The 50728-nt window shown below is 60.3% G+C and carries 64 protein-coding genes (1 of these 64 cut by a window edge); 8 read left to right on the top strand and 56 right to left on the bottom strand.

All coding sequences use genetic code 11. From position 1 onward, the window contains the following. The 7 genes in view from KHO30_RS35520 to KHO30_RS39635 are tightly spaced (at most 14 nt apart) and all read left to right on the top strand, a layout consistent with a single transcriptional unit that may run on beyond the window. Positions 1–323, top strand: partial view of an SEL1-like repeat protein gene (locus KHO30_RS35520; protein ID WP_211703675.1) — the final stretch only. The gene continues 766 nt to the left of window position 1, outside the view; the window shows 323 of its 1089 coding nt (coding positions 767–1089); the start codon falls outside the window, past its left edge; its stop codon occupies positions 321–323. Between the two features lie 13 nt (positions 324–336). Further along, positions 337–885 (top strand): hypothetical protein, encoded by a 549-nt coding sequence (locus KHO30_RS35525; protein ID WP_211703676.1) that lies wholly within the window; start codon positions 337–339, stop codon positions 883–885. 2 nt (positions 886–887) lie between these two features. Continuing rightward, on the top strand, positions 888–2174 hold the full coding sequence (locus tag KHO30_RS35530; RefSeq protein WP_211703677.1) for a hypothetical protein: 1287 nt from the start codon (positions 888–890) through the stop codon (positions 2172–2174). Next, positions 2171–3595, top strand: a complete 1425-nt coding sequence (traN, locus tag KHO30_RS35535; protein ID WP_280531461.1) for a conjugal transfer protein TraN — start codon at positions 2171–2173, stop codon at positions 3593–3595. Before KHO30_RS35530 ends, traN begins: the two co-directional genes overlap by 4 nt. Positions 3596–3609: 14 nt before the next feature. Continuing rightward, on the top strand, positions 3610–3945 hold the full coding sequence (locus KHO30_RS35540) for a hypothetical protein (RefSeq protein ID WP_211703679.1): 336 nt from the start codon (positions 3610–3612) through the stop codon (positions 3943–3945). 9 nt (positions 3946–3954) lie between these two features. Further along, positions 3955–4866 carry a hypothetical protein gene (locus KHO30_RS35545; protein WP_211703680.1) on the top strand — a complete coding sequence of 304 codons (912 nt, stop codon included), beginning with the start codon at positions 3955–3957 and terminating at the stop codon, positions 4864–4866. Beyond that, complete coding sequence (locus KHO30_RS39635) at positions 4853–4984, top strand: hypothetical protein (protein WP_280531462.1); 132 nt, start codon at positions 4853–4855, stop codon at positions 4982–4984. Before KHO30_RS35545 ends, KHO30_RS39635 begins: the two co-directional genes overlap by 14 nt. 82 nt (positions 4985–5066) lie before the next feature. On the opposite strand, the gene mobF is transcribed toward KHO30_RS39635, so the two are convergent. The 5 genes from mobF to KHO30_RS35570 are packed head-to-tail and all read right to left on the bottom strand — an operon-like array spanning position 5067 to position 11796. Then, positions 5067–8591, bottom strand: coding sequence for a MobF family relaxase (mobF, locus tag KHO30_RS35550; protein WP_244864216.1), 3525 nt, complete (start codon positions 8589–8591; stop codon positions 5067–5069). Continuing rightward, on the bottom strand, positions 8588–9067 hold the full coding sequence (locus tag KHO30_RS35555; protein ID WP_211703681.1) for a hypothetical protein: 480 nt from the start codon (positions 9065–9067) through the stop codon (positions 8588–8590). The genes mobF and KHO30_RS35555 overlap by 4 nt, the downstream gene beginning before the upstream one ends. After that, a complete protein-coding gene (locus KHO30_RS35560) occupies positions 9064–11082 on the bottom strand; it encodes a type IV secretion system DNA-binding domain-containing protein (RefSeq protein WP_211703682.1) in 2019 nt (672 codons plus the stop codon). The genes KHO30_RS35555 and KHO30_RS35560 overlap by 4 nt, the downstream gene beginning before the upstream one ends. Next, a complete protein-coding gene (locus KHO30_RS35565) occupies positions 11079–11429 on the bottom strand; it encodes a hypothetical protein (protein WP_211703683.1) in 351 nt (116 codons plus the stop codon). Before KHO30_RS35565 ends, KHO30_RS35560 begins: the two co-directional genes overlap by 4 nt. Continuing rightward, positions 11413–11796: a hypothetical protein gene (locus KHO30_RS35570; protein ID WP_211703684.1), complete on the bottom strand. Its 384-nt coding sequence runs from the start codon at positions 11794–11796 to the stop codon at positions 11413–11415. The genes KHO30_RS35565 and KHO30_RS35570 overlap by 17 nt, the downstream gene beginning before the upstream one ends. Before the next feature lie 382 nt (positions 11797–12178). On the opposite strand from KHO30_RS35570, the gene KHO30_RS35575 reads away from it, so the two are divergent. After that, positions 12179–12508: a hypothetical protein gene (locus tag KHO30_RS35575; RefSeq protein WP_211703685.1), complete on the top strand. Its 330-nt coding sequence runs from the start codon at positions 12179–12181 to the stop codon at positions 12506–12508. A gap of 791 nt (positions 12509–13299) precedes the next feature. Here the strand turns inward: KHO30_RS35575 and KHO30_RS35580 are convergent. From KHO30_RS35580 to KHO30_RS35830, 51 genes are all read right to left on the bottom strand, one after another. Then, on the bottom strand, positions 13300–13542 hold the full coding sequence (locus KHO30_RS35580; protein ID WP_211703686.1) for a hypothetical protein: 243 nt from the start codon (positions 13540–13542) through the stop codon (positions 13300–13302). A gap of 71 nt (positions 13543–13613) precedes the next feature. Continuing rightward, on the bottom strand, positions 13614–14303 hold the full coding sequence (locus KHO30_RS35585; protein WP_211703687.1) for a hypothetical protein: 690 nt from the start codon (positions 14301–14303) through the stop codon (positions 13614–13616). Between the two features lie 11 nt (positions 14304–14314). Continuing rightward, the gene (locus KHO30_RS35590; RefSeq protein ID WP_211703688.1) at positions 14315–14515 is read right to left on the bottom strand and encodes a hypothetical protein; all 201 of its coding nucleotides are present in this window, start codon (positions 14513–14515) and stop codon (positions 14315–14317) included. A 58-nt stretch (positions 14516–14573) separates the two neighbouring features. Further along, positions 14574–14762 (bottom strand): hypothetical protein, encoded by a 189-nt coding sequence (locus tag KHO30_RS35595; RefSeq protein ID WP_211703689.1) that lies wholly within the window; start codon positions 14760–14762, stop codon positions 14574–14576. 1249 nt (positions 14763–16011) lie between these two features. Then, entirely contained in the window at positions 16012–16524 is a 513-nt protein-coding gene (locus KHO30_RS35600; RefSeq protein ID WP_211703690.1) for a hypothetical protein, read from the bottom strand. Positions 16525–16531: 7 nt separating this feature from the next. After that, the gene (locus KHO30_RS35605; protein WP_211703691.1) at positions 16532–16702 is read right to left on the bottom strand and encodes a hypothetical protein; all 171 of its coding nucleotides are present in this window, start codon (positions 16700–16702) and stop codon (positions 16532–16534) included. Between the two features lie 62 nt (positions 16703–16764). Continuing rightward, entirely contained in the window at positions 16765–17271 is a 507-nt protein-coding gene (locus KHO30_RS35610) for a hypothetical protein (protein ID WP_211703692.1), read from the bottom strand. 12 nt (positions 17272–17283) lie between these two features. Continuing rightward, positions 17284–17511 (bottom strand): DUF3717 domain-containing protein, encoded by a 228-nt coding sequence (locus tag KHO30_RS35615; protein WP_211703693.1) that lies wholly within the window; start codon positions 17509–17511, stop codon positions 17284–17286. A 34-nt stretch (positions 17512–17545) separates the two neighbouring features. Continuing rightward, positions 17546–17797, bottom strand: coding sequence for a protease-associated domain-containing protein (locus tag KHO30_RS35620; protein WP_211703694.1), 252 nt, complete (start codon positions 17795–17797; stop codon positions 17546–17548). A 17-nt stretch (positions 17798–17814) separates the two neighbouring features. Next, positions 17815–18279 carry a hypothetical protein gene (locus KHO30_RS35625; RefSeq protein WP_211703695.1) on the bottom strand — a complete coding sequence of 155 codons (465 nt, stop codon included), beginning with the start codon at positions 18277–18279 and terminating at the stop codon, positions 17815–17817. 12 nt (positions 18280–18291) lie between these two features. Next, on the bottom strand, positions 18292–18492 hold the full coding sequence (locus KHO30_RS35630; protein ID WP_211703696.1) for a hypothetical protein: 201 nt from the start codon (positions 18490–18492) through the stop codon (positions 18292–18294). A gap of 703 nt (positions 18493–19195) precedes the next feature. Then, positions 19196–19633 carry a hypothetical protein gene (locus KHO30_RS35635; RefSeq protein WP_211703697.1) on the bottom strand — a complete coding sequence of 146 codons (438 nt, stop codon included), beginning with the start codon at positions 19631–19633 and terminating at the stop codon, positions 19196–19198. Positions 19634–19647: 14 nt separating this feature from the next. After that, entirely contained in the window at positions 19648–20238 is a 591-nt protein-coding gene (locus KHO30_RS35640) for a phospholipase D-like domain-containing protein (protein ID WP_211703698.1), read from the bottom strand. A gap of 275 nt (positions 20239–20513) precedes the next feature. Further along, positions 20514–20939, bottom strand: coding sequence for a hypothetical protein (locus tag KHO30_RS35645; protein ID WP_211703699.1), 426 nt, complete (start codon positions 20937–20939; stop codon positions 20514–20516). 11 nt (positions 20940–20950) lie between these two features. Further along, on the bottom strand, positions 20951–22549 hold the full coding sequence (locus KHO30_RS35650) for a DUF5710 domain-containing protein (protein WP_211703700.1): 1599 nt from the start codon (positions 22547–22549) through the stop codon (positions 20951–20953). Between the two features lie 20 nt (positions 22550–22569). Continuing rightward, complete coding sequence (locus KHO30_RS35655) at positions 22570–22830, bottom strand: hypothetical protein (protein ID WP_211703701.1); 261 nt, start codon at positions 22828–22830, stop codon at positions 22570–22572. A gap of 625 nt (positions 22831–23455) precedes the next feature. Continuing rightward, a complete protein-coding gene (locus KHO30_RS35660; RefSeq protein ID WP_211703702.1) occupies positions 23456–23887 on the bottom strand; it encodes a hypothetical protein in 432 nt (143 codons plus the stop codon). A 9-nt stretch (positions 23888–23896) separates the two neighbouring features. Next, positions 23897–24217, bottom strand: a complete 321-nt coding sequence (locus KHO30_RS35665; protein WP_211703703.1) for a hypothetical protein — start codon at positions 24215–24217, stop codon at positions 23897–23899. Positions 24218–24576: 359 nt separating this feature from the next. Further along, positions 24577–26889 carry a ParB/RepB/Spo0J family partition protein gene (locus KHO30_RS35670; protein ID WP_211703704.1) on the bottom strand — a complete coding sequence of 771 codons (2313 nt, stop codon included), beginning with the start codon at positions 26887–26889 and terminating at the stop codon, positions 24577–24579. A 572-nt stretch (positions 26890–27461) separates the two neighbouring features. Next, positions 27462–27656, bottom strand: coding sequence for a hypothetical protein (locus tag KHO30_RS35675; protein WP_211703705.1), 195 nt, complete (start codon positions 27654–27656; stop codon positions 27462–27464). Positions 27657–27697: 41 nt separating this feature from the next. Then, a complete protein-coding gene (locus KHO30_RS35680) occupies positions 27698–28171 on the bottom strand; it encodes a hypothetical protein (protein ID WP_211703706.1) in 474 nt (157 codons plus the stop codon). 51 nt (positions 28172–28222) lie between these two features. Further along, positions 28223–28534, bottom strand: a complete 312-nt coding sequence (bamE, locus tag KHO30_RS35685; protein ID WP_244864217.1) for an outer membrane protein assembly factor BamE domain-containing protein — start codon at positions 28532–28534, stop codon at positions 28223–28225. Between the two features lie 142 nt (positions 28535–28676). Further along, complete coding sequence (locus KHO30_RS35690; protein ID WP_211703708.1) at positions 28677–28955, bottom strand: hypothetical protein; 279 nt, start codon at positions 28953–28955, stop codon at positions 28677–28679. Between the two features lie 545 nt (positions 28956–29500). Continuing rightward, positions 29501–30145 carry a DNA methyltransferase gene (locus tag KHO30_RS35695; protein WP_211703709.1) on the bottom strand — a complete coding sequence of 215 codons (645 nt, stop codon included), beginning with the start codon at positions 30143–30145 and terminating at the stop codon, positions 29501–29503. A 575-nt stretch (positions 30146–30720) separates the two neighbouring features. Beyond that, entirely contained in the window at positions 30721–31095 is a 375-nt protein-coding gene (locus KHO30_RS35700; protein WP_211703710.1) for a hypothetical protein, read from the bottom strand. A 49-nt stretch (positions 31096–31144) separates the two neighbouring features. Then, complete coding sequence (locus KHO30_RS35705) at positions 31145–31336, bottom strand: hypothetical protein (RefSeq protein WP_121948085.1); 192 nt, start codon at positions 31334–31336, stop codon at positions 31145–31147. A 5-nt stretch (positions 31337–31341) separates the two neighbouring features. Continuing rightward, complete coding sequence (locus KHO30_RS35710) at positions 31342–31692, bottom strand: hypothetical protein (RefSeq protein ID WP_211703711.1); 351 nt, start codon at positions 31690–31692, stop codon at positions 31342–31344. Then, positions 31685–31870 carry a hypothetical protein gene (locus KHO30_RS35715; RefSeq protein WP_211703712.1) on the bottom strand — a complete coding sequence of 62 codons (186 nt, stop codon included), beginning with the start codon at positions 31868–31870 and terminating at the stop codon, positions 31685–31687. The genes KHO30_RS35710 and KHO30_RS35715 overlap by 8 nt, the downstream gene beginning before the upstream one ends. 624 nt (positions 31871–32494) lie before the next feature. Then, positions 32495–32848: a hypothetical protein gene (locus tag KHO30_RS35720; protein WP_211703713.1), complete on the bottom strand. Its 354-nt coding sequence runs from the start codon at positions 32846–32848 to the stop codon at positions 32495–32497. Between the two features lie 46 nt (positions 32849–32894). Next, the gene (locus KHO30_RS35725) at positions 32895–33374 is read right to left on the bottom strand and encodes a hypothetical protein (protein WP_211703714.1); all 480 of its coding nucleotides are present in this window, start codon (positions 33372–33374) and stop codon (positions 32895–32897) included. After that, positions 33371–33640, bottom strand: coding sequence for a hypothetical protein (locus KHO30_RS35730; protein WP_211703715.1), 270 nt, complete (start codon positions 33638–33640; stop codon positions 33371–33373). The genes KHO30_RS35725 and KHO30_RS35730 overlap by 4 nt, the downstream gene beginning before the upstream one ends. A gap of 559 nt (positions 33641–34199) precedes the next feature. Beyond that, positions 34200–34514, bottom strand: a complete 315-nt coding sequence (locus KHO30_RS35735; RefSeq protein WP_211703716.1) for a hypothetical protein — start codon at positions 34512–34514, stop codon at positions 34200–34202. 66 nt (positions 34515–34580) lie between these two features. Beyond that, positions 34581–35069, bottom strand: coding sequence for a class I SAM-dependent methyltransferase (locus KHO30_RS35740; RefSeq protein WP_211703717.1), 489 nt, complete (start codon positions 35067–35069; stop codon positions 34581–34583). Further along, on the bottom strand, positions 35069–35395 hold the full coding sequence (locus tag KHO30_RS35745) for a class I SAM-dependent methyltransferase (RefSeq protein ID WP_211703718.1): 327 nt from the start codon (positions 35393–35395) through the stop codon (positions 35069–35071). The genes KHO30_RS35740 and KHO30_RS35745 overlap by 1 nt, the downstream gene beginning before the upstream one ends. Before the next feature lie 58 nt (positions 35396–35453). Then, on the bottom strand, positions 35454–35735 hold the full coding sequence (locus KHO30_RS35750) for a hypothetical protein (RefSeq protein WP_211703719.1): 282 nt from the start codon (positions 35733–35735) through the stop codon (positions 35454–35456). 575 nt (positions 35736–36310) lie between these two features. Next, positions 36311–36538, bottom strand: a complete 228-nt coding sequence (locus KHO30_RS35755) for a hypothetical protein (RefSeq protein ID WP_211703720.1) — start codon at positions 36536–36538, stop codon at positions 36311–36313. Between the two features lie 49 nt (positions 36539–36587). Beyond that, positions 36588–38543, bottom strand: a complete 1956-nt coding sequence (locus tag KHO30_RS35760; RefSeq protein WP_211703721.1) for a DUF3560 domain-containing protein — start codon at positions 38541–38543, stop codon at positions 36588–36590. Between the two features lie 573 nt (positions 38544–39116). Beyond that, complete coding sequence (locus KHO30_RS35765) at positions 39117–39623, bottom strand: hypothetical protein (RefSeq protein WP_211703722.1); 507 nt, start codon at positions 39621–39623, stop codon at positions 39117–39119. Further along, positions 39620–39871: a hypothetical protein gene (locus KHO30_RS35770; protein WP_211703723.1), complete on the bottom strand. Its 252-nt coding sequence runs from the start codon at positions 39869–39871 to the stop codon at positions 39620–39622. Before KHO30_RS35770 ends, KHO30_RS35765 begins: the two co-directional genes overlap by 4 nt. 603 nt (positions 39872–40474) lie before the next feature. Further along, positions 40475–41392, bottom strand: a complete 918-nt coding sequence (locus tag KHO30_RS35775; protein ID WP_244864218.1) for an N-6 DNA methylase — start codon at positions 41390–41392, stop codon at positions 40475–40477. A 583-nt stretch (positions 41393–41975) separates the two neighbouring features. Continuing rightward, positions 41976–42491 carry a hypothetical protein gene (locus tag KHO30_RS35780; protein ID WP_211703724.1) on the bottom strand — a complete coding sequence of 172 codons (516 nt, stop codon included), beginning with the start codon at positions 42489–42491 and terminating at the stop codon, positions 41976–41978. Positions 42492–42532: 41 nt separating this feature from the next. After that, positions 42533–42961 carry a hypothetical protein gene (locus KHO30_RS35785; RefSeq protein WP_211703725.1) on the bottom strand — a complete coding sequence of 143 codons (429 nt, stop codon included), beginning with the start codon at positions 42959–42961 and terminating at the stop codon, positions 42533–42535. A gap of 84 nt (positions 42962–43045) precedes the next feature. Further along, the gene (locus KHO30_RS35790) at positions 43046–43579 is read right to left on the bottom strand and encodes a hypothetical protein (RefSeq protein WP_211703726.1); all 534 of its coding nucleotides are present in this window, start codon (positions 43577–43579) and stop codon (positions 43046–43048) included. Next, positions 43576–44280 carry a hypothetical protein gene (locus tag KHO30_RS35795; RefSeq protein ID WP_211703727.1) on the bottom strand — a complete coding sequence of 235 codons (705 nt, stop codon included), beginning with the start codon at positions 44278–44280 and terminating at the stop codon, positions 43576–43578. Before KHO30_RS35795 ends, KHO30_RS35790 begins: the two co-directional genes overlap by 4 nt. A gap of 341 nt (positions 44281–44621) precedes the next feature. Further along, positions 44622–45296: a hypothetical protein gene (locus KHO30_RS35800; protein WP_211703728.1), complete on the bottom strand. Its 675-nt coding sequence runs from the start codon at positions 45294–45296 to the stop codon at positions 44622–44624. Positions 45297–45309: 13 nt separating this feature from the next. After that, positions 45310–45837, bottom strand: coding sequence for a hypothetical protein (locus KHO30_RS35805; RefSeq protein WP_211703729.1), 528 nt, complete (start codon positions 45835–45837; stop codon positions 45310–45312). 607 nt (positions 45838–46444) lie between these two features. After that, positions 46445–46966: a hypothetical protein gene (locus KHO30_RS35810; RefSeq protein ID WP_211703730.1), complete on the bottom strand. Its 522-nt coding sequence runs from the start codon at positions 46964–46966 to the stop codon at positions 46445–46447. Between the two features lie 116 nt (positions 46967–47082). Then, complete coding sequence (locus KHO30_RS35815) at positions 47083–47979, bottom strand: ArdC family protein (protein ID WP_211703731.1); 897 nt, start codon at positions 47977–47979, stop codon at positions 47083–47085. A gap of 13 nt (positions 47980–47992) precedes the next feature. Next, complete coding sequence (locus tag KHO30_RS35820) at positions 47993–48196, bottom strand: hypothetical protein (protein WP_211703732.1); 204 nt, start codon at positions 48194–48196, stop codon at positions 47993–47995. A 458-nt stretch (positions 48197–48654) separates the two neighbouring features. Further along, positions 48655–49365 carry a DUF6884 domain-containing protein gene (locus tag KHO30_RS35825; protein WP_211703733.1) on the bottom strand — a complete coding sequence of 237 codons (711 nt, stop codon included), beginning with the start codon at positions 49363–49365 and terminating at the stop codon, positions 48655–48657. Between the two features lie 56 nt (positions 49366–49421). Continuing rightward, on the bottom strand, positions 49422–50546 hold the full coding sequence (locus KHO30_RS35830) for an adenine nucleotide alpha hydrolase family protein (protein ID WP_211703734.1): 1125 nt from the start codon (positions 50544–50546) through the stop codon (positions 49422–49424). Positions 50547–50728: the final 182 nt, after the last annotated feature.

A 50728-nucleotide genomic window follows, 5' to 3' on the forward strand; every position in this document is an offset into this window, starting at 1 on the left:
CCGGGCCGGAACCTCAGTATCTGGCGTGCAAATACATGCTGGTCGACAAATACCGCCGCACGCTGAACGGCAACACGCTTAAGGATGACGCGGTGACGTGCTACCGGCAGTCCGGCACAGCACCGGCTGACCCCAAAGACGCACTTCTAAGGCTGAACACGGTCGTTCCGGGGATTATCGGGTTCGTGCCTACGGAGATCCGCGCACTCGAAAAATTGCGTTCCTCTAACAAGTTTCACTACGCGTGGAGCGTGCCGTATCTGCCGTTCCGCCAACAGGACGTCGATCTATTCTCACCATTCGTAAGTCATACAAAACAATAAGGGCCAACAAGAAATGAGACTGACCATCTCTGCACTGGCCGTCAGTGCCATTGCGTTCGCAACTCCAGGGATTGGGCACGCGGCTGATGACTCTCCAAAAAGCGTACTCACGCAAGCCTTCGTGGAAGGAAAGGCAAATGCGGCTCTCGATGCTAACGGACAATTTGCGGCCCCTATCGCAGCTGTCAAGAAGCGGACCGGCAATGACGGAGCGGTGATGATATACGCCGCACGTATCCTGACTTTCAAGGAACAGCCGCGTTGCGGCCGTGTCGCCTACGTCATCGCGCAGCCCAGCGCTCACCTCGCATGGCCAGATATGGGTGGCCAACTGAACATCTGTGAAGACGGTCAACCGCCGCTGCGCACGTGCGCGGGCCATCCGGACAGGCTTGTCTTGGCCAACAGCCTGTGCCCGGACAGATCCGCACCAGTGGACACCGCTGAGGTTGCGGCAGCCATTCAGGCGGCCGTAGCTGGGGGCAGCATGACGCCCGAGGACGCATCAAAAATGGTTCGTGCGCAGCACGGCGGCGCCACGCCTGGCGCCAAGGGGCAATAGAGATGAAGCGACTGCTCCCACTACTCCTCGCACTCTGCGCACCGGTCGCTTTTGCGCAAAGCGCGTCCGACGTGGCCAACGGGACAAGCTTTGCCAACTCGATCGCCCCTACCTCGCCCTCTCAGATCGTTAATCCCTCCGGGGTCAGCAGCGCCTGGTCCGGCAGCACGACGACGCCAACCACCGTGCCCTCAGGCTTCGCCGGGTTTTCCAACCCGAACACGTCATCGTCGGCGTTGACCGCAGCAAAGTCTGGCAGTCTGACCGCGCTTGGCAATCAGGCACAGGTCGACTGCGCCAGTTACACCCCGGGCAGCGATCCGTACCAGAACCAATATTGCGCCGCGGTGAATTTCCTGAACAACCAGTGCATGCAGCCCACAACCGGCGAAGCGTCCGTGCTCGGAAAGACGGGCACGGCGCAGGGCACCTCCGCTAACTGCGCGGGGACGTACGGTGCTGGTCAGTCCCAGTTCGGTTATGGCAATCAGGTAACCTCCAGCGATCCCATCTTTTCGGGGACGCAAAATCTTGTAAACACTGCGACAAACACACTCACACAAACGTGCTCGACCCAAACGGTCGTGACAACGCCGGCGCAATACGCCACCAATACCTGCGTCGTGTCCACCGACGAGGAAGACGATTCGTGCTCTCAATATCTGAACACGACGATCGTCAACTCCATCAATCAGGCTCTGTCGACCACAAACTGCCCGGATGGGGGCACCCTGCAGGGCAATGTGTGTGTGCATACCATCACCTACAACCCTACGATCTCCTGTCCCGCTGGCTATATTCAAGATAACGTGAATGAGTGCGTCCAGTATTCGCAATTGGCCGGCACGCCGTATTGCCCAGCTGGGACGACGCAAAACACGACCAGCACCGGCACCATGCTGTGTCTTGCACCACTGATGGGTTGCCCGTTGCCGAATTCCTACGAAGGGATGCCGCTCGAGGCGGTGGTGTATTCGCTCGGCAACAGTTGTCTCGGTGACTACCTGCCGCTGCAGTCATGCCCGTCCGGCTATACGTGGGACGGTTCGGCATGTACCCAAACCAACACCGTGGGCGTTACCTATAGCTGCCCGAGTGGCGGCTCCCTGCAGGGACAGACGTGCGTCTCGACCACGACAACATCGTCCACAACCACGTACAGCTGCCCGACCGGGCAGACCTTGAGCGGGACGAGTTGCATCCAGAAGACCGTAACAACGAGCTGGACTGACACGTGTGGGACCTATGAGAAAAGCGCCGGTGTTTCACTTGGGGTGCCACAAAATTGAAAACGCTTAATCTCGCGTCTCGGCTAACGCAATGGCGCGCACTAGCTGTCATCCTCTGTGTGCTCGCGATGGCCCATTCCCCGCGTGCGCAATGTCAAACCTACGCTGCGGGCGCCTGCTCTGAGGTGCCTGGCTCTCAGACATGTATCGACACGACACCGTGTAAGACCGACTCCAACGGTCAGCAGGTATGCCTCTCTACCGCTTCGCTGCCCTCTGGCGCGCTCGCGGTGCCGTACAGTTGCTGGCAGTATTCGTATCAATACGCCTGTACGGGCACGACGACGGATACCTGTGCGCAGTATCGAAACAACTCCGCCTGCGGCGTCAAGGGCAGCGTGTGTAACGACACGATCGCGGAAACCGGAAAGTGCGATGAATGGACCTACACGTACTCGTGCCTCACGCAGGCGCAACAGACCGCGCAGCAGATGAGCTGCACCAGCGGTCTATTCAATGATGGGGGATTCACGACGCCGGCGAACAACAACAACTCGTTCGCGCTAGGCGCGCTCGGTCTGGAAATGACCGGCGAGGGCCAGACCTATACGGACGGAAATACCATCTTCGCCGGGGTCGCCGAGAGTTGCCGGAAAGGTTATGAGGGTATCCAGAACTGTTGCAAGAGCACACCGGGCGGCCAGACCAACTCGGCAGTGATGAGTGCGGCGATCGGCGCAGCCGCTTCAGTCGTCAAATATGCTGGAGAAAAAGCGATCGACTTGGCATCGCCCTACGTTTTCGACGCCATGTACACAAACGGCATTTTCTCGCAGGCGCTGACCGATAACTTCACGACGGCGTTCTCGATCAACGCCACTGATGGAGGCGGAACGTTAGGGACAAGTCTGGCGGCGAACGGCGTTTCAGTCGGTGCTTACGGGTTCACGATCGGGGAGGGAACGATGTCGAGCGGTGTGCTCGGCGGCAACATGGAACTGGCGACCTTCGGCGACAATGGCTACCTCGCATTCAACCCCTACGTGTTCGCCGCAATGGTCGCGATCCAGGTGATCGAACACCTCGCGCAGTGCTCGCAGGGGGAACAGTTACTCGCGTTGCACAAGGGATCAGGCCTGAGCACCTACATCAACGAAACGTGCGCGAAGAGTGTGTTGGGTTCCTGCGTTCAGTACGTCGACAACTATTGCTCCTTCAACTCGCTGCTTTCAGAAATCATCAACATTCAGGGTAAAACCCAGCTGGGTCTGCCGCTCGTTGGATGCGGTGGCTTGACACCCGCGCAGATCACTGCAATTGACTTCACGAAGATCGACTTCAGCGCATTCACGTCGCAGATGACGAACCAGGCACTTTCAAACCTGCCGAAGAACATCAGCGGCAACTACTCAACCATCGAGCAGAACAGCTCAAACGGATCCTCGCAAAAAACCGGTTCATCGGTTCTTCCTACCTACTAAACGGCCCAATAACCATGTCGAACACCAAACTGTTTATCCGCAAGGTCCTGATCGTGATTGGCTCAATCGCGCTTGTCACTTCGCTCGGGTTCTCCGGAGTGATGTACATCGGAAACAGGTCGCTCGAAAGGACAAACAAGGAACAGTCCGACAAGCTCGCCAAACGCGACAAGCAGATCGACCAGTTGAACAGAACTAAAACGGACGACGAAAGCCAGCTCGCATCGATGCGTGACCAACTGCATTCACTGCAGCCCGATTACGACACGCTCAAGCAAAGCGTCGGTGCGTTCGCAACACAGGCGGCCGCATGCGAGACCATCAAACAGTCGCTGAATATCAAGAGCTAGGAGACCAGAATGAAGCGATCAAGGGTTCTGGCGTCGTTCGCCGTTGCCGTAGCCGCGCTGGGGGGATCGGTCGGACATGCGCAGCCGGTCGAACTCGATACGGACGCGGCGCATATCATTGTTGTGCGCCCTATCGACATGTGGTCCGGTGACACGTCGATGCTCGACGCGACGCTCAATGCCGTTCGTGAACGCAAGGTCTCGTACGACGTAAAGCTCGGCGGTACACGATATCGTGGCAGTCCAGTTGTGCTGCAAGGCGTGAGCGACAATCCCGTAACGCTCGGTGTAGAGACAGCGCTGAAGGAACACGATACCAGTCTCGTCAGGAACAGCGCGTACCTGTTTCATGTGCTGGGCGAGGCGACGCTGTCGCCTGCGAACTATCCCGTCTTCGCGAAAACGCAGGGCGAGTATTACGAGCGGTTCGTCCTGCGTCAGGGTGATCCTCACACCCTACCGGACAGCGTGCGACTTCGAAATTTCGCGGGCGACGTCCTTTCGGTCGGTGCCTTGTTCATTCCAGCGCATGCTTTGGGCGCCGGCATGGGCGCGCAGGTGATGGCCAACTCGGGCCTCGCGGAGGATATAGGAAACATCCCCCGGCCGGCGCGCTCGGCGTTGACCCCATCACCGCTTCCCGCACTCGACCCGGGCGCTTACACGGAAATCGACGTTCGACGTGTCGAGTTCAAGCCGGACACGCCTGGCGAAATCATCATCGCGTACAAGACTGACAAAACACCGCAGGCCGAGCAGGACGCACTCATCAAGGCGATCGTCTCCGTGACGGGCGCCGATACCACGCCCGAGGCAGTACAGAAGTCACGCCAAGGGGATTTTGAAAAGCGCGTCGCCATTTGGGACGCATGTGTAGCTGATGGAAAATGCCAAAAGGAGGCATCTAATGAACCAAAGTGACAACGCAAAGAAAGAAACCTTCGGCCAGAAGGTTGCGAAGAAAAACGGCTGGATCACGTGGGCGGCTTTTGCCGCGATCGCGATCGCGGCCGTGATTACTCTCGCGCAGCACCACTAAGCGCTGGGAGACCAAAAAAACGGCCCGCTGCAAAAAAGCGGGCCGTTTTTCTTTAGGGGGTCGTCCAAGGTGCACAGAAGGATCAAAGCTCCAGGATCTGCCCCTTGTCCTTGACCTTTTCCGCCGGCGGTTGCTGCACGCCCGAACGACCCGTACCCTGCTGGTGACCCGGATCGCGGCCCTGGTTGAGGTCTTGCTGGTTCGTTCGAGCCTTGTTGCGTTCCGGCTGTTTTTCCATCTCTATCGCGGTTGTCTTCTCGACCTCCGCCCCGGCGTTCCTCTTGAGCGTCGCGAGGTCCGAAGTGACGATTTCGGTGTTGTCCTTGGCTCGTGACGCGGCAACGTACGCAGCCTGTTTGTTAAAAACTATTGCGCCAGTGCTGCTGACCGCGATGATTTCTCGATCGTTCGTCGCGCCCTGCTCCTTGTACGAGGTGTGTGCATATGCGTGGTCGATAAACCGCAGCTCGTGGTTCGTCAGATATGACTCGGCCCGATCTGCATCCGGCCGGATCTTGGCTCCCTTCTCATTGTGAGTCCATCTGATTTTCGCTCCGTTGGCATCGATTTCGGTAATCACGCCAGCCGTGCCGTTTGCAATCCGCTTCCGGTCCTGATCTTTCAGCCGGATGATCGCGCGGGTTTCTATGCGATCGCCAGCCGCGTATTCTCGGTCCTCAAGCTTCGCCGGTGAAAAGTAGTCCTGCCGCTGGGGATTAATCTCGATCCTCTTGCCCTGGGCGTTCACTGCGATGACTCGGTTTGCGTTCAAGTCGTACCCGACGACAGAAATGACGTCGCCTTTCTCGACACCGATTTCGCGGTACGTCTTGCGATAGATCAGCGTATCGACCAACTTTCCCCGAAGCATCACCGCCTGCGTTTGCTCTGCCTCCGTCAGTTTGGGATCGTCCAGGTGGCGTTTCGGGAACGACTTGTCTGAGATGAGCCCTTCCTTTGCAAGCAGGCCATGGATCTCGGCGTTGATCGCCTTTCGGTCGTTGTTCGTGATGGCCACGACGCCAACCTTCGGGTTCTCGCGGCCTCGTGCCTTCAACTCAGTCATATTGGTCAGATAGCGTTCCGCGACCTCCCGGGCCAGATCGGCTTCGTCGACTTCGCGAGTATCCAGCCTTCCGATCGCAGTCGCATATTGGCCTGCCTTCATGTCCAGCAAAGCCTGCTTGGTTTGTTGGGTTGCCTTGTCGAAGCGGCGTGTTTCCTCCAGCACCGAGACTTTCATCCCGGAGTTTTGCGCCTGCTCGAACGCCCTGCCGGCGGCCACACTGCCATGCTGTTTGATGTCCCCCTGGAATACGACGCGCGCGCCGATCTCGCTCGCAAGGTTCGATATTTTCTCAGTATCAAATGCACCAGTCAGGGAAGATTCGTCCATGACGATCAGGGTCTTTCGGCCTTCAGCATTGCCAAACCGCTTGAGGTTCGCCAGCTCGGCCTGTTTCGTCTCGTACTCATGTCTTAGCTCACTGCCTGGGCCGTCCTTCTCCAGATAGAGGGTATTCCGCGCCGCAACAGCTTCAACAGTGCCGACCTGTTCGAATGTCGTAAACCGCCGTCCCAGCGATTGCGCGACCTCGACCCCGGTGCCCAATGCCCCGGCGCGAACACGCTGGCCGAACGTAGCTGCGTTCTCGCGAGCTTCCACTGCCGCGTCACGGTTTCGATTCGCGACATCTGTCAGCATCGTGCCGATCGCATTGCGGAAATCATCCGGCGATCGGAATACCTCGCCTCGCTGATGATCGAAGGTGTAACGATGCTGGCCGTATTCTATGTCCGCGCCGGCGACGTCTAGGCGACGCGATTCAATCCTCGAAGCGGAGGTTTCACGGATCTTGGTATCCGCATTGATCGCCGCGCGCAGCTCCTCGAGCCGCAGCTCGGTCGCCTTGATGCGGTTCTCCTGGGTGGCGAAGTAACCTGCGACCGTGTCACTCTTGATGCCACTCGCGGCTTCCAGCTCCTTCGCCGCCGCTGCTGACGTCGCCACGCCGATCACTTCCCAGCCCTTGGCGGTCGCTACGTCGTTCACCATGGCAAGTGCCGCGGTCTTGCCCGTACCCGCCTCGCCCTGGATGCCTTGGTAGGTGTCCGGGTGCATCAGGACGTTATAGGCCGCTCGGACCTGCTCACGCGAAAGCTTGAACGTGTCACCGGTCTCCAGTTCCATTTTTGCTTCGAACGCTTTGACCGCTGCCACGAACTCTGCACGATCCGTGAGAACCCCGTTCCCCTTCGCCATGCCAGCGCGGATGTTCTCCGCAAGGCGCATTTCGCTGTCAATTGCCTTGTGGGTGGTGTACATGAGCGCACCATCTTCGTCAGTGCCGCGCTCGACAATCAGATGATTTTTGACGTGCTGTTCGACCGCCCAATCAACAGCATCGATACCGCCGCGGCTGAATTTCACGGCGGTCTCTTCCAACTCGGCCAGGCTGAATGACTGCTCGCGCTCCGTCAGATGCTGAATAGCCCACGAAACCGCACGCACAGCGGCCTTACGCGCGTTCTCTTCGGGTTCACGAGCACGTGCCGTACGCGTACTGGCCGCAGTCGACCCCGGCTGCTGCACCTGTTCCGTTGTGGCTGCTTGCCCCCGGTCGTGCGCCTGCTGGTGAGCCGAATACCCGGACCGCTCCCTCGCTGCATTCACAACATTCTCGACCTTTAAACCGGCCTGCTGGGCGGTCTCCTGCCAGATCGCCTGAAGCACGTCGCGGGGAAGCTCCTGCTTCGCCGATCGACTATCCAGCGCAGCTGCCTGGCGCGCATCGAAACTCGCTTCGCCCGGTTCAATACCACGCTTGACCAGCGCGTCCTTGATCTGAGCCTTCCGGCTCGCATAGGTCTCTATATGCTCGGCCGTAAAACCCTTGATCTCGAAGTCGACACCGTTCTTTGCATATTCCAGCTCATATCCGGCCCGCTTCAGACCTTCAGCCAATTCGGCCTTATAGATGACGTCAGCCTTCGCCCGCAGCTTGAGCATCTGATCATTTGTGAGGCTGCGCCACTTCTTGCCGCTCTCGTCGTAGACCGCTGAAACGATAACGTTGTGGCTGTGGATCTGCGGTTCGTTTTCACGGTTCGTCTCGTGCAAAACAGTCGCATACAGCAGATTGCCTGCCTGAACCGGCTTGTTGCGCCCATTCTCGTCCTTGACCCGGATGACAGCCGCGTGCTTTTCCAGCCATTCCATTGCACGGCCATTGGCCCGCAGGTGGGCCTCCACAACGCGATCATCCTTTCCTACCAATCCGGCTATCGAGACGCTTTTCGAGGGCGATATCGTGAAGTCCATACCGGCCCGGCGATCGTCGCCCTTGCTGTTTTCCGCCAGATTCTGGATCTCACCGGTCTCCGGATTGACCAGCTTGCCGCCAAGGAAATTGACGAAGTCCTCGCGCTCGACGTCCTTTCCCTGGATTCCAAGAATCTCTGCGCCACGCCCCTGCCAATGCGCAGACGCCTTCTCATTGACGTAGTAGTTGTCGGCTTTCTGGCTCGCGTCCTTCGTGAAGGATTTGTCGTGATACCGGGCCGCGTTGCCTACGCCCGACCCGGCAATATGCGTCATCGAAATCATTGCGCGTCTCCGTAATCCGCAAAGAAGGCCTGTGCAGTGAAACTGGACTCTCCGGGATGAAGGGAAATCGGGATACGAACCTGCTCGCTGGTCAGACTGCTACCGTGCGCATATTCGGTGGGACCGAGCACCAACGTGCGCACAGTCCGTGTTCCCGATTTGAGGAAAATTCGCAGACTCGGATACGCGCTCGTCGGAGCGCTACTGCGCAACTTGATGCCGACCAACACACTGCCGCCTTCGTGCGAAATAACGGTCAATTCACCCACGGTTACCCGGGCGATGCTGGCACTCTCATCGACAAATTTGATTTCCTTGATCGAACCAAGGTCGGAGTCGACAAGCATGGGCTGGCCCGCGCTGCTGGGCGACAGCCAGTCTGAGCTGACCGCCCTTACCTGCTGGAAAAATACGGTAAACACCGCAACGGCGAGCCCGCCGATGATGAACAGCCATTTGTAGAAAAGCGATTTCATTGGAATAGCCCCTCGTCGTCCGCTGTCGATGTCTCGCTCTGCTTGCCTGCACTCTTGCCCGGCTTAGCGGTAGCACCGCCAACCTTCTCCAATTCCCCCGTCTCGGGGTCTTTGACGATCCATATTCCCTCGCTTTCTATCGCCTGCTTGGCCGCCTCAACTCGAGCTGCCTCCGCCTTCTCCCGCTCAGTCTCTGCGCGCACGCTCGCGAGGGCATCCTGCCCTTCCGCGCGAATAACCTTGAACCGCGGATCACGCGGTGGCGTGTCCTGAATCGGTTTGAACCGGGCCAGCCGCGGCCACGGGCGATACCACTTTGGCAACCAATGCCGGTAGTTGACGAACGTGGCTGGATAGTCGCCCGGGAGCCGGATATATGCCGTGCAGTTCTTCATCTGGCCGATCTTCGACGGCATGACGAGCCACTTTTCCTGCTCGCCCTGATTCAAATTGCCACCATCGCGCCAGTCACTCACAGCAAGAGCCTGACCATTAGACACGACCGCCATATCCCTGCGGCCGAGGCGTTCAGCCATGCGCTTGGCCATGTTCGGTTCGTTCGCCCGAAGCATCACGACCGTGTTAAAGCAGTTCAGCACCGTCTCGCCCCGATCCTGCCCCATCGACGTCACCAGCTGCTTGTCGCTCTGGATACCCGCTGACACGCAAACACCGTATTTCCGGAGTTCTGCCTGCACCTCATCAAGCTTGATGTCACCCAGCTTTGCCACCTCGTCGAGGAAGTACCAATACTTGTCCTCATGTACGATTTCCTGCTTCGCCGCGATCAGGCCGAATGACACCGTAAGCAACAGGCGATAGAGCGGCGTGAACATCGCTTGCGTGTCATCTGTGCTGAGAATGAAAAAACGTGCGTCGTCTTCGCGGTTGATGAAATCGCGAATTGACCAGGTGCCTTCCTGTACGGCGGAAATGCCGTCGAGGTAAATGGCGATTGAGCTGATGACCCCCTGACGTTGGCCCTTAGAATCGCCCCCGACAGCAGAACTCGCAACGGACTTGCGAATCAGCAACTCCATTTCGTCGTCAGGCATGTCTAAAAATGCATCGGCAATCAGGCGAGTGTGCTTCGCACCACGTTGAGCGAGCCGCAGCAGAATGACGGAAAACAGTGCGCGTGCCGCATCTTCAAAAAATGCGTTCGCCCCGTGAACGACGCCGGCCTTCGGCGGCAAGAATGCCTGCGCCAGCGTGTTCGCATCGTATGCGTAAACCAACTCCGAAAAGATCGACCACGGCACAGACCCAAGCAGCGCCGGATTGAAAAAGTAGTCTTTTCCGGGCCGATAGTAGGCGCGGAAGTATTCTCCGCTTGGGTCATAAATGATGGCCTTCCGCTTCCGGGCGAATGCCTGCTGCATCAGGTCATGCTGACCAAGCGACTTCCCGGTGCCCTGCGCGCCCTGGAAGAGAATACCTTGCATCGGCGCCGAGCTTGGCAACAGGACGTCCAGGACGCTGTAGTCGCCAGGCTCCTCCCGCTTGACCTCTGCTGAAAGCTCTTTTGGCGTGACCAGATCCTTGGCACCGTCGAGCCGCTTGTTCTCCCGAGCCTTCCTGCCCAATGTACTGAGCGAGCGCCAGACGAGGATATACCCAAGAATGGCGAGCGCGATGGCGGACCAGACAACATACTCAAATATCGTCACGGGCCTCGACAATGCCACGGTCACAGTACGGAATTGCGACGGCGTGAGCATCTGAACCTCGTCGCCGTCTGCCTTAACGACAGTGAGCACCTTCATCTCTCCAGCCTCGTCGCGCATTTTCCATTTTCGCGGGGTCATCGGATCGACCATGTGCGAAACGAGATTCTCTTTTACGAGGTCAACGTCCTTGGGCGAAAGGTAGCTGAGCCACAGGACAAATGGAATAATCAACCCGGGTAATGCGCCGGCCCATAGAGCCATTGAAATCGCATGAGTCGTCAACTTGATGCGCGTCAGAAACAACGCACGACCCGCTCCAGCGTCCGAAATGATCTTTTCGCTCATGCGCCCTCCCCGACGATCTGCGACCCCATCTGCCTTTCCTCAAGTAACCGGTATTCCGCAAGTTCGGCTGGAAGCAGATCCAAAAGTGAATCGGACCTCGCGCCAAAACTGTCACGCCAGCTGCGATCGGGCATCCGGACGAAATCGCACATTCGCGTCGCACCCGACTCCTCGACGAACAGGAGGTCGCACGCTTCTGCAACCGCCGCTCCAACCCGTGTGTATTCGTAGTGCATGACTACCGTTTTGCCATCCAGCGACGAGTAGACGGCGCAGTTCGTCGCGTACTCTCCGGCCAGAAGTTGCTCACGGTGGTTGATCGACTGGATCTCAATTGGTAGAAACATTCGCACCCCCTTGATCGAAAGTGCCTTTGTCATAGGTCGAGCTGATGTTGTGCCCGAGCTTGACCGCCTCCTTGATGTGATTGCGCATTTGCGCCTTGATCGCATCGTCGAGTGTCGGGCCTAAGCCGACCGGTAGGGCCGCAGAAACGACTGCGCTCGCGGCAAGGACATTCGACTTGGTGACGAGATCTATCAGGGCTTCGATCCGATCCATCAGCGCGTCATTTCGGCGGTCAAATTGCGCCAGCCCGTCGAGGACGAACATGTGCGCAAGCGCGGATTTGGTCATTCCTTTGGAGCGAGCAAGCGCCGTCAATTGCTCGTTATTGTCCTCGTCTAGGCGAACGCCGACGACTCTTTCACGCATAGAACCCCCGATGCAAATTTGAATGTTTTCGTTCGAAGCGTTAACAAACGTTAACGCCGTACTACTAACTGATTCTATTAGCTTTTTTCCTTGAATCTGCTTGGTCTGTTGTCTTTCGTTTTTTGTTAATCGCTAACGCAAATTATAGCGTTAAATCATGCTCTTGCGATGGTTTTGACGCATGCACGTTACGTGCGTAATGTGTGTGCTCTTAGGAGGGGCGGTTTTGACTTTTTCTAGTACCTCGGAATCCTGGGAAAAGGCTCGCCCCACCCGCGTCGTGAAATTCCGGGAATTGATTTTCCCGCGTGAAAAAGCCATGATGCTTGGGCGCACGCTAACCGGAATTTCACGACTCCAACCTCACTATAGAGAAACCTAAATGACCAAGCAAAGTGAAGAAATGAAGAAGCCCCGAGGCCGCCGACCGGCAGTGTCTATTGGTGAGAAAATCGCCGAGGCGGAAAGGCTCCTGGCACAGTTGAAGGAACAGGCAAGACACGAAGAGAAGGCGAACCTCGAAAAGAACCGGAAGGCGATTTCCGATCTGTTCAAGTCCGAGCGTCTCGACACGATTGACGTAGAGGAATGGCGCAAGGTAGTGCCGCAGGTGAAAGCGCTTGTCGGCCTGGCCGTGCCGAGCGAGAGCGAGCAGCCGGCCGCCGACAAAGGCGCGCAGGTTCGGGAGAAACCGGTCGCGCAGGCCGCGTAGCAGTTTCCACAAATCCACGGCACCGAACGGACGGCCGCGATTCCCATGAATCGCAAGAGCCGGACGCCGCGAGAGTTGTCCACAACGTAGTTTGTTGTGGGCAACTCGGTGGAGCGGGGGGCGGTGGAGCTTGTGGTAAGTGTGCCGATTCAGGACCGTTAGCCCCGGGTAGACCGACGACCGCGCCCGGTCGCATGGCGAGTGGCTTCAGCCACGACCCTCGCGACCGGGCGCGGTTTCCATTCGTAGATGCCCAAAGCGCAGGCGACCACGGAGCCGGCGCGAACGCGCGATAGAGCTTCATTCCGGGCTGGCACAGCCGGAATCTGGATTGTGCTTTTGAGACGGTTGCTACCTATCGTTTAACTCCGGAAGATAACGGAAGATCACCGCCGGGGTTCGGTCGGGTCTGGTAGGCGAAGGAGCGCGAAGCGCTCCAGAGCGTGGCCACGCGAGCGTCGAGCATTGCAAGGCAATGCGATGCGATGCGCAGCGGATACTCGTGCGGTAGATCTGGCGAGCGGCGCGCAAGCGCCGGAAGGCAGATCGGACGAACCTATTGTGAGCAAGTCATTGCTCACAATCACGAGTGCTGAGCCCGGCGCGGGTGGGGTGGCTTTGAAGCGCAGCGGAGAAGGCACCCCACCCGCGCCGATTCGCGCAAAGACCTCATTTGGTCAACGTCGCGCCCGGATGATCCCGCGACGTGGCCGCATAAATCCTATTCTGTCCAGCAGGCTGCGCATCTGCGCTTTTTTCGCATGCGCAATTTTCCCGCGACAGCGTGTCCCCTAGAAAGTGATCGAACTGGCCGCTTGATCTGCGAGACGGTCAGTAAGGCGGTCGTTCTGCCCCACTTCAAAAGCTGATTTCAACATCGGCTCGCGTCTGATGAAGTCTGTTGCTCGGTCACCGCGATGCACGCTCTCATAGGCAAGCGCCTGGGCGTCTAGCAGGTGTTCATCGCCAAGCGCGCAGCGGAACCGGGCAAGTTCGGTGCGAGCCAATAACTGAAGATCGAATGCGCTCAACATGCCAGTGCCTTGTGGGAAAGAAAGACGATAGCCGGGACCGCTCCGGTGCCGGTCCCGTCGATCAGATCTGGTTAGTGCTCGAAGCATCCGCACGGGCAGGTTTGCGCCGTGAGGCCGTGGGTGCAGTATCCGTGCGCTGCCATCTCCGCTTCGGCGGTCGCGAGTTCGTCCGGCGTAACGTAATCAAAGCGCTGGGCGATCACGGCGATGGCGGGGCGCATCTCGGGCGCGAATTCCAATAACATCGCCTCGACCGTGCCGCACAACAGTCGCACATAGTATTCATGCGAGAGGCCGCAGCGCCTAACGGCTTCGTCCGCCATTTTCGTAATCCGCGCGTGGGACCGGTGGAAGGTTTCCGCGTCGATTTCTGGCACCGTTGGGGCCACTGCCGCTATCGATGAGGCCGCGTCGCTTTCCGAATCTTGCCCAGCCTCGGCGCGCATCTGGTTCGCATCATCCTCGGCATTCTGGCGGTCTTCGGCGTACTCCGCGAGAAACTCCGTGTATTGCACCTGTACGTCTGCGCGCTCGGCGTAGCCGTCACTCCAGCGCTGGATCAACTCCGGAACGTCAGAAATCAGGTACGGCATCGTTGAGTCCGGATAGCAGGCAAATCCGAGTCGCTGCGCGCATGCCCCTGCTTCGTCGGCCAGCACTTTTACCGCGCCGGTCTGCGCGCCTTCGCTGGCGATTATGGCGATCCGAAAATGCGCCCACGTAGTGCGAGCCTCAAGCGCGAGTGTGAAAGTATCTTGCATGTCGCGGCTCCTTAAATTGCCAAGGGAGACCAAGTTCCCGGAGCATGGCGATACAGCGTCAAGCGCTTTTTCTCGCCGTTCACCATCGTTTCGAGACGAACTGCGCGCACGTCGTCCTCGGGGCGACGCCACGTGTGCATCACGTGAAACGTGGCGGAAATGTCGGCACCCGTGAAGTGGGCGGCAATGCGGCGAAGAAGCGTATTTTTCATGGTGATCGTGTCTCGCTGAATCCTGTTGTTACGCCTCATTTGCGAGGCGCGCTTGCGCTCAGAGGTGGGCGGTAGAGCGAATCATCTTGACGGTCTGAGGGAGCCGCATCGTGCGAGCGATGCCCGTGCGACGCACGACGCGCTGTGCGTGGCCTTCGTCGCGCACTGGCCGGAAGATCCACCGTCCCGTCATGTATTCAATGCGGACCGCGAGACCACTTTTCGGCGCACTGCGGTGCTTATTCATGCGCGCTGCGTTGCTGTCCTGCCGGGGCCAATCGCGCAACATACGGGCGTAACGAGTGGTATTCAGAACCCTGCCGCGAGTGGTGCGGCAGCGGATATGCCGTTTTTCCGTCAAGAGCATCTGCTTCTCCAGTTTGGTTTTTAGGCTGACCGGAACCCTAGATTCGAGTCCCGGCGTGGGTTTTGTTTTTGCCGAGCCGGCGGCTGCTACCGTGCTGCCGCCGTTCCCCTGAGTTCGTTGTCCCGGCGACAAAGGAGCCCGTAGACGCGGCTGTGCAAGGGCGTGCCCGGAGGCCGCACGCGGAGCGGAGCCGAAGGCGAGCACCGAACGGGTGAGGACACGGCGAAGCGAACCCTTGCGCGGACGTGGCGGAGGGCTACTGTCGCGAAAAGGGCAACGAACTCAGGGGAATGGCGCTGGTGGCCTGGTCATACGAGAGGCAAAGAATGCCGCGCGGCGAGCGCCCTCATGCGAACGCAGTTCGCATCATTTCAGGGGGTTGGATGTCCAGAAGGGACGCACGTCCCTTTTTGGTCGGCGTCAGCCGAAAGGCAAGCGCTGAAAGCCCGAAGGGGCGAGACCCGCAAGGGGCTCGATGCGCAGCTCGCAACGCGAGCGAAGCACGCCATAGCGGTTTCCGGGCCTCGCCCGGAAATGCCCCTCGCCTCTTGCCCTTTGCTTTTGCTATTGACCAATATGCCGCCGGCGGCACGCTTGCGGTGGCCAGCGATCGAAACGCGGAATCCACGAGATTCAAGAGGCAACGGCTAGCAGCTCACTGCGGACAATGATCGGATAAACGCACCCGGTTGTTGCGGCCGCGGGCCGCAAAAGACTTGTCTTCTCGGGCGGTCGATCTGACGATCGCACTTAGGACGGAAATGACGTTGATGCGGCGGCGGCTATCGAGAGTCTCGATGTGCGCGATTGCGCGAAATGCAGATGCCGCGGAATGGCTGCGAAGCTGCCAATTGTCACTGGACCCGCTGCGGCAGATGACGACGTGGGAATGTAACCGCGTCGTCCCGCGTCAGCGGGAGGCGTTCCGTTCCTGCCGCTTGCGGCACTGTTGGGTGGCCAGCGCCGGGGCGAAGCCCCTAGAGCGTACCTTCTCTGACTCCGGAGCGGGGAGTTTGCACGTAGCGTGACAGGCACTACCCTGGCGCGCTACGTGCCCCGGTCCGGCTGGATGCGACGGCCTCTGAATTTACGGCCGACAAGAAAAAAGGCCCGCATGGGGCCTGGTCTCTTAAACTTCGGTTCCGCCTATCCAGACAGTGCCAAGATAGGCGTCAGCCCCTCCCCTTTGCGCGACCGTCCGCACAATCTCCGCGCGGTCGATCAGGGCAAACAGCGCCTCGTGTGTCCAAGGATCTCGCGGCGCAATTTCAGCTAAGACTGTGCCGCTCAAATCTTTGAGCAAAAAGGCTGCCTGCTCGCTTCCGGTCAGCAAGTCGCGTTCTCCTGCTCTTGCCGCCTGGGCGATCAGCTTGATGCCGGAGAGGCTGACGTGGACGAGAGCCGTCAACGCTACCGGGTCAGTCGCGTCGTCGGTGTCACCCCACGCTTTGATGGTTCCGACAGCAGAGCATGCAACGCATGCCCCGCCATTCTCGTCGCGCAGGCTCTGCACACTGTCCGCCCGGTACGACGACGTACAGCGGTCGCAGCGGTAGAGGTCTGAAAGCGCTACGCCTGCAAGCGGCTTGCCGGTGAGCGAGTCGTGCAGCTGCTCCGGGTCGAGTATCGAATTGAATCGCATAATTTCCTCAGTAACCGAGCCAGTCGAGTACGTCCCTACCTTCATATTCCGGGCGATCGCCCGCTTCCGCAAGAAATCCCTCCCAGCCTCCCTCGCAATCGTGCTTGTCGATCTCCGCCTTAGCTTCCGCGCGGGTCACGATTTCCTCGCACGCATCCTCGTAACACAGTCCACTCATGATTTTTTCCCCACTGGCGAAAAATGAAACGTGCGATCGGCTGCGCTAACAGCACTGGAAAATTACCGTTCAGCCAGCCTGCGACGAACGAAACGTCCGAACCGCCGCGTTAGAGTCAACTGCACAAACACCTCGTCGTTCACCCAGCCTGCGGCGAATCCTCGCCACCAGTTTGCCCAACGGCCCCACTTGCTGTATGTGCAGCCCCAGTTATCTGCGGCCTCTTCGCCCATGCAAACGCTCCGACAGGCCGCTTCAGTCGCCTTCATCAGTTTCCACGACAGCATTTCGCCACCCGCATTCAGCGAGCTATAGCCGTCATCGGCGTCGAACTCAACGCCGCTCGCGCAGTGGTTGCTTGTCGGCGCGTCGTGCTCGTAAGCTTGGGACTCTGTGGGGCACATACGGCTCTCGCTCTTTACGCTCATACGGTTGATGACGCGGCCAAGGGTACGCATACGTTCCCCGGTATCCGCTGCAAGGTAGTGGGTCAGCGCGAGAGTATACGGGCGACCCGCTCGGTCGATATCCTCGATGGTCTCGTGTTCCAATGTGCAGGCGATTTGCATTTCTGGTCTCACTCAGGCTGCAGGATAGGCGAATGCTGCAGCGAATGCAGCGGCTTGAACGGGCGTGAGCGAGGCCGCGTCGACGTCGCTCCAGCGCTTGAAAATCATCAGCCCGTAAATGTCAGCAAGCGTGCGAGCTTCGGCACAAAGCTTCGGTGCCTCGTCGCCCTCGGGGGACGGCTTCCGGTTACGCCAAATATTGATTGCCGATTCGATTTCATCGATGGTGATGCGCGGCATGATCTGTTCTCCGGGGATAGTGTGATGTGTAGACTTACGCGGCGATCCACGTGAGGGGCTCACCTGAGCGGACGTCGAACCCGATCGGCCCAGAGTTGTCTTCGTGGCTGTAGACAATGGCGCGGGCCTTCGCTCCTGCCGACTCCAGAAACGACAGGATTGCGCGGCGGTTGCACTTCCCGCGATACGGTGTGGTGTGGATACCGTCCGGCACTTCGGCGGTGATAATCACGTCGTTGCTCTGGATCAAAAGATCGAGGGACATTGCGCGTGCGAGGATATTCATTTCGGTGCCCCTGTCCGTTAGACGTCTGTGAGATGCCAGTCAGATTCCCGTTTCTCTGCTGCGGAAATGGCTTCTTCGAGGGTCGGCAGGGCGTCGCCGTAGCTGGGTTCACAGTCCCCGCCCTGATACGACACTTCGAGTCCGGGACAAAAGCCTTTCGTCCTCTTGACGACGCTTGCGCGGGTTTCGCGCAGACCGTCCAAGTCGCTGCTCCACGTGCCGATCCAGACCGTTGCGCCTCGCGCGTGGTCTTCGGCCGCGACGTCCCAAGCGTTGTTCCATTCGGCGGTAAGCACCGGTACATCCGCAAGCAAGTGCGGAAGTTCCGCGTCGGCGTGGAAAGCCGCGATACCGCTGTCCATTGCGCTGATTTGCGCCTCTGTTAGGTAGTCGCCTGCGGCGTCAAAATTCCCGGCGATCAGGGCAATCCGGTGAAGCGCCCACTGTGTGCGGGCTTCGAGGGCATGAGAAAGAAAGCACATTTCGACCTCTCCTTAAAGGGGCATCAGGGACCAGGAGCCGGGGGCGTGACGGTAGAGCGTCACCCGTTTCTTTTCGCCATCAACCAGCGTTTCGAGTCGCACGGCGCGCACGTCATCCTCGGGACGTGTCCAGCGGTACATAACTTGGATATCTGCATTGATCGCGCAGCCCAGGAAGTGAACTGCGACACGGCGGAGGAGATTCGTTTTCATATGCGTTCCATGCGGTTAGGGTTTCAGGCTGACCGGGACCCAAGATTCCGAGTCCCTTCGTAGGGGTTGTTTTTGCCTGATCGGCAGCTGCTACCGTGCTGCCGCCAGTCCCCTTAGTTCGTCGTCCCGCGACTAAAGGAGCCCGTAGCCGTGGCCGTGCAAGGGCGTGCCCGGAGGCCGCACGCGGAGCGGAGCCGAAGGCGAGCACCGAACGGGTGAGGACACGGCGAAGCGAACCCTTGTTCGGACATGGCGGAGGGCTACGGTCGCGAAACAGGACGACGAACTCAGGGGGCTGGCTACGGTCGCCGGATTCCGCGCGAGGGCGAAAACGCCGCGCGGCAAGCGCCTTCATGCGAACGCTGTTCGCATCATTTCAGGGGGTTGGATGTCCAGAAGGGACGCATGTCCCTTTTGGTCGGCGTCAGCCGAAAGGCAAGCGCTGAAAGCCCGAAGGGGCGAGACCCGTAAGGGGCTCGATGCGTAGCTCGCAACGCGAGCGAAGCACGCCATAGCGGTTTCCGGGCCTCGCCCGGAAATGCCCCTCGTCTCTTCCTCTTTACCGTTGTCGCTGTTGCTGTTGCCCATGCGGCTGCTGGTGGTGGCCATGATGGAGACGCAGCAAAACGCACAGCCGAAAAAAAGGCGCGAACAGACCATCGATCTGCATGCGCCCTGGAATACCCGGCAAGTCGTCAGTGCTTCATACGTCGGCCAGCTGCTCCACGCAATCCGCTGCCGGCGGACGTCGATGTTTCGACGAACCCTTGCGGACCCCCATCGGAAAGCCCTGCAGGTGATCGTTGGCCTCTCGGAGGATAGGCTGCAGCTCGGTCCAGACATCGGCGCCGGCGTCGACCCCACGTCGATGCTCTACGAGGATGGCCTTCATGATCTGCGCCAGAATGTTCAGATGGCTGCGGGTCAGCGGGTCGAGCCGGGAGCGGCCACTGGCAAGCAACAGCCGCCACTCGTCCACGCGGACTGCGAGCGTATTCCATTGGGTCGCCCGTATCGGTAAACCGTTCAGCAGGCGGGCTGATAGCACCTGCGAAAGGATGACGGCCGCGTTCAGTGCCGGAGGCAGCTCGACCTGCTGCAAAGGACGCTGGGGCGTCGGATCGTTCCAGTTAGAGCCCATGACTTTGTCTCCGCTCAGATCGGCCGACACGTGGCAAGGCGGGACTGGAAGTGCTGCTCGAATTCCGCCGCCCCTGCCGTATCGTTCCACTCGATCACGGCGTCCTCACTGTTCGAAAATGTGCCGTCTTTGGTGTAGTTGATACTGCCCGTCTGAATGCTGCGGCCATCGAGCACCATATCCTTGTCGTGCATGATCTTGTACTGGTCGGTCGCGCAAACTGTCGCGCCGGATCTGGCGAGGTACGAAAGGCCCCGCTGAATGTATCCGTCGCGGTCATTCGCAATGTTCTCGTTATAGTCGACGACGACGGCCACGACGACGCCGTTACGAGCCTTCTGCGCGAGCGCTTCGAGTAGCGGCCGATATGTCAGAACGTAAGCCAGCATATGAATCGACTGGTGCGCGGAATACACCCCGAACATCACCAGCGGCATACCGATGCCGTCCGGCGAAAATGCGTGCCAGTTCTCACGCGTTGAGGGTGCTGTAGCCGTATGCGTTTGCACTGCCTCCTGAACCTCCGAAGTCCAGCTGGGCGACGCTATCGCGCTTCGACACGCGAGTGTGGCAATGACGGAAATCAGGGCGATGCGTGCTCTCATGATTGTTGGAGTCCTGTGGTTATGCAGCACGGCACGGCTGCGATGCTGGGGTGATACGCGTGGCGACGTCCCGATCGCGTTCCGCTGCGCGCTGCTTACGCGCGCGATGTGCGTCGCGTTCGGTGTCGATGTACATGCGGTTCTCAATTCGCGATCGCTCGCACGCTTCATCGATGACGTTGGATAGCTCGTTATCGGACAAATCTGCGAACGCTTGAATCGATATGCGTAGTGCCTTGGTCATGACGCCTCGTCCGGATGTCTGCAAGTGAGCGCTACTCGAAGTCCGATGGCCGGGGAAGGCCCGGCAGGATCGTGGTGTTACTGCGCTGCGGGTTCGTTAGCACATAGACGTTGTGATTCGCGCGCAGAGCGAAGCGGGAAACTACGGCGCCGCCTTGTTCGATCGCGATCAGGTTGCGTGCCTGTTCGTCTAGAGTCATTTCAGACCAGTCGCCGGTCGCGTGACGCAAGGCAAATTCGATCTCAGAGCGGCCAACGCTGGCCAACTGCGCGCGGACAAGCTCGCCGGCGGCCAGCTCGCCCGTCGCGAATAGCGGCTTCAGCTCGACGGCGCGAATAATCTGGCCCGTAGACCCGACCACGTAACACTGAGCCTCGGGCGTGCTCATCGCGGTCAGGGAACGGGCTTCGTCTCGCTGTTCAGACGAAAGCTCATGGAAATAGCGCAGTGTGGGCATGATTGCCTCCATCAGAGCCGCACGTTGAGTGCAGGCAGATCAAACGGCAGGACGCTCGCGACGAAAGCCGCAACGCGCTCGCGGCCCTCCGCGTTCGCCAGGTCGTTAAAGTCGGTGGGGCTTCCGGCAACGGATTCGAAAGACGGCAGCAAAGCGGTGCCATGAAGTGCGTTCGCAGCCTCGCGCGATGATTCGAGGCCCTTGTTCCGCTGCACCAGGCGGACACCGTTGTCGTCTCCGTTTGCGACGATATGCGCCGTAACAGACCGCACGACGCCCTGAGCCGTCTCCAGCTCGAGCTTGTACTTGCCCCTCGGCGACTGGTGCCAAACTCCATCGGCGTGGTAGCCGGCGAGGCTTACCTCACGCTGCAGCGAATCGTTCCCGGCAATCACCTTGACGATTTCGGCAGGTGCAAGACCACGCGGCATGACAGGCTCGATTTTCGCGAGCGCTCTCTCGAGAAAGAACTGATCGTTATCCCCGCAGACGATCTTAGGCTGGGCCTTTGGAAGCCGCGGCCTCAGCGCTTTAGCCACCTCGACAAGATTGCCAGCGTCAAAGCAGACAACCACGGGCAGGCCTGTCGATTCGAAGAGGCTGGCACCGGTCGCATAGCCCTCGACCAAAAGCACGGCTGGGCACGCGCAAAGTGCTGCGACGCTGTCCGCCCCGATGAGGTGGAAAGTGCCTTTCTTGCGTGCGCCGCTTGCGAAGAGCTTCAGACCATCCGCCCTGTCGGAGATCGCCTGCACTGTCCGGAGCTTCCCGTCGATGTCGCGCGCGGGAATCACGAGGAAGGATTCCTTGCTGCTGCGAAACGATTCGAGATTCAGCAGTGCGGCAATGTCATGTTGACCGTTTCGAGCAACACGCACGCCGTATGCGCCTACCTTCTTGCGGACGCAATAGCCGTGGTGCGATGCGTCCGGTTGCGGGAGGCTGGCCAGAATTCTTTCGGTCTTCTCGGCGATCGCGGCCTGTTCGCGGTCGACCTCGCGTTCACGCGCGATGACGCGTTCGCGCTCCCGTGCGTTCAGCACCGCTCTTTGCTCGGGACTGAGACGAACGCCGTCGTAATGCCATGAACCCTCCCTGCCGAGAAAGTTGCGGATGTAGCCCTTCGGGACCGGACTTAGGCTTAGGATATATGCGCCCTTCTTCTGGCCCTTCGCGCCTTTGAGTAGGACGTTGTGCCACTTTCCATCGGCAACCGGCGTCTCACGTTGCAGGCCGTAGTCTTCCATCGCGTCCGCGAACGACGCGAGTACCTCCGCCTCGTTCAACCCGACCGCCTGTAACGCGGGGCCTTCCAGGAGCCACTTCGAGAACGGCGATCGGTCAGCCGATGCGGGGATCCAGCACACCCGTTGCTCTCTGTCCCACTCTGCACCAAGCGCTCGGGCCTTCGGAAGATCAGCGGTCGGCACGGCCAGAAAGAGACGCTGCCCGGGTTCCATCAGCTTTGCGCGCTGGGCGACAGAAAGCTGCGATGCTGTGCCCCTTACCGCATCGCGGGGCGCGACGCGTGAATGGCGAGCGGATGAGAGCGTTTGGGCGAGTGCACGGTCTTCTGCGGCGGAGTTTCGTTTGCTCATGGTGGCGTACATATCAGGTCCGGTCTGTTGGGTTATTCGGCAAGCCACTTGCGAAAATCCGCGAGCTTGGCGCGTCGACCTTCAGCAACACCCTTCTGGTACGCGCGGCGATAGATACTCAGCGCCTGCTTGATCGAGCCGATATCGGCATCGCGGGCAAGCGTAAAGAGCAGAGTTTGGGTTTCAGCGCCTGCATCGTCGTGGACTTCAGTGCGAAACTCGGTCCGGACAATGAATTCCGGGCCACCGTGTTCAACGATGACTTCTGCTTTGCCGGATGCCTGCTGATCCATCACCACCTCCTATTTTTTGGGCTGACCGGGCCCCTAGATTTGGAGTCCCGGCGTATCGTGTTTTGCCGAGATAGCGGCCCCTCTCGAAGCTGCCGCCGTTCCCCTGAGTTCCTCGTCCCGCGACAAATGGAGACATGCTTGAGCAGCGGTCAAGGACTCAAGCGCGGGGTTGGTGCGGGCAGTCGCGTAGCGGCAACACGGCCCTGCGCGCCTTGACCGGTGTGATGGCGTGGCTAGGGTCGCGGTGGTGGACGAGAAATCAGGGGACGGGGTTTCGGCAGGGAGATCCGCCGAGGCAAATCGCCACGCGGCGAGCGCATTTTCGCGCAGCAGGCGCGACTCGAAAGCGCGTTCGAAAGAACGAAGAGCGCAGCGTAAAAAAAGCCCCGCGTGAGCGGGGCTAAGGTGCTGCTTCCGAGGCACAACTACGACAACACGGCAGCACAGCGCGTGAACGGTGAGACTTTTCGGGAGCGCAGCGAGCGATAGGCGAGGCGCTGACAGCCCCGACCGCAGGGAGAGGGGCGAGACTCCAGCGGAGGCTCGACGCCTAGCCCGCGCTGTTGGCGGGCGTAGCGCAACATAGCCGGTCTTTGCGTGGCAAAGACGCCCCGAAAAAGGCGTTTCATTCATGCTCTGATTCGTCAAGCATCACCGACCAGCGGGGCATAACCTTTTCAAACCTTGACGCAAACCTGTGCTCGACTGCGAGCCAGCATGCGAAATCCATCAGGCACACGGCGGACAACCCGAAATAACCGATCATCACGCGCTTGACGATGAACCAGTTACCTTGCGCGGCGGAGCATCCCTGCGGCGGCGTCAGACTGAGATGCGAAGCCAGGGCGGGACTACACAAGTGGACGGCAGTAACAACGAACGGCGCAGCGATCCAAATGAGCGCACCGGTTGACAACGCCACGAGCGACCAGGCGAACAGTTCGAGAATTGTCGATCGGACAAGTTGGCGCCCGACAATATTCAATACTGCTGCGGACTGCTCAGTCTGTGTCGGAAGGCGTCCGGCGAGGAAAACAAACACGATCGAACAGAGCATTGGGGGCAGTCAGGCAGTTGGCAAGAGCAAGCTATTGGAACGGGCTATAGCGGCACACGCATCAGCGCAAACCGGAATGCAAGGCAATTCCGGCTCGTTAGCATTCTCTGCATCGTCGAAGACGGCAACTTGTCGTCTTGCTTTGGCATCGACACGTGAATCTAGGTGGGCGGAAAGCGCCACAAGCCATCGTCGAATTTTGAGCAGAGCCATGAGATTGAGACGTGGGAGTTTTATGGGCGAAGTGCCGGTCAGACGCGCGCGCATCGCCGCTTTAGCGGCGAACGCAGCGCGCGTCGTTTCGGTTTTCAGCATTGAGAGGTTGGTCATCCTCGGTCTTTCTTTGTGTGGTTTTAGTTTCTTGTCTGTTCGGTCACGAACAGACATCTATATTTTAATCAGTTAATTCACTGACTACAATTTATATTTCACGATCGCTCGCGAACCGGGGGGAAGGGGATCCAAGGGGGAACCGGGTACGGGGTTCCCCCTTTTGGTCGGCGAAGCCGATGCCTTTTCCCGCCGCGGCTTTCCGACGGTGTGGAGCGCCGGCAGGCGCGCACCGGAGGAAAGCCGCGGCGCACTTCGGGCGGGGCACCTGGGGCGAATCCACGTTGTCACAGGCAAAAAAAACCCCGCTGCTAGGCGGGGCGTAAAGGGTCCGAAGACCCGTGGGGAGAGAACTGGTATTAGGCCGCTTGTCGTACGGACTTGAACGCTGCCGGGTTGGTCGGCGGGAACGGCCACGCTGCTGCTGGCGTAAGAGTTACGGGCGCGGTGCTGACCGAGCGCACGACGGGGGCCGGTGCCGGGTCAGTGGCGAGTGCATGCGGCTCGAAATCTGCTGCCTTGGGGAACGGCCACGGTGCGGAGTGGGCACTCGCTTCGCTCACCACTGCTTCGCCGGTTTCGGTGGTAGGGTTGTCAAGCTCTGCCGGGTGCGGTGCGTCACTGGCCGATGGCGCTCCCTCGTCGTATGCGTCGTCCTCTTCCTCATCATCGCGCGAGTAGTGCGCTACCTGATGGACTTCCGCAGCGGCCATGAATTCGGGCAACCAGTTTTTCCCAGCAAGCAGTTTTTCTGCTGCCTCTGCGGCGTCGCCCTTCTTCATCTTCGCGAGTCGCTTGCCTTCTTCTGGCGAGACCGCTTCGCTCACCACGGCGGCGATGCGATCCTTCGACACGTGGTTCAGATAGCTCTCGCGGGTCGGTTGCCAGTAGGCCGACAGGTTGAGGTCAAGCGCGCCTGCAATCGCGTTGATCGCGTTGGGACCGGCATCGCGACTCACACCGTTGATGCTCAGTGCAGTGCAGACCGACAATAGGTTCAAGAGCCGGTCTTGCGGTTGCTCTAAGAGCCACCCGAAAAGCTCGTTCGGGTTCGATGGCAGCATCTTGCGCCACGTCTGGACGTATTCACGCAGTCCGCTCGCGTGTTCGTTCCGTTCCAGTTCGGGGGCAGCCCGGCTCATGTCGTGAAACGCCTCTCTGCTGCTGACCTGCACAACACTCGCGCCGTGGAGGTAACCGGTGTATAGGAAATCAAGCACAAGCTTGTGCACGATGGTGGCGAGCGCAACGTTCGGGTTCATCGCGAGCGCCGACTGTACCGCTGCCGTGCGGTGAGCGGTCAGATTCAGAAGCAGCTTTTCCGAATGGACGCCCTTCGCCTTCTTCGTCAGGCTACGCGGAACCTCCGCGCCGCTCGCCTGCATCATGGTGAGTGCTTCCTCCCGATCTTCACGGCGAACTAGGCCGCGATGAACCGTGAGGCCGCCGCTGTGGTTGACGTAGACGATCGCGCCGCTGACCTGTCTCTGCGCGGACGTGAACTCGCCCTCGCGTTCCTCCATTTCGGCCAGTTCGCACGATAGCTTGTTGTCCTCGGCTTCGAGCGTTTCGACAGCCTCGTCGCTCAAGTGACCTTCCTCGCCTTCGTCGGCGTCGTAATGCGCTTGGAGCTTGTCGGTGACCTCGTCGTAACGCTTTTGGAGCGCTTCGAAGTGGGCCTGTTGCTCCGGCGTGAGGGGGGCCGGTTCGGCATACAGTTGCGTGAACTGGTTATGCTCGTCATGATCGAACTTCGGACGCGATTCGACCCATGCCCAGCCCTCGGCCCCGATGGTTGTGGCCTCGCTGGTCACCTTCTTCTCAAACACGCGCATCAGGACTTCACGGTTGAGAATGAACCCTTCGTTACCCTCCGAGAACAGATCGCGTTCCACGAGGCCGCCTGCGGCCTCATATGCCTCGACAGTAACGAAGCGCACCATGCCGTCGTTAAGCGAAAGCTTGTCGCCTTTGAGGCGAGCGCGAATCTCACGCGGATTACGCGCCCACTCGTTCTGCGCGCCGAACCAGACGGCCTCCTGCTTTTCGTGATCGTCGGTGAGTGCCAGCGCCTGAATCTGTTCAAGCTCCATTTCGTCATCAGCGAACAGGTCGAACAGCTTGGGCGACACGCTCGCCAGTTTCAGATGACCGGCCACGGTTTTCGGCGTGACCTTGAAGACCGCCGCGATGAATTCGGGACTGCGGCCCTCGTCTGTGAGAGCTTTGTAGGCGATGAACTGGTCAGCCGGATGCGGGGGTTTGCGCAGGTCATTCTCGGTGGCGCTGGCGAGGATTGCGTCCGCTTCCGAAATGGTCTTGCAAGGGACCAGATCATCGAGCGTGATGTCCCCGCGCTCGACGTTGACCAACAGACCAAGGCGTCGCGTCTCGCCAGCGGCCACGCCGTAGGTCTGTGCCTTCTTCGCGCGCTTCTTCATAGGATGGACGACGAGATTCTGAAGCAAACCGACCGCCCTGATGTTGTCCGCGAATTGCAAGATGGTCGCCTCGGTGCGCGGTTTCTGGCGCTGGTTGTACGGCGACGCGACCAGCAACCGGAGGGGAATCATCTCAACTCCCGACCCGGCGCTGAGCGCGTTCGGCAGTTCGACGGCGGGCGCGTTGTCCGTTGCGTTCACGTTGACATCTTGGGCGTTCACGGTTTCCATAGCGGTTCCTTTAAAAAAGTTGGGTGTTACCGGTTGAGTGGGACCGCCGGGCCCCAAGATTCTGAAGTCCCGACGTAAGTTGTTTTCCCGAGTCGACGGCTTCCTTCCGAAGCTGCCGCCGTTCCCCTGAGTTCATCGTCCCGCGACAAAAGGAGCGCGACGCGCGAGACGGTCAAGGAGTCAAGGGCGTGAGCTGGTGCGGGCAGTCGCGAAGCGACAACACGGTCACGCCCGCCTTGACCGGCAAGTGCAAGCAGCTACTGTCGCGAAGAGGACGGGAACACAGGGGACGGGGATTTCGGCAGGCAGGGATGTCGCGAGGGGAAACGCCCCGCGCGGCGAGCGCGCTAACTGAGCCGCTGAAGGCGGCGAAGCTGGGGGGGATGGCATGCGCCGGGGCAAGACCGCAGAGCGGCGCAGCCCCAAGAGCGGGCGTCTCTGGATCCCGGGGCGCGGAAGTTGGCGGCTTGCGTGCCTGGCGTTAGACAGGAACGCAAGGTGCCGCGCCCTGGCTGGATTCCGGCCGCCGGCGACTGCAGGCGCGTGAGCCTGCGTGTCCTTCGGTGGTTGGGTCAGTCGCCAGAATAAAGCTGCTCGGCGACCCTGTCGGCTTCAGGCCGCTTCGCCCAAAGGACGTCCATGCGTTCGAAGGCGACTGCTTGGGTCGATACGTTATCGACAACGATTCCGTCGCACAGGACGTTAAACGAAACGACCATCACGCCCAAGGCGTTAGGGGTTTGGATGCGCTGGCTATCAAGTATCAAGACTTGCTCCGGTTCAGTGAGTTTGAGGTCGATGGCGGTCCTCAAACAGCAACGTCAAAGTAAAACCCGCTTTGCCTTGCCTCTTCCCACGCGGCACACCAGAGGATACAAACCTCTTCGGGCAAGGATTCAAATGTCTCAGCGACGACGCCGATGTTCTGAAGCGTATCAAGCATTGCCATATTCGCGTCACAGAAGTCGTGTGAGTGACAAACAAGCGGGTCCGCCTGCCTCCGATTTCGCTCGACTACGGCCTCCCGCTCGGCACGGTCGAGCCAGTCGGCCAGAATGGCGGCGAAGCGTTTCGCGCAATACTCGACCACGTACCCGTAGGTCGCCTCACTGGTCGGTAACGACTCGTCGCCGATGGGCTTAAGTGCGCCGTCCGCTCCCACAATGCAGGGCATCCATCCCGCATCAGTTTCGACCGCGACCGGAACCCCGGGCGCTACAGCGCCCAGGACCGGTCCGTCTAGCGTCTTCGCAACGCCTTTCAATTCCGCTCGCTTCATCATTCTCCTTTCGAGTGAGACGGGCGCTGCATGCTCGCCCGCCCTGTTTTCCGATCATCCGAGCAGTCCCGCCTTCAACTCGTCCACCGAGTCAGAAAAAGTGAATTTCTTCACGCGGCCCGCGTCATCGAACAGGATTAGCAACTGCTTTTTGTAAACGTCTGCGCCGCGTGCGAAGGCAGAAACGATCGGCACGAAGTTGATAGCCTTGGGCGTCGCGCGGGCATACTCGTAGGACCACTGCTCGACGCCCATTTCGTTGAAGCTGACCTTGGACGGCGATCCGAGCTTGCTCTGAATCTCTGCCTTGGTTGTCTTCCCTTCGGTGATCTGCGCGTTGATGCTCTCCGCGCTCTGCTCCTTCATGGCGACATTGCCGACGCTAGTTGCGCAACCTGCGCAGAGCACTGCTACAGCGATAGCGAGAAAAAGTGATTTCATGGTGAAGCCTCCTGTGTGGTGGAAATGGTGAAGCGGCAAACCAACTACGAAGTCTGATGCGACGGCACTATCGAAGACGCTCCGTCACATCGCATATGCCCTCAATGAAACGGCCCCCAATCGAGCCACCGGAAATACGACTACCTTCTGCGGTGAAGCCTGCGTCCAAAGTTCCAAACAGCCCGCGATAGCACGAAATAACCTCGTCCAACGATTCGCAGGCGGGCGGATCGTAGTGACGCACGATGCGGAGGGTTCCGCATTCGGTCGTGCTGTACACCGTGATCTGGTGATAGGTGCCCGCTGCGATAGCTTTCGCGATGGAGCGTCCCTCCTTGACCATCATTGCCTCCTGTTTGCGGTTCAAAGCTGACCGGAACCCTAGATTCCGAGTCCCGGCGTAGAAAGTTGTTTCCGCTGAGTCGGCAGCCTCTCTCGTCGTTGCCGCCGTTCCCCTGAGTTCGTCGTCCCGCGATCAAAGGAGACGCGGACGTAGCTGGGTCAAGGGATCAAGCGCGGGGTGCTGGGGCGGGATGGAGCGACTAGTGACTGACACGGCCCCGCGCGCCTTGACGCAGCGCAGGACGCGGCTACGGTCGCGAGAAAAGGACGGCGAACGAGGGGGACGGGAATTCGGCACAGAGAGGTCTGCGACGAAGCGAAACGCCCCGCGCGGCGAGCGCGCTAACCGAGCTGCAGCAGGCAGCGAGGCTGGAGGGGATGGCATGCGCCGGGGCAAGTCCGCGGGACGCGGTGCGGCCCCAAGAGCGGGGATATATATGTCCCGGGGAGAGGGTCTCACCCCGGCTCGAGTGCTAGGCCCCGCCCGAACCGATGGTGCAGGATTCGAACGGAAAGCAGGGCCGCTCGCCAAGCGGCCCCGGCGGCATGCTATGCGGCCGCCTTTGGAGCAAGCGCGTCAAGCCGGCGAACGGCATTCGCGTGGTAGACCGGATCGATCTCGATCCCAACGTATCGGCGTCCGACCTGGTGCGCGGCGGCACATGTCGAGCCAGATCCGGCGAACGGGTCGAGCACAATATCCATCGGGCGGGAGAAACTCTCGATCAAGGGAGCGAGAGCGCCTACTGGCTTTTGAGTTGGGTGCAAGCGGTTGCCCGAATATTCCCATGGCATAACATCGGGCAACGGTTGCGCCGGCAGCGGAGGATTACCCTTGGCAAGTAGATACGCCGACTCATGCTGGTAACGTAGGTAACGGCTCTTCGATGCGTAGCCTTTGTTAAATACGATATGCCCGATGACGCGAAAGCCCGCCTTTCTCCAGGCGTCAAAAAACAAATCCACCTTGGTCCATCCGTAGAAACTGACGCAAGTCGTGTCGCGTCGCAACACTCGATGCATCTGCGCGAACGCGGGTACAAGCCAGTCATCGTTCTGGTCGTTTGCGATCGACCTACCGCTGCGATCTTGGTAGTTCACGAGGTACGGTGGGTCCGTGACGATTAAATCGACAGATCCATCTGGAATGGAGGGGAAAACGGAAAGGCAATCGCCCAAGATCAAACGGCCCATGGATGCGCTCCTGAGAGGTGTGGGAAAGTGAGCAGCACCGATCAACCACTGGGTTTCGGTACTGCTCGGCGCATCAGTGCGGTCGCCCCGAAGCCGGGGTCATGGGACGTGGAATAAACGGCCGTGGTACACGGCCGCTTTATGCCGCGAAAGCCCTTGAAGGCATGGGCAGTGCTGCGAGAATTCTTGCGCAGCGCTGTTCAGCCGGCCACGGCGCCGCGGCGGCAGAACGTGGGTGCCGGGCAGTGAATGCTTGGTCTCTCGCGCTGTCCGAACGACACCTGCGCGTAATGCTCTGCGTCGGTCGGAGGCGAAATGTGTGTGGGTGCGAACGACAGAGAGCAGCCTATCGACTGAGCCGCGACTCGCGGCGAAGCTGGCGGGGATGGCATGCGCCGGGGCAAGTCTGCAGGACGCAGCCTCAAGAGCGAGATCTACATGCACCGGGGCGCGAAGCCCGCGGCTTGCATGACGGGCAGCGCAGCGGCCAGGCGGGCAAGGTGCCAGCGCATCCGGCTGGAGGCCAGCTGCGGTACCGCAAACAACAACGCCGACATTCGGACGGCGTCGAGGTCCTACAGCGAGTCCGGAAGCTCTAGGCGACCGGTGTCGTACATATGCAGCATAGACAGTAGGTAGGTCGGGTCTGCTGGCCACATGCATCGCTGCCAGTACGCAAGCAACGCACGGCGGATTGGCTCGGGGTAGTCCCCTGCCCGCTTGCGCGCTCTGCGCCAGTCGTTCGCGCGACTCTGGCGATCGGTGAGCGTCTGACGAATGCACCGCTCGCGACGTTGGACCATTTCCTCATCGGCGGATATCTGGTCCGCCTCGATCTGGTCCGCAAAGAGCGGCATCGATTCGCGTTCGATCCGCTGCTTTCGGGCGAACGCAGCGCGCTTGCGCGATGTGTCCCGAAACTCGTACCGCTCGTATCGTTTAAAGCGCATGGCGCTTTCTCCTCTGGGTGAGCCAAGGACTCACCCCGTTTCTAGTGGGTTAGCTGGTGAATGCAGGGTTGGAGCTGGCTTGAACGTGCCTTGTGATGGCGCGCTTGGCTCCCACTAAAGTCCTGCGAGGCTTGAGGTCGAATCCGCTTTCGGGCGTAATGATCTGCGTCTGGACGTGCTCGACGTTGTTGACATAGGACAGGTGGATGTAGTGGCCTTTGTAGGCAACGGTATGGAACATGTCGGTCAGTCCTGGACGGGCACGGGGAAACCTGCTTCGGCGAGTTCCGCGCGGGCCTCGTCGTCCCACACTGCTGGCGACTCTCCTTCGCAGCGGTAGGCGTAGTCGAGCGCCTCTTCGCGGGCATCCATTCCCAGCGCATGGACCTTGGCGGCGACCTCGCGATACGTGCCCAGATCGTGGGGATTACTCTTGGTGTAGAGGGTGACGCCTTCGGGCGGATCGCCCAATGCACGTTTGATCTGGTTGATGAACGCCTTGCATTCGGCTCTACTACGTTCGGGGTAATCGGGTTGCCCGACCTGCGCGCTTTCTTCATCACACGGTGATGACCCGATTTCAATAATTTCAGCCAAGATGTTTCTCCGTCGATGCAAGCAAGTACCAAGCGATAGCGCCGATCAAGCTTTCGGCGCTGTCATCATTCGCGGCCGCAAAACCCCGGTCATGCAGTGCCGCCACCACTTTGTCGAACGCGTCGTCAACCGCTTCCTTCCGTGGGTTATCCATCATTTCGTAAAGACCGTGATGCAAACGGTCCTGCTCCGTACAAGACATACGTTCCTCGCTATCGGTGTGGGCTGACCGGGCCCCTAGATTCCGAGTCCCGGCGTAGAAAGTTGTTTTCGCTGAGTCGGCAGCCTCTCTCGTCGCTGCCGCCGTTCCCCTGAGTTCGTCGTCCCGCGATCAAAGGAGACACGGACGTAGCGGGGTCAAGGGATCAAGCGCGGGGTGCTGGGGCGGGATGGAGCGACTAGCGACTGACACGGCCCCGCGCGCCTTGACGCAGCGCAGGACGTGGCTACGATCGCGAGAAAAGGACGGCGAACGAGGGGGACGGGAATTCGGCACAGAGAGGTCTGCGACGAAGCGAAACGCCCCGCGCGGCGAGCGCGCTAACCGAGCTGCTGCCGGCAGCGAGGCTGGTGGGGATGGCACGCGCCGGGGCAAGTCCGCGGGACGCGGCGCAGTCCCAAGAGCGGGGATGTATATGTTCCGGGGCGCGAGGTTGGCGCCTTGCGTGACGGGCGCAGCCAGGCGGGCAAGATGCCGCGCTCCGGCTGGATCGCTGCGGCGGTACCGGAACCAACAACGCCGACACTCGGCCGGCGTCGTTCATTCCCGATCCTCAGACGCTGCCACGCTAGGCAGGGATGCTCAGTGGTCGGCAGTGTCCGCGTCGAGCAAGCGAATCGGTTTCGGTGCCGTTATCGCGAGCAGTTCCGCTACCTCGATCAGCGCCTTTTGCTCGGCATCGCTCAAGCCAAACGCTTTCGGCCACGCCTTGGCCAGCGCGTCGAGCGCTGCACGCATGCGCTTGTGCATTTCATGCGCTGCGTCCGCCTTCTCGGCAAGTTCGATGAGACTGCGCAGAGCGTTGCCTCGGCCCGTATGGGTTCCGTTCTCGAGCGCTGCCAACAGGAGAGGCATCAAAGCCGTCCATGTAGGCGTCACGTCTATGTGCTTGACGCGCGTCGCGTCGGAACATTCGGTCTGTGCTTGTTGTTGCATGAGAAACACCTCGCTGGGCCGCCTGAGCGACCCCGTTAAAATCAAGTTAAGAAGTAATCGGCCTGCGCCGCTCGGGATGCTTGGCGGCCATATACGCGAACCGGTATGCGCGTAGCAACGTCGAGAACAGACCTTCGTAGCGGTCTGCTACATGCACCTTGAAACCCTCTTCATCCCGATGGATCAGCACGTCAGTGCCGTTGACGTCGAGTTTGAAAATTCCGTTGATCTGGCCGGGTGGCGCTTTCATGACCTCGACGCCTATACGTCGCGCAGCGAGACAATCGGCATGACCGAATGTGTTCGTCGCATGAGTCCAGCCAAAACGCTCCGGGTCGCGGTGCTGGCGGTACACGCGTTCGAACAGCGACGAACCAATAAGGTGATAGACGTCACTTGCGTGCTGGCCGCACACCTCGCAGGCTCCAAGGCGATCACTGGATTGCCCGGTTGTCTTTAGGGTGTAACGGAACACCACGCCCTCGGCATCGTGGATGGTCGTTTCGATTGGGGCGCGTTGGCTCATGCCGCTACCACCTTCGCCAGACGCTCGGCTTCCTTTTTCAGCGCATACGGCAACTTGTTCGCGATCTGGTCATCGCTCAGAGTTTCGAGCAACGTTAGAACGGTCGCGCCCTTCTCGTTCACCATGATCGTTTTTTCGCCCTCGTGGTCTCCCCACCGCGGACCTGCCCTGCCCTTGTAATCGCGGTGCTCGTGTCGATAAATGAGCGTGAGCTTCTGCTTGCGCGAAAGCGTTGCCGGATCGATGGGTCTCACTGCGTCGGACATGGGTTTTGCTCCTTAAGGTTTGAGCTGACCGGGTCCCGAGATTCCGAGTCCCGGCGTAAAAAGTTGTTTCTGCTGAGTCGGCGGCGTCTCTCGTCGCTGCCGCCGTTCCCCTGAGTTCGTCGTCCCGCGATCAAAGGAGACGCGGACGTAGCTGGGTCAAGGGATCAAGCGCGGGGTGCTGGGGCGGGATGGAGCGACTGGCGACTGACACGGCCCCGCGCGCCTTGACGCAGCGCAGGACGCGGCTACGGTCGCGAGAAAAGGACGGCGAACGAGGGGGACGGGAATTCGGCACAGAGAGGTCTGCGACGAAGCGAAACGCCCCGCGCGGCGAGCGCGCTCACCGAGCTGCTGCGGGCAGCGAGGCTGAAGGGGATGGCACGCGCCGGGGCAAGGCGCGGGACGCGGCGCAGTCCCAAGAGCGGGGGTGCATGGTCACCGGGACGCGAGGTTGTCAGCTTGCGTGACGGGCGTAGCCAGGCGCGCAAGGTGCCGCGTCCCGGCTGGATTGCTGCAGCGGTACCGCAAACAACAACGCCGGCACTCGGCCGGCGTCGGGTCAAGCTTCGCAAACATTGTCAGTTGGAGGCTCCGCGTCTGGGCCGGAATTGTCCTCCGCGACCTCGATGAGGCCCTGATCCAGGGCGTCGGCAATGATCTGCCTTTTCTCGTCGTCGGTATCGGCTGGACGGCCATCCCTGAGTGCGCGGACATCGAAGCTGAACCCTGACCCTTCGCCCTCTGCAAACGAAGTAGTGAACCAATATTCCATCTGCCCCTGATCCACGTCGTCATCGTGGTAACAGTGGTACACGTTCACGCCGTTATGCACCGTGAACCGCTCGGGACTTTCAAACACCTGCCGATAGGGCATGTTTTCTCCTCTAAGGTAATTGACTGTGTTGCGGCTGCCCGCTATCCAGTCCAGCGGGCGACGCGATCAAACCATCATCGAGAACAGGTCCAGTTGCTCCACAGACGTCGCGCTGGCGGCTATTGGAACGGCGCGCACGTCTGGTGGCGCTGCTTCCTCAACAGATTCGAAATCGCAAAGTACGACCTCACAGACGGGGGAAACGCCGTGCCATTTGCCGCGATACGATTCCGTGTCGATCCCGCAATTGACGTCGAGCGAAATCCCGGTCTGATCTATGAATTTCCGGCACTTCTCCCCCACGCTCTGGCTGAAGCAGGTAACACCCGAATAACGAAAAGGCGCGGACGGCTGGGGCACGATGAACGTGCCGTGTCGAGCGATGCGCGAAGCCAGTTCGATCACTTTGTATTCGAACTCTGCGCCCCTATAGCGGCCTTCGTAATCCGCCTTGATGCGGCCAAAGGGCGGGTTCGAAATCGCAGCGTCGAACAGCTCAAACTCCTTCCACCAATCACCGAACACGTCCGCGTGAATCCATGTTGCATCGGGCATCACCTTGCGGCCAACACGCACGTATTCCGCGCAGCGCGCTCAACGCACACGATTGACTTCGCCTTTTCTTCGCACGCATGCGCCAGCGAACCAATCCCCGCGCACAGATCAACGATCGCCCGGCAACCGCTCGGCACTTCAAAGGAAAAATCGCGCGCAAGGCCCCATGGCGTGAAAAACGCACCCATCGCGCCGTTGTCGTGAGTTGCGCCCTCCTGAAAGTTTTCGAGCACGAACAGCCGTTCATCCTCCGTCAGTCGACGATCAAGTGCGACGAGCTTGTTTACTTCCGTCATCAGCTTCGTTTGTGCCTTTGTCAGTTTCATATTCTTCCCCTATGATTTTCGGTTTTGGTAGCCATACCGTCGCGCGGCTTGCTGTTGTTCAGTTGATGTGCCGCGCAGTGCCAAGGCCATAAAAGCCACGGATGCCGAGAATCTCCCCGGCCATGTCTGCCAGTGCAAAAAGACTCGGACCGCTCGCGTATTGGCAGTGCCACGCGCCAAGCAGCGAAAAAGAGACGGACTCCCTCGGACGCTCGAAATCGGCACGCAAATACGTGCCCGGTGCGGGGCCAGTGAAAAACGACCCGGTTACCTCGATGCGATCGAATTTGTGTGGATAGATGCACCGCTGGTAATCGGTGGCTTCTTCGGCTTTGATCATTGCTGTGTCCTTTAAAGCTGACCGGAACCCTAGATTCCGAGTCCCGGCGTTAAGGTTGTTTCTGCTGAGTTGGCGGTGTCTCTCGCCGTTGCCGCCGTTCCCCTGAGTTCGTCGTCCCGCGATCAAAGGAGACGCGGACGTAGCTGGGTCAAGGGATCAAGCGCGGGGTGCTGGGGCGGGATGGAGCGTTCAGCGACTGACACGGCCCCGCGCGCCTTGACGCAGCGCAGGACGTGGCTACGATCGCGAGAAAAGGACGGCGAACGAGGGGGACGGGAATTCGGCACAGAGAGGTCTGCGACGAAGCGAAACGCCCCGCGCGGCGAGCGCGCTAACCGAGCTGCAGCAGGCAGCGAGGCTGGAGGGGATGGCGCGCGCCGGGGCAAATCCGCGGGACGCGGTGCGGCCCCAAGAGCGGGGGGGCATGTTCACCGGGACGCGAGGTTGTCAGCTTGCATGACGGGCGCAGCCAGGCGGGCAAGGTGCCGCGTCTCGGCTGGATGGCTGCGGCGGTACCGGAAACAACAACGCCGGCACTCGGCCGGCGTCGGTGGCAACTTACGCGCGTTCGCGGGTTACTGCGTGGCGGCCTGATCGGGGTTGATGACGTGGATTTTTCCATCAGGCGAGAGCGTGAACTCACCCGCGCCGGCGAGGCCTGCGGGCTTCGTCGGCTGGTAGATGTAAATCGCGCCTGGCTTCATGTTTCCGTGCGCCTGTGTTTGTGGTGGCTGCATCTGCGCGCAGGCGCAAAGCGCGCTAAGAGCTGCAATCGAAGCGGTACGGTATGCGGTAGCCAGCATGTTTTTATCTCTTGATTTGCGGCCGCGAAAGCCACGGCCGCATCTACAGTTAATTATCGATCGTCAGGAGCAAGGTGCGAACATTCGTGCCCGATACTACAAACGTTCCTTCTGGTAGCTCTTCCCACGTACCGCTTCGAGCCTCAACCAGCGGCAAAAGTTTTTCCTTCTGGCGCGGGCCGTTCGCACAGATAGCAACCAGACGCCCGCCCGGTTTTAGAAAGTCGAGCGCGTGTGAAATGTGGGCGATATCCTGGCCATTTGCGAACGGCGGATTGATGATTATGCGATCGAACATCCCCAGCTCAGCGCCACACGTCAGGAAGTCCGCGCATACGACCTTGATATCGCTATACGACGTAGCGAGCGTTCGAGAAAGCGTCTGGTTTATCTCGACGGCTGTAACGCTGATAGTGCTACGGTCGATAGCCTCAAAAATCGCGTCGAGAATCCGCCCCGTTCCGGCGCTGAACTCGCCGACAGACTGCCCCGGCTCGACGGCTGCCCTCTCTACCATGCGCGCAGCTGTGACAGCGGGCGTCGGGAACAGTTGCGGCGCGCTGACAACTTGCACACCAGATCGCAGCAAATCACGCAGGCCGTCGAAGACGGGCTTTTGATCTGGCGTTTGAACAGGGGCCGCGTGCTGTGCCGCGTGTGGCTCAACGCTTACCGGCTCCCGTTGGCGCTCAAATGTGGCGGGCGCGGGCGTACCGCTTTCCGGCGCGGGCAGGTCGACGCGCTTCGCGTCCGTGACGAACACCTGCGCCAACCTGTAGCCGGCGCCAGTGACCAGCGCGCGACGTACGCGGTGCACGCCGTGTTTGTCGTTGCTGCCAATCTTCCGGATGCTCTTATAGTCGTCCGGCCGGTTCTTCCACTCTGCAGCAGTCATTTCGAGAAAACCCTCACCGGGGTAGTTCACGAGCGGGGGCTGCTTTTTCTTGGCCTTCAATGCTTCCGTGTCTTTCGCTTCCGGCCCGCGGTAGTCCTTCACTGCCTCGATGCCATATTTCCATTCATTGCGCCAATGAACGACAGCGGGCGCGCTGGTCGTCACGCTATTGATACGCCCGCTTGCGCGATTGACGCGTATCACGACCAGCCATTCGTCATCGACAAGCACGCGTCCGCCTGGCTTGATGTCGTAGCGGTCGGACACAAGGCCGCCCGTTTCATCCAGCATCGCGCGTTCGTACGCGAGCCGGTTTTGCAAATGCAAGATCCAACGCTGACGCCAAGCGATGTTTTTGGTGTGCACTGAAATGCAATGCTTGCTCGCCTGCTCGACGGTCATTTTGTCGTCGGTCAGCAGCGAACAGATCGACGTGCCCCAGGTCTTACCCTCCTCGTAAATCGAAACGTGGTCAAACGCTGCGATGCGCTTGGCCCGCTCCATCGTCAGGCCTTCGGCCTGCCATTTCGTGAGGTTCTCGCTTGCTTCGTTGCTTTCGCGCTGGTGTTTCCGAAGGTCGGCCTCCAGCGTCTTCATGCGGCGATGACGCACGCCGGGCTGCTGCTTGTATTGCGCATGGCGCAGTGCTCCGGATGCGCGACGTGTCCAATACTCGGACGTTTCCCAAAGATTTACCGCACGGCGCATGCCGCTTTCGATGCGCTCGGCGTCGCGGCGTGCTCGGCGCTCGCTATGATGTCCAACGAGAATAGGCTGTCCAAGCGGGATATGGCCCGTGATCGCCGCGACACCCTCGCGCGCGGTGACCGCCTCGGTGGCTCGCTTTTCGCTATAGTCTTCGAACCGGTCCGCTCTATCTTCCGCCCGATCTACCAGACTCATATCTTCGTCGCCAACTTCACCGCAAAGCTCAAGCAGAAGGTCCTCGCGCGCGGGTGTCCACATCGGCGCGACGAAAAGATCCTGCTTTGGCGCGAAGATGAAACCGGCCTCTTTTACGCGAGCGTATAGCTCCGAATCCAGACGTGAAGTCGAATACAGGCGCAGCTTGTTATCTTCCGGCGAATAGGTGGCGCTGAGAGTTTGCATTTACAGTTGTCCTTAAGGTTTGAGCTGACCGGGCCCCTAGATTTCGAGTCCCGGCGTAAAAAGATGTTTCTGCTGAGTCGGCAGCCTCTCTCGTCGTTGCCGCCGTTCCCCTGAGTTCGTCGTCCCGCGATCAAAGGAGACGCGGACGGAGCTGAGTCAAGGAATCAAGCGCGGGGTGCTGGGGCGGGATGGAGCGACTAGTGACTGACACGGCCCCGCGCGCCTTGACGCAGCGCAGGACGCGGCTACGGTCGCGAGAAAAGGACGGCGAACGAGGGGGACGGGAATTCGGCACAGAGAGGCCCGCGACGAAGCGAAACGCCCCGCGCGGCGAGCGCGCTAACCGAGCTGCTGCAGGCAGCGAGGCTGAAGGGGATGGTACGCGCCGGGGCAAGTCCGCGGGACGCGGCGCAGTCCCAAGAGCGTTGGTGCACTTCACCGGGACGCGAGGTTGTCAGCTTGCGTGACGGGCGCAGCCAGGCGGGCAAGGTGCCGCGTCTCGGCTGGATCGCTACGGCGGTACCGGAAACAACAACGCCGGCACTCGGCCGGCGTTCTTCGTGATACTCGCGGTTATGCGAAGTCGCTGCTCCAGATCGCGAGCCCCTGCTCGGCAGGGCGAACAAAGATAGAGTGTCCCGTCATCGAATCGTGATAACTGGCGATACAGGCAAAGCCCTTCGTGTTGTATTCCGCCTGATTGTGGGCAATCAGCCGCTCACGCGTTCCGCCTGGACGGTTAAGCCGATCGGACTTGTAATAGCGATCCATCGCCTCGGCCACGTCCGCGACCTGACTGATCAGCGTGTACGTCTCCCAATCCGGCTCGTAGTAGCCCTTCTTTGCCCGCGCGGCCTGCTCTGCCTCGAATGCGTCGAGTTCCGCGAGGTATGCCGTATCGTTGAGATCGACGCAGCGCGTCAGTAGCTTCTCTCCGTTGAGAATCTGGCGGCTGTCTTCAGAAAGCCTGAGATCTGTCGAGTCGAGCGGGCGACGCCACGACAGATCCCGCATGCGCATCTGATGATGCAGGCGGGCGTAACGGCATTCGCGTTCGTGAAGCTCCTTGGCTGCGTTCATACTAAGTTTTCTCCTTCGCCCGTCGCGGGCAGAAATGTTGCCTTGGTCCAATCCACGTCGACATACTCGGAGCCATCCCATACCTGCAGAGCCTCTCGCTTTGGATCGCGTGTACTTCGAGCAGCTTCATCCATAGCAGCTGCATGGTTCTGCGCGCCAAGCATGATCCAGGCGTAAGGCCCTTTGAGCCTATAGCTGATGAGACCATGCACAGCCAGCGGGCGGTCGTGCATGGGAATCGTGGACATGTGCATTGCGTATTGCTCCAGTGCGGGGTTTACTGAGTGTGTCCACCGGAACCCTAGATTCCGAGTCCCGGCGTTAAGGTTGTTTCTGCTGAGTTGGCGGTGCCTCTCGTCGTTGCCGCCGTTCCCCTGAGTTCGTCGTCCCGCGATCAAAAGGAGACGCGGACGGAGCTGAGTCAAGGGATCAAGCGCGGGGTGCTGGGGCGGGATGGAGCGTTAAGCGACTGACACGGCCCCGCGCGCCTTGACGCAGTGCAGGCTGTGGCTACGATCGCGAGAAAAGGACGGCGAACGAGGGGGACGGGAATTCGGCACAGAGAGGTCTGCGGCGAAGCGAAACGCCTCGCGCGGCGAGCGCGCTTACCGAGCTGCTGCAGGCAGCGAGGCTGGAGGGGATGGCACGCGCCGGGGCAAGTCCGCGGGACGCGGCGTAGTCCCAAGAGCGGGGGTGACCTTGCTCCGTGACGCGGTGCTGTCGGCTTGCATGACGGGCGAAGCCAGGCGCGCAAGGTGCAGCGGCACGGCTGGATGCGGTCCTATGCACTCGCGGCACCGAAAACGAAATCGCCGGCGATCGCCGGCTAGGATTGAGGGAAATGTGGTCGTTCAGAACAGAGCGAGCTGCTCCAGTTTCTTGAAGTCGATCGCAACCGGTTCGGTTGCAGGAGCCCTCACAACCGGCACCGGATCACTCGGCTGCGGATCGATCTGCGGGACATGCTCCGCATCCGGGGGATTGAGCAGGGCCAATGCCTCTGTCTCCGCCCTCTCGCGCTCAGTTTCACGAGCGAGACGGGCTCGCCATCCGCCAAGGATATGCGCAGGGGTGTACCAATGACCCCACTCTTCGAGGGAAAGAGCGTTTCCGTGGACAACAACCCCTGGGATGTGCAGCAGGGAAAGTTGCAGGTAAGCCATGTGAACGCATCGGGGATCGATGTCGACGCAGATTGCATGCATCGAATTCTGATAGTTGATCCCGGCATCGAGCAGCGCATCGGCATACGCGATCACCATTCCGCCGGCGCCGCATGCGGGTTCGTTCAGACGAAGAAAGCCCTTTCGCTTCACTTCGACCCCGTCTCCGACCAACACCATCGCCATCAATTTTGACACTTCAAACGGCGTAAAAAACTGGCCGGTCCTCTCGTTCCCAAGCTCGAACATCATGTAAAGAGACCCGAGCACGTCTGCCAGTCCACCACGGGGCAATCCAGTCTCTTCGTTGAACGATCCGGCTATCCGATCCTCGTAGCAGAGAACCAGTTCGCCAAACATCTGCGGGAACAGGGCCACCTCCTCTTTCTTGTACTTGCCCACGATATCGAGGTAACGCGCCTCGCGCCTTTCGTAATGCACCTTGTCGACGGCATTGCTGATCGACAGAGCCGAAAGCTCTATGAAGTCTGAAAATACCTCGTGCGTGTGGCGAGCGTAGCTAAGGCTGCGAATCATCTTCGCCAGTGCCGTTTGATGTTGCCCGGCCGTGGTGTCATGCTTGCGTACTGCGCTTTTGTTTGCCATCTCGTTACCGAATTGATTTGAGCTGACCGGAACCCTAGATTCCGAGTCCCGGCGTAAAAAGTTGTTTCTGCTGAGTCGGCAGCGTCTCTCGCCGCTGCCGCCGTTCCCCTGAGTTCGTCGTCCCGCGATCAAAGGAGACGCGGACGTAGCTGGGTCAAGGATTCAAGCGCGGGGTGTGGGGCGGGATGGAGCGAACAGCGACTGACACGGCCGCGCGCGCCTTGACGCAGCGCAGGACGTGGCTACGGTCGCGAGAAAAGGACGGCGAACGAGGGGGACGGGAATTCGGCACAGAGAGGTCTGTGACGAAGCGAAATGCCCCGCGCGGCGAGCGCGCTAACCGAGCTGCTGGCGGCAGCGAGGCTGGAGGGGATGGCACGCGCCGGGGCAAGTCCGCGGGACGCGGCGCAGTCCCAAGAACGTTGGTGCATGTTCACCGGGACGCGAAGTCATCAGCTTGCGTGACGGCGCAGCCTGGCACGCAAGGTGCCGCGTCTCGGCTGGATTGCTGCGGCGGTACCGGAAACAGCAACGCCGGCACTCGGCCGGCGTCACAAGGTGATAGGCACCCGGTCAAATGCAGTTACGCGTCGTGTACGGGCGCTTCGTGCGGCTTCGGATCCGCTTCCTGCCAACACCATTCACCGGCCCCGATCGAATAGGTGACAACATCGTCGTTACCCACGCGGATTTCTTCGGCTCCGTACACGATTTCGTCGCCTTCGTTCGGGTCCAGCGCAACGAACACGTCGCGCGTTTCGTCGTACCTGAGACTGTCTACAAGCGGGATCAGGCGCATCGCCACTTCGCGCGTAAAGTACGGCATCAGCCAGCCGTTCCAGCGAACCCCATCGCTGTATGCGGGCAACGCGATTCCATCGTCCATCCACGCGCCTGCGACGGCGACTCGTGCGAACTGGGGTTGCGCAGCCACCGTGAATTGCACGTCGAATTCGGCTCGCGGCATGCGACAGACAAAGCCACCCCCTTCGGCAAAAAATTCGACCGGGTCGCCTATCGTCGCAGCTTCGACACGGTAGCCTCTTCCGTTCTGATAAATGGCCTTCTCGGTTTGCGATGCCTGCTGCGCATGTTCCATGAAACTCCCCTTACTTTGTGGTCTGATTTGATGACGGTGCGCTATGCCCCGTGTGCTTCCTGCGGTGCATGGGTGCTGCGAGCCTGCGATATGGCCGGCGGTATACGCGGTGCGTCACGCAAGGCATTTATCAGCCGAGCAACGGCGGGCGTCGGCGGGTCGCCTTCGCGGCGGCCAAAGCTGCTGATCCGGGTGTCCACGTTTGCCGCGAAGAACTGGACGGCCACGCGTTTGGGTGGCGAATCAAGAATGCCCGCCTCGGGGTACAGCCGATCGAGCGTTACCATCTGGCGAAGAACCAGACGGCTGATGTCGCCCCACGTGCGACCCGGTGCTCGCCTCCAGAATGCAAGCGCATCCGTAACGATGGTGTTCAGCAGGACGCGGATTTGCGCGCTGCGAACTGGATCCTGCGTATGAAGCGGCCAGCGCTCCGGGAGCGTCAGACTTGTCGATTGGTTACGTTGCATGATCGGTCGATGTGTAAGTGAAGCGCTTGCGAGAAGCGCCCCAACTGATTGGTCAGGAAAAGTGGATCGCGTGCGCGTATTGCGTCACAGGTCGGCCCACGCTACGTCCGCAGTCACTTCACGGCTCATGCCGAACGAGCAAGATACGGTGTGTTTGATGCGCTCGCGTTTGCCGTCGATGGTCAGCGTGCCCTTGCCGAAGAAGCGCCCAAAGAGCGCGCGCTGCTCGGCGGCCAGAAGCGTCCCGCTCCATTTTTCGATGCGACTACCGGTGCGCTTAACGAGGAATAGGGCCAGCTTTGCCGCAAGTTCGCAACGATTGGCCTGTACCGTCAGCAGCGGCTCGGCATCGCGAACGACCGGAGCGAGCTTCGCGTCGCGGAAGGTGCGCTTATACGGCGCAGGGCCATAGGACAGCGCCCAATCGACGGCGTGCTGTACGCGATCCCGCGCCTCGGCGGGTGTGCGTGCGAGCTTCGACTCGTACTGTCTGGCGTCGCGCGAAAGGCGAACGTCGAAAAACTCCCGACCGGGGCGAGGTTCGAAACGCATCACGTCGATCTGATAGCGCCCTGCCTTTCCGCCGCCTTCCCAACGCTCAACGAGTTGCGCGCTCATGCTGCCTCCGCACGCTTGCCGAACAAGGTCAGTGCGATTGTTTCCAAACGCCCGATAGCGTCGATAACTTCGCCTCCGTTCGCCGTGCTCGCCGTGATGTAGTTCGCAGCGTTACGGGGACGGCCTGCGAGGTCACGCGCGACATGCACCTTTGCGACACCAGCAGCTACGAGTGCGCGCCGTGCAAACTCGGCAAAGGTCGCAGCCTCACCCAACGCCTTGTCGTCCTTCATCGTGCGAGTGCGGATGCGTTCGATCTTTCGAACCGCTGCGCGCAGTTCGTCCAGTTCAGCGTTGCGGCCATCAAACGTGACGCGATGCCCGAACGATTGCGCGCTGTGGCCGGTGACCATCGCTCGCAATTGAATGGTTCCCAAAAACTCGTAACCGGTCGCCCCGATAACAGAGCGTTGCAGTTCGACCACCAGTTCGGTCAAGCCCTGTTCCTGCTCAACAAAGACGATTGTGTGTGATTCGGGTTTTGTGTCGCGTCGTGTCATGGCATAGCTCCTGTTTTTGCTGACCGGGCCCCAAGATTCGGAGCCCTTCGTGGGGGTTTCCTTTCGGCGGGCGCTTCTCGGTGACAGCGTTGCCGCCGTTCCCCTGAGTTCATCGCCCTGCGACTTCGAGAGCCGGTTGAGGCCGTGCGTCAAGGAGGCAAGTGCGGGGTGTTGGGGCGGGCAGGCGCGCAGCGCCAACACGGCCACGCACGCCTTGACGTCAGGACGATCCGGCTAAGGTCGCGGGTATGGGCGGTGACGGGGAATGGATGGCACGCGACGTATGCGCAAGCGCGAAAGGCCCGCGCGGGAGCGCCCCTTCGCGGAGCAACGCGACGCGACTGACTTGGGTGGCGAGCGCCGGGCGAAGCCCTAGAGCGAACCGCCGTTGTTCGCCGGGACGGGGAATACGCAAGGGGCGCGACAGGCGAACGCCTGGCGGGCAACTTGCCCCGGCCCGGCTGACTGCCAGCGCGAAACCCTCCTCTTTCGCATGCGAAAGGGACGAAGAGCCCAGCGGGCTCCGCGTCGTGGTGTGCGACCTATTCCGCACGCTGCTCGATCAAATCGAATAGGTTGCTGCCGTCGAGTTCGATAGACTGGGTCCCGGTGAACAGAGAGTGCGAGGCGCGGATCACTTCGCTCGGGCCAATCTGCGCGAGCGCTACCAAATCCTCGTGACTCAGCGGCACGTCGACGGACGTGAACTTCACAATGCCTTGCGGCGACTTGCCGTGCGACCAGGGCGTCATGGTGACGTCCATCAGAGCGATCGTCCTGCCGCTCTTTCCAACGCAGTGCTTGCCCGCCACGTAAGTGAGTCGGGACATTTCTTCGCGGAGTTTCGCTTCGGAGACTGGCCTTACTGTAGCCGTGCGCGCATCGACCACGTAGCAATCGCGGCTAGGCCCCGTCTTCAAGGCCGCGTCCAATTCCTCGTTCATGCGCGGATGGCGGCCGAGTTGAACAAGATGAGTGCCGCTTTCGCGGATCACCCATCCGTACAAACCGGTCGCGTAGGTGCGCTGCAGATAGGCACGATCGTGCTCGTAAAAATCAGCCTTGTAGTGCTTAAGCCGGGCGTCTGGTCCTTCAATCACGCTGCGCATGGCTTCAAACACGCGCTCGACGCGTGCAAGGTGCGCTGTGGTTTTCTTGGCCGTTGTGATGGCGTCGTTGGCGATGGCTTCGGCCGACAGCGTAAGTTCGATTTGCATCGATGTGCTCCTGTTAAGCGAAAAGAGGGATTTGAGTGTTGGCGACTTCTTGCGCATCAGCGGAAAGAACACTGCTGACCCATTCGGGTTTGATCTCGTCGGCGTCCCATGAGAGGGCGAAAACTTTCAGGCAGGTCGCGCAACAACGAGCGCGGTACTCGTCGCGCTCGACCGGCGCATATACGGCGTGATGGCCAGTGCTGCCGTTGCGCGCTGCGCCGCACAGCGTTGCACCTGCAGCCGGCCCGGTATGGGTCAGGTGGACAGGTTGCGGCGTCTGCGAGGCATCAGGCTGCCGCTCAGCGACGGGCGCATGGTCGACGGTCTGCAGGTGCTTTTCGTAGCCTGCCCGCTCCGCTGCGTGACGCTTCGGAAACGAGATACCGGGCACGTGCTCATGCACGTAGAAATACTCGCCAACCGCGATGCGCTGGTTATGTCGCAGCCGGTGGCTTGACGCATGGTTTGCGCGCTGCTCGCTGGTGTAACGTTGGAAACTGCGCGTTGCCGGAAAGCGCTTCCTGTAATCGTCAAACGTCATATGCCCTCTGTTGGTTTGAGCTGACCGGGCCCCTAGATTCCGAAGTCCCGGCCCAAAAGATGTTTCTACTGAGTCGGCGGTGTCTCTCGCCGTTGCCGCCGTTCCCCTGAGTTCGTCGTCCCGCGATCAAAGGGAGACGCGCACGTAGCTGGGTCAAGGAATCAAGCGCGGGGTGTGGGGCGGGATGGAGCGACTAGCGACTGACACGGCCCCGCGCGCCTTGACGCAGCGCAAGGCGTGGCTACGATCGCGAGAAAAGGACGGCGCACGAGGGGGACGGGAATTCGGTAGAGAGAGGTGCTTGCCGGCGAAGCGAAACGCCGCGCGGCGAGCGCGTCCTCGCGTAGCAAGCGATAGCGCCGCGGAGCGACGTTCTGTCGAATTGATAGCGCAAGAGAGCGAAGCTCGTCATGCGTGTGGTGACGTTCACCGGGGCGCGGGACTGCAACTGGCGTGTCAGGCGTAAGCCTGGCAAGCGAGTTGCCGTGCCCCGGCTGGATGCTGCTCTAGGAAAGACGGTGTGGCCCGCTCACGCGGCGGCATACGAAAGGCCCCTGCTGTCCGGTGGAACAAGCAGAGGCCAAGGTTGAATATAACGTTGAGGGCTTCAGCCTATTCGACGCACGACGTGATCCCCTGCATCCAGTGTCAGCGACTCCCCGACTTCGAGACCGCCGATGCGGTCGACGTCGTCGCTGTCGTAGCCGAGGGACTCAGAGAAAAATTCCGGCCTGACAATGTGCGTGCCGGGCGTCGCGTAGGACTCGCCCCAAGTCGCTTCGTACGTGCTCGCCTCTCGCAGAACCTTGGCCGCAGCTTCCGGAAACTTCCTCCTGAGCGCGGGATATTCGCTGAGCGCCGCTGCGCTGGGTAACGTCATCCTGTCACCAAAGTTGACCGCATCCGCTGAATGAAAATACAGCGCGTTGTTCACTTCGCGCTCGTGAGCCTGCAACAACGCAGGGACGCCCAGGTGATCGACAAAGCCGAGACTTTTCCCCCGGAAGTAGACCTCGGCCGTCCTGCCGTGATTTTCAAGCGGCTTCACGCTGGCTTCGCGGCAGAACGCCTCGAACGTCAGCTGCTGCGCGTGGGTGACTGGCGAGACGGCGTTGCATGATTCGGACATTGCTTTTTCTCCTGCGACATGTCGCATGTTCAGCGCCAACGGCGCGCAAGCGGGGTGACGGTCCATCACTGACCGTCAGGGCTGGTAGCTACTGCGTAATCGGTTCGGCCGGCGCCTCACGCTGCCGCCAGCATTTGCACCGTCGGCGCTTCAGACATCCGGGCGAGCTTCATCACGTGGGAGTACGCGTCGCCGGCACGGCTAGCCGCGGTAAACAGTGCGTTCTTGTCCCTTCTCAGGACGCGAAGCCAAGAGTCAAGATAGGACGCGTGATACTCGAGCCGGCCCTCGTGCATGCCGATGCGTGCCAGACAGAAGGCGGAGCCAAGTTCGGCGACCAGTTCCTCGAACGCATATGCCTCGTCACCAAACCGGCCGCTGAAGTCCCGCGCGAGTCGCGATCGGTGCCCGGTCCAATGCATCAATTCATGCGTTGCCACATGGTAGAAATTCGCCGCGCAAGCGAAGCGTGTGCGCTCCGGCAAGAAACACTCGTCCGTGCTCTCGCGATAGAAGGCGCGCTCGCCAGTTTCGATGATGCGCGCGCCCGAGCGCTTAAGGATCTGTTCGGCCGCATCAACGGGTTCAAATTCGTCAAATCGCGCCGCGGGCGCAACACCGTCAATCTCTTCGACGTTAAACACACTGAATGAGACCGGGGCTGGGAAAAATTCGACTTCGCCAGTCTCCGGGTCGACACGCTCAACCTTATTGAACCGCACCAGACGGCAACCCTTTGCCCCGCGACGCACCTGTGCGCCGATGTCCAGCGCCTGGTTGTATGTCATCCACTCGTTACGCTTAAAACCGCGATCCGCACCCTCAAGCCAGAGCAGAAGAATATTGGCTCCGCTATAGGCGTTTTTCGTCGCGTAGTTAACCGGCAGACCACCATTGGCGCTGCGCGCCCAAAGCTTCGCTGGCGACATCCGGCCGTCTTCGATGGCCTTCACAATGCGGTCGGTCAGTTCCTGCTTGATGTCAGTGCTTTTTACGGTTCTCACGCGTTTCATGGTTGGCGGTTCCTTATTTCAGTTCGTGGACAAGGTGGCAGTTCTGACGATGGGCGACCTGCTGCGCGTGTTCGACGCTGTCGCAGTCAATGAACGTTCGCGCGACGGCGCCCGAGCGCCCTCCCCCTACTTCGCGCCATTCGTCGGACACCATCACGTACGGCATGCCGTAACGATCCAGTCCGTAATAGGCGATGCTGTATCGAGCTATGGTCATGTCACACCTCTCAATGCACGCCGGGCCCCTAGATTCCGAGTCCCGGCGTAAAAAGTTGTTTCTGCTGAGTCCGCGGCGTCTCTCGTCGTTGCCGCCGTTCCCCTGAGTTCGTCGTCCCGCGATCAAAGGAGACACGGACGTAGCGGGGTCAAGGAATCAAGCGTGGGGTGCTGGGGCGGGATGGAGCGAACAGCGACTGACACGGCCCCGCGCGCCTTGACGCAGCGTAGGACGTGGCTACGGTCGCGAGAAAAGGACGGCGAACGAGGGGGACGGGAATGCGGCACGAGGAGCCGCGGCGAAGCGAAATGCCGCGCGGCGAGCGCCTCATCGCTGTGCGCATAGCAGCACAGCGACACTTCTTCGCCGTGCAACGCGCGGGAAGGGCAAAGCCCTAACCGCGCGCGAAATTTTCGCCGCGGCGTGGCTCTCACGCCGCGGCTAACCAGGTCACGTCGTCAGGCGTTGATCGGCTGCAGATCGGCCAAGGCGATCCAGCTCTGCGCCGGAGCACCGGGTTTGACGTCGAGCATAGCGATGCTCGCGGTGTCGCCGCGGGGACCGTCGAACAGCTCCTCTATGCGCGCCGGCCGTGCCGGAAGGTCCGGCCTCGCACGGTAGACAACCTGGACGGTATCGCCGACGACGTATGCACCGAGCCGACGATAAAGCGGCTGGCCGTTTTGGTGGAACCCGACCACGTGGCCGTCCGACTTCGCGATTGCCCGAAGATACGCGCCAAGTTGTGACCGCTGGTAGCCGATGCCACCGCTCGTTTCGTCAACGCTCGCGTCCGAAGCCACACGCCCGGTCCTCGACAGGTGCGACACGGCGGCTCGCATCACCCGCCGATATTCCTTGCCGCCGACCAGCAACACGTTGCGAGCTTGCGCGGGCCAACCCTCGCACAAGTAGCTCGGGAGATCACTCAGCATTGCGTTAGCACGCTCCGCTGTCATTCGCTGTTCGTAAGGCGCGATGACCGTATCCGCGCACACAAAGCCGTGGCGCGCCGACAGGATCATGACCTCGGGACGTGCCACGCGCGAGACATTCGCACGGAACGTGCTATACATCACGCCCTGATAGAGATCGAACGCCCGCGCCGGCCGCTCCAGCTTTGTCGCAGAGCAGGCCATGATGATGAGATACTTTCCAGCATTAATCATGAGAAGTCCTGATGGATGGCTATACCTCATCCGTCTAGTCGAATGCGTGATGCCGGTCACTCCCCCACCAACTGCATCTGCTCGGCAACCGGGACGGGAACAATGGGAATGCCAGGGCTGCGCGAATCGAGCGCATTGTCCTCGTCCCTCAGCCCGTCGGACAGCAACGCAAACCTGGCACGGTCGGCATCTCTGCGCTTCACTCGAAAATTGGCATCGACAACATCGTTCACACGCGCCCACTGGTTCCATGCGAAGCTGCGACCGAGGCCCACTGTTGTCGACGTACTCGGAAAGCGGTCAGCGCTTCGTACAAGCTCCTCCCAGCTCGCACCGAATTCGACGGTATCAAACCGGCTGTGTCGGCCAGTAAGCGCATTTCGCTCCATGAGCAACGCCCGCTCGAGAAGGTCAGGATGATATGCGGCCAGCCAATACAGTTCCCATTGCTTCGAGGCTGGACAAAAGAAACACGCGGACTTGACCGGCACCATCGCAGCGCCGATTGCTTCGGTGATGGCGCGAACGCAGTCCCGGCGAGCCCAGCGCACAAGTTGCAACGGGTAGACGTAATCGAAATCGGCGTCTGACGGCTTCAGGCCTTTCGATCGGCGCATGTCGGCCCGGCCGCAGTCGTAACCGATCAGCTTGACGATTCGTTCTCCAGCTGCCCGAGTTGACATCCAAAGCGGATGCGGCGGCCTTGCATTCGGGCCAGACTTCGCGCCCTTCAGAAACTGGTCTTGCGGTGATTGCTTCCATTTGATGCTGCAGGATTTCATTCCGAATGCCAACGAAGGCAGCGTCTCATTTGCGAGGCAATTGCTGTATAGGTCGGAGTAACCTGTTGATGCGAGAGGAACCTTGCGGCACACGTTGATCTGAGGCCAACCCCATGAGAGAAGAACCTCGTTCATCTTGTCCACGTGCGCGATGGTTTCCTCTTTTTCGCCACCGGTGTCTGCAAATGTAATCACGTTGGGAGGCAGGTCCGCCGCACGAAGCGCGACAAGCATCGCGGTCGAGTCAACGCCAGAACCAAAGCACACAGCCAGCGCGCGTCCAGCCAATGCATCGTGCAGGGCTTGTCTCTGCGATGGCGATAGCATCGTGTGCGGGTTTGCCGTCCCCAGACCAAACTGATGCCGCGTGCCACGCTGCTTGTCCGTGTTGTTTTGCATCGTGTCCTCACAATCGTTCCAAGCTGACCGGGCCCCTAGATTCAGAAGTCCCGGCGTGAAAGAAGTTTCTGCTGAGTCGGCGGTGTCTCTCGCCGTTGCCGCCGTTCCCCTGAGTTCGTCGTCCCGCGATCAAAGGGAGACGCGCACGTAGCTGGGTCAAGGAATCAAGCGCGGGGTGTGGG

It is taken from the genome of Paraburkholderia aspalathi, from assembly GCF_905220735.1.
Lineage (GTDB): Bacteria > Pseudomonadota > Gammaproteobacteria > Burkholderiales > Burkholderiaceae > Paraburkholderia > Paraburkholderia aspalathi.

Excerpts from the sequence above, each read along its gene's own strand:
- KHO30_RS35670 (WP_211703704.1), bottom strand. The coding sequence starts at position 26,889 with ATGGAAACCGTGAACGCCCAAGATGTCAACGTGAACGCAACGGACAAC.
- KHO30_RS35610 (WP_211703692.1), bottom strand. The coding sequence starts at position 17,271 with ATGCAAATCGCCTGCACATTGGAACACGAGACCATCGAGGATATCGAC.
- KHO30_RS35785 (WP_211703725.1), bottom strand. The coding sequence starts at position 42,961 with ATGCAACGTAACCAATCGACAAGTCTGACGCTCCCGGAGCGCTGGCCG.
- KHO30_RS35790 (WP_211703726.1), bottom strand. The coding sequence starts at position 43,579 with ATGAGCGCGCAACTCGTTGAGCGTTGGGAAGGCGGCGGAAAGGCAGGG.
- KHO30_RS35820 (WP_211703732.1), bottom strand. The coding sequence starts at position 48,196 with ATGACCATAGCTCGATACAGCATCGCCTATTACGGACTGGATCGTTAC.
- KHO30_RS35665 (WP_211703703.1), bottom strand. The coding sequence starts at position 24,217 with ATGACCAACCTCTCAATGCTGAAAACCGAAACGACGCGCGCTGCGTTC.
- KHO30_RS35695 (WP_211703709.1), bottom strand. The coding sequence starts at position 30,145 with ATGGGCCGTTTGATCTTGGGCGATTGCCTTTCCGTTTTCCCCTCCATT.
- KHO30_RS39635 (WP_280531462.1), top strand. The coding sequence starts at position 4,853 with ATGAACCAAAGTGACAACGCAAAGAAAGAAACCTTCGGCCAGAAGGTT.
- KHO30_RS35690 (WP_211703708.1), bottom strand. The coding sequence starts at position 28,955 with ATGATGGTCAAGGAGGGACGCTCCATCGCGAAAGCTATCGCAGCGGGC.
- KHO30_RS35700 (WP_211703710.1), bottom strand. The coding sequence starts at position 31,095 with ATGCGCTTTAAACGATACGAGCGGTACGAGTTTCGGGACACATCGCGC.
- KHO30_RS35605 (WP_211703691.1), bottom strand. The coding sequence starts at position 16,702 with ATGAGTGGACTGTGTTACGAGGATGCGTGCGAGGAAATCGTGACCCGC.
- KHO30_RS35805 (WP_211703729.1), bottom strand. The coding sequence starts at position 45,837 with ATGACGTTTGACGATTACAGGAAGCGCTTTCCGGCAACGCGCAGTTTC.
- KHO30_RS35560 (WP_211703682.1), bottom strand. The coding sequence starts at position 11,082 with ATGAGCGAAAAGATCATTTCGGACGCTGGAGCGGGTCGTGCGTTGTTT.
- KHO30_RS35595 (WP_211703689.1), bottom strand. The coding sequence starts at position 14,762 with ATGAATAAGCACCGCAGTGCGCCGAAAAGTGGTCTCGCGGTCCGCATT.
- KHO30_RS35780 (WP_211703724.1), bottom strand. The coding sequence starts at position 42,491 with ATGGAACATGCGCAGCAGGCATCGCAAACCGAGAAGGCCATTTATCAG.
- KHO30_RS35600 (WP_211703690.1), bottom strand. The coding sequence starts at position 16,524 with ATGCGATTCAATTCGATACTCGACCCGGAGCAGCTGCACGACTCGCTC.
- KHO30_RS35760 (WP_211703721.1), bottom strand. The coding sequence starts at position 38,543 with ATGCAAACTCTCAGCGCCACCTATTCGCCGGAAGATAACAAGCTGCGC.
- KHO30_RS35590 (WP_211703688.1), bottom strand. The coding sequence starts at position 14,515 with ATGAAAAATACGCTTCTTCGCCGCATTGCCGCCCACTTCACGGGTGCC.
- KHO30_RS35615 (WP_211703693.1), bottom strand. The coding sequence starts at position 17,511 with ATGCCGCGCATCACCATCGATGAAATCGAATCGGCAATCAATATTTGG.
- KHO30_RS35735 (WP_211703716.1), bottom strand. The coding sequence starts at position 34,514 with ATGCCCTATCGGCAGGTGTTTGAAAGTCCCGAGCGGTTCACGGTGCAT.
- KHO30_RS35580 (WP_211703686.1), bottom strand. The coding sequence starts at position 13,542 with ATGTTGAGCGCATTCGATCTTCAGTTATTGGCTCGCACCGAACTTGCC.
- KHO30_RS35770 (WP_211703723.1), bottom strand. The coding sequence starts at position 39,871 with ATGTCCACGATTCCCATGCACGACCGCCCGCTGGCTGTGCATGGTCTC.
- KHO30_RS35660 (WP_211703702.1), bottom strand. The coding sequence starts at position 23,887 with ATGCTCTGTTCGATCGTGTTTGTTTTCCTCGCCGGACGCCTTCCGACA.
- KHO30_RS35530 (WP_211703677.1), top strand. The coding sequence starts at position 888 with ATGAAGCGACTGCTCCCACTACTCCTCGCACTCTGCGCACCGGTCGCT.
- KHO30_RS35750 (WP_211703719.1), bottom strand. The coding sequence starts at position 35,735 with ATGATCAAAGCCGAAGAAGCCACCGATTACCAGCGGTGCATCTATCCA.
- KHO30_RS35620 (WP_211703694.1), bottom strand. The coding sequence starts at position 17,797 with ATGAATATCCTCGCACGCGCAATGTCCCTCGATCTTTTGATCCAGAGC.
- KHO30_RS35640 (WP_211703698.1), bottom strand. The coding sequence starts at position 20,238 with ATGAGAGCACGCATCGCCCTGATTTCCGTCATTGCCACACTCGCGTGT.
- KHO30_RS35810 (WP_211703730.1), bottom strand. The coding sequence starts at position 46,966 with ATGTCCGAATCATGCAACGCCGTCTCGCCAGTCACCCACGCGCAGCAG.
- KHO30_RS35630 (WP_211703696.1), bottom strand. The coding sequence starts at position 18,492 with ATGAAAACGAATCTCCTCCGCCGTGTCGCAGTTCACTTCCTGGGCTGC.
- mobF (WP_244864216.1), bottom strand. The coding sequence starts at position 8,591 with ATGATTTCGATGACGCATATTGCCGGGTCGGGCGTAGGCAACGCGGCC.
- KHO30_RS35555 (WP_211703681.1), bottom strand. The coding sequence starts at position 9,067 with ATGAAATCGCTTTTCTACAAATGGCTGTTCATCATCGGCGGGCTCGCC.
- KHO30_RS35540 (WP_211703679.1), top strand. The coding sequence starts at position 3,610 with ATGTCGAACACCAAACTGTTTATCCGCAAGGTCCTGATCGTGATTGGC.
- KHO30_RS35720 (WP_211703713.1), bottom strand. The coding sequence starts at position 32,848 with ATGCAACAACAAGCACAGACCGAATGTTCCGACGCGACGCGCGTCAAG.
- KHO30_RS35815 (WP_211703731.1), bottom strand. The coding sequence starts at position 47,979 with ATGAAACGCGTGAGAACCGTAAAAAGCACTGACATCAAGCAGGAACTG.
- KHO30_RS35655 (WP_211703701.1), bottom strand. The coding sequence starts at position 22,830 with ATGGATCAGCAGGCATCCGGCAAAGCAGAAGTCATCGTTGAACACGGT.
- KHO30_RS35650 (WP_211703700.1), bottom strand. The coding sequence starts at position 22,549 with ATGTACGCCACCATGAGCAAACGAAACTCCGCCGCAGAAGACCGTGCA.
- KHO30_RS35705 (WP_121948085.1), bottom strand. The coding sequence starts at position 31,336 with ATGTTCCATACCGTTGCCTACAAAGGCCACTACATCCACCTGTCCTAT.
- KHO30_RS35545 (WP_211703680.1), top strand. The coding sequence starts at position 3,955 with ATGAAGCGATCAAGGGTTCTGGCGTCGTTCGCCGTTGCCGTAGCCGCG.
- KHO30_RS35565 (WP_211703683.1), bottom strand. The coding sequence starts at position 11,429 with ATGTTTCTACCAATTGAGATCCAGTCGATCAACCACCGTGAGCAACTT.
- KHO30_RS35575 (WP_211703685.1), top strand. The coding sequence starts at position 12,179 with ATGACCAAGCAAAGTGAAGAAATGAAGAAGCCCCGAGGCCGCCGACCG.
- KHO30_RS35645 (WP_211703699.1), bottom strand. The coding sequence starts at position 20,939 with ATGCCCACACTGCGCTATTTCCATGAGCTTTCGTCTGAACAGCGAGAC.
- KHO30_RS35825 (WP_211703733.1), bottom strand. The coding sequence starts at position 49,365 with ATGATTAATGCTGGAAAGTATCTCATCATCATGGCCTGCTCTGCGACA.
- KHO30_RS35585 (WP_211703687.1), bottom strand. The coding sequence starts at position 14,303 with ATGCAAGATACTTTCACACTCGCGCTTGAGGCTCGCACTACGTGGGCG.
- KHO30_RS35740 (WP_211703717.1), bottom strand. The coding sequence starts at position 35,069 with ATGCCCGATGCAACATGGATTCACGCGGACGTGTTCGGTGATTGGTGG.
- KHO30_RS35765 (WP_211703722.1), bottom strand. The coding sequence starts at position 39,623 with ATGAACGCAGCCAAGGAGCTTCACGAACGCGAATGCCGTTACGCCCGC.
- KHO30_RS35730 (WP_211703715.1), bottom strand. The coding sequence starts at position 33,640 with ATGTCCGACGCAGTGAGACCCATCGATCCGGCAACGCTTTCGCGCAAG.
- KHO30_RS35625 (WP_211703695.1), bottom strand. The coding sequence starts at position 18,279 with ATGTGCTTTCTTTCTCATGCCCTCGAAGCCCGCACACAGTGGGCGCTT.
- bamE (WP_244864217.1), bottom strand. The coding sequence starts at position 28,534 with ATGAAGGAGCAGAGCGCGGAGAGCATCAACGCGCAGATCACCGAAGGG.
- KHO30_RS35800 (WP_211703728.1), bottom strand. The coding sequence starts at position 45,296 with ATGCAAATCGAACTTACGCTGTCGGCCGAAGCCATCGCCAACGACGCC.
- KHO30_RS35775 (WP_244864218.1), bottom strand. The coding sequence starts at position 41,392 with ATGGCAAACAAAAGCGCAGTACGCAAGCATGACACCACGGCCGGGCAA.
- KHO30_RS35755 (WP_211703720.1), bottom strand. The coding sequence starts at position 36,538 with ATGCTGGCTACCGCATACCGTACCGCTTCGATTGCAGCTCTTAGCGCG.
- KHO30_RS35725 (WP_211703714.1), bottom strand. The coding sequence starts at position 33,374 with ATGAGCCAACGCGCCCCAATCGAAACGACCATCCACGATGCCGAGGGC.
- KHO30_RS35680 (WP_211703706.1), bottom strand. The coding sequence starts at position 28,171 with ATGATGAAGCGAGCGGAATTGAAAGGCGTTGCGAAGACGCTAGACGGA.
- KHO30_RS35745 (WP_211703718.1), bottom strand. The coding sequence starts at position 35,395 with ATGAAACTGACAAAGGCACAAACGAAGCTGATGACGGAAGTAAACAAG.
- KHO30_RS35830 (WP_211703734.1), bottom strand. The coding sequence starts at position 50,546 with ATGCAAAACAACACGGACAAGCAGCGTGGCACGCGGCATCAGTTTGGT.
- KHO30_RS35570 (WP_211703684.1), bottom strand. The coding sequence starts at position 11,796 with ATGCGTGAAAGAGTCGTCGGCGTTCGCCTAGACGAGGACAATAACGAG.
- KHO30_RS35635 (WP_211703697.1), bottom strand. The coding sequence starts at position 19,633 with ATGGGCTCTAACTGGAACGATCCGACGCCCCAGCGTCCTTTGCAGCAG.
- KHO30_RS35525 (WP_211703676.1), top strand. The coding sequence starts at position 337 with ATGAGACTGACCATCTCTGCACTGGCCGTCAGTGCCATTGCGTTCGCA.